Below are 57,671 nucleotides of genomic sequence, written 5' to 3' on the forward strand. Positions count from 1 at the left end.
CGCACGTTCGTCTCGTAGAACTCGCTGCGCGCGCCCCAGCCCTTCACCACCGCGGCGCAATGGAAGACGGTGTCACAGCCCTCCATGCCCGCCTTCAGCTTCTCCACGTCCGACAGGTCGCCCTCGAAGGGCTCCCCGCCGGCCTCCGTCACCAAGGCTTGCGCCGCGGCGGAGCGCACCAGGGCCCGAGCGGGCGTCCCGCGCACCTTCAGCGCGGTGAGAAGGTGCCTGCCCACGAAGCCTGAACCACCGGTGACGAATGCCCGCATTGCCTGCACGCTCCTGTGAAGGACTGATTGCGCTCCTAGCACTCCCGCGCCGGGCCCGATAGAGCGCCCGGCCCGGGTCAGAACATGTCGCGCAGGGAGGGCGGCGCCCCGGCGAAGAGACGGCTCGCCGCGCGCACCGAGGCATCATCGCCCTCCAGCGCGCCCATGGCCCGCAGCGACTCCGCGGACAGGTGGCCGGTGTAGAGCGGCGCCAGGTACCGCACGTGCAGCCGCAGGCCTCCATCGCCGCCACGGCGCACGCGCGCCTGACCGTCCGAGACCTCCAGCACGAACCGGCCCTGGTTCTCCGGGAAGAGGTCGTCCTCCACGTCCAGATGGAGGGTGCCGGAGAGTCCCTCCGGCCAGCCGCGCGCCTCCAGCGCGGAGGCCACGTCCAGCACCCGCACCATCCAGTGCATGTACAGCTTCACCGCGTACGTCTGCTCGCGAAGCAGCAGGAGTAGCGGGTCGTCCACGCCGCCGTACCAGAAGACATCCGTGGCCAGGGAACGGTGGTCCCCCAGGAAGCTCAGAATCCTCCGCGCCGCCGTGGGCGTATGGGCCACGACATCGGTGAGGAACAGCTCCTGCTTGAAGTCCTTGAGCGACCGGCGGATGACGTAGAGGTAGCCCTCCACACCGGCGCTGCCCTCCACCAGGTAGCCATGTGCCACCTCGCCGCGCATGTTGCGGACGCGGCCCCATGAGAAGTCCCCGCGGTCCAGCCAGCCAGGACGATGACGCGCGTGGCGCTGGTAGCTCAGGACGATGGCCTGCGTGTCCTTCTCCTCGATGGGCCGGAGCGACAACGTCCGCTCACTGAAGTCCAGCGATGGGACCTGGATGCGGATCTCCTGCCGCGTGCCCGCGTGCTCGTAACCCACGCGCCGGTAGAGCGGCTGCGTCGCGGGATAGAGCACCGACAGCGGGGCGCCCGTCGCACGGGCCTCGCGCAGCAGGTGCCGCATCAGTCGCGTGGCGGTGCCGCGTCCCCGATGGACGGGAGACACGCCCACGCCACCCACGCCGATGACGGGCACGCTGCGCCCGCCGTACCACTGCCCCATGCGGATGAACACGAGCGTGGCCGCCACCTCGCCGCCCTCGCGCAACAACCGCAGGTCCGGCCGCGACGCCCGCTGCATCCAGGCGGCGCTGTCGGCGGGGGACATGGCATACGACTGCATCATGATGTCCGCGACGGCGGCCATCTCACGTTCGTCTCGTGGCGGTCCGAAGTCGCCAGGCTGCGTCTCCACGCGCATCTCCATTCCCCGATGGCGCACGCAGGCGCCTCTCGGCCGCCCACATTCTCAGGACGGCCCGGCCTGCCTGTCGAGCAACAATCCACGGCCAGGCAGGCCCGTGCGCCCACGTCCGGACAGCAGGTGCGCCGTGAGAATGCGCCTCCCGCGCCCGGCGAACCGGCCCACCGCTTCAACACGGCGCACGTGGTGGCTTCGTCACCCGAAGGCGACACGGCTGGTATCCTCGCCGCCATGAAGCGCCCTACCGAGCCCGACGCCCCCGTGATGCCGTCGCTGCTCGTCTTCGCCGTCGCAGTGCTCCTCTTCGGCTCTCCCCTGCGCCGACTGTGGCTGGCGGAGGGCGCGCCGGGGTACCTGCCCTTCGCGGTGTGGCTGGGCGTCATCCTCCTGGGCGGCTGGGCGGCGCACCGGAGTCGTGGCCCATGACGCTCGAGCTCGGCTCGCTCGTCGCCGCGTCCGTCGCCTACCTGCTGGTGCTCTTCCTGGTGGCCTACGCGGCGGAGCGAGGCGCCATCCCCGCGCGCGTCACCCAGCATCCGCTCGTCTACGCGCTGGCCCTGGGCGTGTACGCCACGTCGTGGTCCTACTTCGGCAGCGTGGGCTACGCGGCCCGGCATGGCTTCCGCTACCTGGGCATCTACCTGGGCGTCACCCTGGCATGCCTGCTGATTCCCGTGCTGTGGCGCCCGTTGCTGCGCCTGTCCCGCGAGTTGCAGCTCACCTCGTTGGCGGACGTGCTGGCCTTCCGCTACCCGGGGCAATCCACCGGCACGGCGGTGACGCTGTTCCTGCTGGCGGGCAGCCTGCCCTATCTGGCGCTCCAGGTGCGGGCCGTCGTGGAGTCCGCGCGCGTGCTCAGTCCCTCCGCGTCTCCCACGCTGGTGGGCCTCGGCTTCTGCGCGGTCCTCACCGTCTTCTCCGTCCTCTTCGGCGCACGGCACCTCACTCCGCGCGAGCGGCACGAAGGTCTGATGCTGGCCATCGCCTTCGAGTCCGCGGTGAAGCTCGTCGCACTGGTGGCCGTGGGCGTCTGGGCGGTCTCCAACGTGTTCGGCGGCGTGGACGGGCTGCTGGCCTGGATAGACGCGCATCCAGAGGCCATCGACGCACTTCAGCGCCCGGCGCGAGATGCCTCCTGGTCACCGCTGCTGGTGCTCTCTTGCGCGGCCGCGTTCCTCACGCCTCGCAGCTACCACGTGGCCTTCACCGAGGCCCCGGAGCGTGAGGGACTGGCCACCGCCACCTGGGCCTTCCCGCTGCTGTTGCTGGTGATGAACCTGGTCGTCCCCGTGGTGCTCTGGAGCGGCGAGGCGCTGGGACTGCCCTGGCCCGCGGACTTCCACGTGCTGGCGGTGCCCGCGTCACGCGGCGCCACGTGGCTGGCGCTGGGTGCCTTCCTGGGCGGCGTCTCCGCGGCCAGCGCCATGGTCATCGTCACCACGCTGGCCCTGGCGCCCATGTGCCTCACGCACCTGGTGCTGCCGCTGGGCTACGCACGCGGGCAGCCGCATCTCTACGGCTGGCTGCTGTGGGCGCGCCGGCTGCTCATCGGCATCATCATCCTGGCCGGCTACGGCTTCCACTGGCTGCTGAACATTCGCGGCACGGGACTGGTGGACCTGGGGCTGGTGTCCTTTGTGGCGGTGGCGCAGTTCATCCCGGGCGTGCTGGGGCTGCTGTTCTGGAAGCGGGGCACGCGCGCCGGGCTGCTGACGGGCCTGGCGGTGGGCGCCAGCCTGTGGTTCCTGACGCTGGTGGTGCCCCTATGGGCCTCGCCGGACGTCGTCGCGTGGACGCACCGCATGGCGGCGCTGCTCGGCTTCCCCGTCAACGAGCCCTGGGGTTTCGCCACCTTCGCCTCGCTCACCCTCAACGGGCTGGCCTTCATCGGCGTGTCGCTGGCGACGCGTCAGTCCGCCGAGGAAGCAGAGGCCGCGCGGGCCTGCACACGCGAGGAGGCCGCGCCCGCCGCGGGCGGCGTGGTGGCGGGCTCGCCCGACGAGTTCCGTCGCAAGCTGGCCCCGCTGCTGGGTGAGGAGGCCGCGACGGCGGAGGTGGACCGGGCGCTGAAGTCCCTGTCGCTGCCGCAGGACGAGCGCCGGCCCTCCGAGCTGCGCCGCCTGCGCGACGGCGTGGAGCGAAACCTGTCGGGCCTGCTGGGCCCCGTGCTCGCACGGATGACGGTGGAGGAGGCGCTGCGGCTGGAGCCCGGCGCGCGCACGGCCCTGGCCGAACAACTCCGCTTCGTCGAGGAGCGCCTTCGCGACGCGAGGGGACTACAAGGCCCGGTGCCCGCGCTGGAGGCCGTGCGCCGCTATCTCCGCCGCATCCTGGAGGACCTCCCGGTGGGCGTCTGCGCCGTGGGACCGGATGGTGAGGTCGTCATTTGGAACGCGACGCTCGAGCAACTCTCCGGCGTGCCGGTGGACACCGTGCGTGGCCATCCCATGGAGGCCCTGCCCGCCCCCTGGGGCCCGCTGCTGTCCGGTTTCGCCAGCGGTGTGGACGGAGACACGGAAACGCGTGTCACCGTGGCGGGCGTCGAGCGCATCCTCCGGCTGCACCGCTCCCGGCTCTCTCCCGCGGAGCAGGGAACGGGCACGTCCGAGGGCATGGCCCTCCTGGTGGAGGACTTCACGGCACGAAAGGCCGTGGACGCGCGCATGGCGCATCAGGACCGGCTGGCCTCGCTGGGGCGCGTGGCCGCGGGCGTGGCCCATGAGATTGGCAACCCGCTGACGGCCATCGCCAGCCTGACGCAGAACCTCAAGTACGAGTTGGAGGACCCGGCGGCGGTGCAGGAGCGCGCGGGGCTCATCCTCCAGCAGTGCCGGCGCATCGACGCCATCGTCCGGACGCTGGTGGGCTTCAGCCACGAAGGCACGGTGGGCGGACAGGCGCGGCCCTTCACCCGCGTCGCCGTGGCGCCACTGCTGAGCGAAGCCGTGCAGTTGGCGCGGCTGGCGCGCAAGCAGCATGGGGTGAGCTTCGAGCATCGCTGTCCAGAGGGCCTGGAGGTGCAAGGCGACGCGCAGCGGCTGGAGCAGGTGCTCGTCAACCTGCTGACCAACGCGATGGACGCCTCACCCGAGCACGGCTTGGTGGAGCTGGAAGCGGACATCGACGGTGGCGCGGTGCGCCTGCGCGTCATGGACCGGGGGCACGGGATTCCCACCGAGCTGGCGCAGCGCGTGTTCGAGCCCTTCTTCACCACGAAGGGCCCCGGCGAGGGAACGGGCCTGGGCCTGGCACTCGCGGCGGGCATCGTCCGAGAGCACGGCGGAACGATGCAGGTGGACAAGCGGCAGGGGGGAGGGACTAGCGTCGTGGTGAGCCTTCCGGAGCCACGCCGGATGGAAGCCAGCGTGAACCCCGAGCGGGAGGCCCCGGAATGAGCCGCATCCTGGTCATCGAAGACGAGCCCATCATCCGCACGGAGCTGCGCCGGCTGCTCGTGCGCGCGGGGCATGACGTGTCCGAGGCGGGCTCGGTCCAGGAGGCGTCGAGCGACTACCCGCTGGACTCGTTCGACCTGGTGCTGTCGGACCTGCGCCTGCCAGGCGCCCCGGGGACGGACATCATCTCCATGTGTCCGGGTGTGCCGGTGCTCATCATGACCAGCTACGCCACCGTGAAGTCGGCGGTGGACGCGATGAAGCTGGGCGCGGTGGACTACATCGCCAAGCCCTTCGACCACGACGAGCTGCTGATGCAGGTGGAGCGGGTGCTGCGCGAAGGACTGCTGACGCGGCAGAACGCGGCGCTCAAGCGCGAGGTGGAGCAGGCCCACCCCGTCAGCGGCATGGTGGGCAACAGCGACGCGATGCGCGAGGTCTTCGAGCGCGTCCGCAAGGTGGCGCCCTCCCCCGCCACCGTGCTGGTGCTGGGCGAGTCCGGCACCGGCAAGGAGCTCGTGGCCAGGGCACTCCACGCCCAGAGCCCCCGGGCGGACGGGCCGCTGGTGGCGGTGAACTGCGCGGCCATTCCCGAAGGCTTGCTGGAGAGCGAGCTCTTCGGCCACGAGAAGGGCGCCTTCACCGGCGCGCAGGCCGCGCACCCGGGGCTCGTGGAGGCGGCGCACGGTGGCACGCTCTTCCTGGACGAGATTGGCGAGCTGCCCGCCCCCGCGCAGGCGCGCCTGTTGCGCATGCTCCAGGACGGCGAAGTGCGGCGAGTGGGCGCGACGCGGCCCCGCAAGGTGGACGTGCGCATCGTCGCGGCGACCCACCGAGACCTGCCCCGCCGGGTGCAGGAAGGGTCCTTCCGTCAGGACCTCTACTTCCGCCTGCGCGTGGTGGAGATCCGCCTGCCGCCGCTGCGGGAGCGCACGGAGGACGTGCCCGCGCTGGCCAGGCACCTGCTGGAGAAGGCGAGCCGCAAGCTCGGCCGCCCCACGGCGAGCCTGTCTCCCGAGGCCCTGGCAGCGCTCACCTCCCATCCCTGGCCGGGCAACGTGCGCGAGCTGGAGAACGCGCTGGAGCGCGCCGTCATCCTCGCGGATGGCCCGGTGGTGACAGCGGGACTCCTGGCGCTGGAGCTACCCGACACGGCGGACAGCTTCGGAGCGTCCACCGAGTCCGCCGACACAAGCCCTGCCGCCGCCGAGGAAGCCAGCGGCGCCTCACCGGACTCCATGGAGGAGTACTTCCGCCGCTTCGTCATGGAGCACCAGGAGCACATGGGCGAGACGGAGCTGGCGAAGCGCCTGGGCATCAGCCGCAAGGCTTTGTGGGAGAAGCGCCAGAAGCTGGGCATCCCTCGCACGCGCGCCTGAGGCACGTAGCCCACGCGCCTGTCCACTGCCCTCCAGTGCTGGAAGCCCGTCCGCCATGGGCGGCGCCCCGGCACGGCGGAACGCCTGCCGCGACCCATCGCTAGGATTCCCGCCAACACACCGCAGGGGGTGCTCATGGCAGACAGCGTGCCTGTGATTGGCAGTGGGGCTGGCAATCGCGCGGGGGAAGTCGTTGGCGTCATTCCTCGCGCGGAGTACGGGCGGATGGTGGTGCTCACCACGGTCATGCCCATGGCCGTCCTCACCACGACGTGGTTCCTGCCGCCGGGATGGAACCTGCTCGGAACGGCCGGCATGCTCACCGGCTTCCTGCTGGTGTTGGGCAAGGCCATCGCGGGCGTGCCATTGGCGCTGCTCATCAGTGAGCGAAACCTGATGAGCCTCTCCCGATTCCAGGCGCTCGTGTGGACCGTGGTGGTGATGGCGGGCTACCTGACGATGACGCTCTCCCGCGTGAAGTCGGGCGCGTCCAACGCCGTGGGGGTCGACATCCCCCAGGAGCTCTGGATTGCCATGGGCATCTCCACCACGTCCCTGCTGGGCACACCACTGGTGCTGGGAGGCAAGCGTGCGCGCAGCCCGGACGAGAAGCTGGTGCAGAACACCTCCGTCCAGCTCGCGGAGGCCCCCGCGGACATCGACGCTCACCGCCAGGGCGTGCTCTACGCTAACGCGAACATGACGGACGCGCGCATGGCGGACATGTTCCAGGGAGACGAGGTGGGCAACACCGCGCACATCGACCTGGCCAAGGTGCAGATGTTCTATTTCACGCTCATCGCCGCGGTGGGCTACTTCATGGACGTAGCCATGTCGGTGGCGCGCGGGACGACCCACGCGATGCCCGCCCTGTCACAAGGAATGCTCGCCCTGCTGGCCATCAGCCATGGTGGATACCTGCTAGGAAAGACAGGCGACCACTCGAACTCCAAGCAGACCTGACGCCGCGCGCGAAGCGTTACGACGCAGCGCATGAAGCGTTACCGCGGTAACGCGAACGTCACCTTCGGTAACGTCCTGACGCGCCGAGCCAACCTGCAACGTCTTGAATCTCCGAGCGCGGCGCGTTGGCAGACACGTTGCTCTGTGCTGGGACATGCGCACTGCCCCCGCACGCATGCTGTCGTTCATGGCCGCGCTCGCGGTCCTGCTGTCAGCCACTCCGTCGAGCGCATTCAAGATTCCCCTCAGCGAGGAGTCCTATCTCAACGTCGCCATCCTCCTGCAGCCGCAGCTCCAGATTGTCGACGAAGGCGCGCCGTCCGGCGGCCCCAGCTCCGACATGTTCCTGCGGCGCACGCGCCTGCTCGTCTTCGGCCACATCACCCAAAAACTGTCGTTCTTCGCCGAGACGGACCAGCCCAACTTCGGCAAGAACGGCGACTGGAACGTCGCCTTCTTCATCCAGGACGCGTTCATCTCCTACGAGGTGGCGGAGAAAGTCTGGATTGACGTGGGCATGCTGCTGCCGCCGCTGACGCGCCATGTCCTCCAGGGCGCCGTCGCGTTGCAGGCAGTGGACTACCACTCCAGCCTGGTCCGCTGGGCACCTGGCGTGGGCAAGGTGTGGCGGGACATCGGCGTGCAGGTCCGCGGCTTCGCCGGCCCCTTGGGATTCCGGGCCGCCATCTTCAATGGCGTCAACGGCAAGACGACCCCGGATGGCACCATGCTCAACCCGGACGATTTGCCTCGCGTCACGGCGATGGCGCGCTGGAACTTCTTCACGCGCGAGGAGGACCTCTTCTTCCAAGGCATCTACTTCGCCTCCGAGCCGCGCTTGTCGGTGGGAATCGGCGCCGACTACCAGCCCAAGGCGGTGGCCACGGAATCCGGTCTCCATGACGCGTTGGGCACGGCCGCGGACGTGTTCCTCGACGTGCCCCTGGCGAACGACCAGGAGTTCGTCTTCAACGCCACCCTCTTCCACTACCGCCAGGGCCTGGACAACCCGCAGAGCGGCACGGGGTTCTACGCGGAGACGGGCTGGCGCTTCGGCAAGTTCCAGCCGCTCATCTCCGGCGAGTACTTCAAGGCGCGCGTGGCCGGCCAGGACCTGCTCGCGCTCAAGCCTGGCTTCAACATCTGGTTCCAGAAGCACACGCTCAACCTCCGGACAGAGGTCGCCGTCGCGTGGACCGGCGACATCTCCCAGGCACGGGCCGCCGTGACGGGCACGAGCCAGCTGCAGCTCTTCTACTAACCCTCCTCCACTCCCAAGGATGCCAACGATGGCCCAGACGCAGGACGCGCTCATTCCCACGAAGGACGCCTTCAGCCGCAAAGCCCACGTGAAGAGCCTGGAGGACTACCAGCGCCTCTACCAGCGCAGCATCCAGCAGCCCGAGGCCTTCTGGAGTGAGATGGCCGAACAGCTCACCTGGTTCCACAAGCCAGACGCCATCATGGACCTGGACACCGAACAGGTGGACTTCTCCTGGTTCGGCGGCGGCAAGCTCAACGCGGCCTACAACTGCATCGACCGGCACGCCACGGAGCGCCCAGGCAAGGTCGCCATCATCTGGGCGAAGAACGAGCCGGGCGAGTACGAATCCATCACCTACCGCGACCTCCAGCACCACGTGGGCCGCGTGGCCAACGTGCTGAAGGCGCACGGCGTGCGCAAGGGCGACCGCGTCTGCATCTACCTGCCCATGGTGCCGGAATTGGCCTACACCATGCTCGCGTGCGCGCGCATCGGCGCCGTGCACTCCGTGGTGTTCGCCGGCTTCTCATCGGAGGCCCTGCGCGAGCGGATTCTCGACTCCGGCGCCAAGGTGCTCATCACCGCCAACGAAGGGCCGCGCGGTCCCAAGTTCGTGCCCACCAAGGCCATCGCGGACGAGGCCGTGGAGGGCCTGTCCCTGGTGGAGTCCATCCTCGTGGTGCGCCGCACGGGCAAGGACGTGCCCATGCTCGCCGGCCGCGACTACTGGCTGGACGCGGAGATGGCGAAGCACCGCGGCGTCTGTCCCGCGGAATGGATGGACTCCGAGGATCCGCTCTTCATCCTCTACACCTCCGGCTCCACGGGGAAGCCCAAGGGCGTGCTGCACACCACCGGCGGCTATCTCGTCTACGCGGCCACCACGTTCCGCTACGTCTTCGACATCCAGCCGGAGGACGTCTACTTCTGCGCGGCGGACCTGGGCTGGGTCACCGGACACAGCTACATCCTCTACGGGCCGCTGATGAACGGCACCACCACGGTGATGTTCGAGTCCACGCCCACCTTCCCGGACGCGGGGCGGCTGTGGCGCGTGGTGGACGACCTCAAGGCCACCATCCTCTACACCGCGCCCACCGCGCTGCGCTCGCTCATCAAGGAGGGTGACGCGTGGGTGAAGAAGTCCTCGCGCCAGTCGCTGCGCCTCCTGGGCAGCGTGGGCGAGCCCATCAACCCGGAGGTGTGGCGCTGGTACCACGACGTCGTGGGCGAAGGCCGCTGCCCGGTGGTGGACACGTGGTGGCAGACGGAGACGGGCGGCATCCTGATTGCCCCGCTGCCGGGGGCCACGCCCACCAAGCCGGGCTCCGCCACCCTGCCCTTCTTCGGCGTGGAGCCGGTGCTGGTGGACGACGAGGGCCGCGTCATCGAAGGCAACGGCGTCAGCGGCAACCTATGTCTGGCGCGCTCGTGGCCGAGACAGGCCCGCACGCTGTACGGCCACCACCAGCGCTTCAAGGAGACGTACTACGCGCGCTTCCCCAACCTGTACTTCACCGGTGACGGGTGCCGCCGCGACGAGGACGGGTACTACTGGATTACCGGCCGCGTGGATGACGTGCTCAACGTCTCCGGGCACCGCCTGGGCACCGCCGAGGTGGAGAGCGCGCTGGTGGCCCATGAGGCGGTCGCCGAGGCCGCCGTGGTGGGCTTCCCGCACGACCTCAAGGGCACGGGCGTGTGCGCGTTCGTCACGGTGAAGCCGGACTGGCAGGAGTCCGGCTCCGAGCAGATGGTGGGCGCGCTCAAGGAGCAGGTCCGGCATGTCATTGGCCCCATCGCCACGCCGGACCGGGTGGTGCTGGTCAACGGCCTGCCGAAGACGCGCTCCGGGAAGATTCTGCGCCGCATGCTCCGCAAGATTGCCTCGGGCGAGGTGGAGAACCTGGGTGACGCCAGCACCCTGGCGGACCCGTCGGTGCTCGACGAACTCCTCGCGAAGGCCACACCCCCACAGGCGAAGCGCTGACCGGAGGAGACATCCCATGTCCACGAATCCGAATGAGGAAGCGCTGGAAGCACTCGCGGCGGCGCGCTGGCGCGTGGCCGGCGTGCTCACCGTGACGACGCTGGTGGCGTACCTGGGCTTCATCCTGCTGGTGGCGTTCAACAAGCCGCTCATGGGGCAGCAACTCGTCCCCGGCCTGTCCATTGGCATCCTGCTGGGCGCGCTGGTCATCGTCACGGCCTGGGCGCTGACGGGCATCTACATGCTGTGGGCGAACGGGAAGTACGACCGCGCCCTGCACCAACTCCGCGGTGGGAAGTGAGGCAGGCATGAACCCCGCAGAAACGACGACGCAGCTCGGCCAGCCGAACGCGACGGCCATCCTGTTCTTCCTCATCTTCGTCGGCATCACCCTGGCGATTACGTACTGGGCGGCGCGCAAGACGAAGACGACCTCGGAGTTCTTCGCCGCGGGCGGCGGCGTGAGCGCGGCGCAGAATGGCTTCGCGCTCGCGGGCGACTACATGAGCGCCGCCAGCTTCCTGGGCATCGCGGGCCTGGTGGCCACGTCCGGCTTCGACGGGCTCATCTACTCCGTGGGCTGGCTGGTGGGTTGGCCGGTCGTGACGTTCCTCATCGCCGAGCCCCTGCGCAACCTGGGCAAGTACACCTTCGCGGACGTGGTGGCCTACCGGCTGAAGCAGACGCCGGTGCGACTGTCGGCCGCGGTGGGCACGCTCACCGTGGTCAGCTTCTACCTGATTGCGCAGATGGTGGGCGCCGGCAACCTCATCCACCTGCTGTTCGGCCTGTCCTACGAGATGGCGGTCATCATCGTGGGCGCGGTGATGATTCTCTACGTGCTCTTCGGCGGAATGATTGCCACCACGTGGGTGCAGATCGTCAAGGCGGTGCTACTGCTGGCGGGCGCCACGGGGCTCGCGGGCATGGTGCTGTCCAAGTTCGGCTTCAGCCCGCTGCGCCTCTTCAACGAGGCCGCCACCCAGTACGGCGCGGAGGTGCTGGCCCCCGGGAAGTTGGTGAACAACCCGCTGGAGGCCATCTCCCTGGGCGTGGCGCTGATGTTCGGCACCGCGGGCCTGCCGCACATCCTGATGCGCTTCTACACGGTGCCGGACGCGAAGGCGGCGCGCAGCAGCGTCTTCTACGCCACGGGGCTCATCGGCTACTTCTACCTGGTGACGTTCATCCTGGGCTTCGGCGCGTCCGTGCTGGTGGGCCGTCAGGCGATTACCAGCGTGGACAAGGGCGGCAACATGGCGGCGCCCATGCTCGCCGAAGTCGTGGGTGGCACGGGCTTCCTGGGATTCATCTCCGCCGTCGCCTTCGCCACGATTCTGGCGGTGGTGGCCGGCCTGACGCTGTCCGGCGCGGCGGCGCTGTCCCACGACCTATGGTCCAGCGTGGTGCGCAAGGGCCAGGCCCCCGAGGCGGAGCAGCTCAAGGTGGCCCGGCTGGCCAGCCTCTTCCTGGGCGTCCTGGCCATCATCCTGGGCGTGGCCTTCAAGGGGCAGAACGTGGCCTTCATGGTGGGTCTGGCCTTCGCCATCGCGGCGAGCGCCAACTTCCCGGCGCTGCTCTTGTCCATGGCCTGGAAGAAGTTCACCACGAATGGCGCGGTGGCCAGCATGCTGACGGGCGCCATCAGCTCGGTGCTCTTCATCCTCCTGTCCCCCACGGTGCAGGTGGACCTCCTGGGCAACACGTCCGCGCTGTTCCCCCTGCGCAACCCAGGCGTCATCACCATTCCCCTGGCCTTCATCGTGGGCGCGGCGGTGTCGCTGCTCTTCCCCGAGCACGATTCCGCCGCCCGCTTCGCCGAAGTGAAGCACCGGATGCACGTGGGGGCGCCCCAGCCAGCCCCCGCGGTGGCCGCCGTGGCAGCGAAGCCTGCGGATGGGCCGTCCCGCCCCGCCGCCACGGGCAGCGAGGCCAAGGCCTGAGGACGGGCATTCCCCTGGGGCACGGGTCGCCTACACTGGGCCCGTGTCCAACGCCTCAGAGCAGGGCCCCACCGAGGGCCTCCGCGGTCGGTTGCACGAAATCATCTTCGAAGCGGAGACGCCCGCGGGCAGGGCGTTCGACGTAGGCCTCCTGTGGGCCATCCTCTTCAGCATCATCGCGGTGATGCTGGAGAGCGTCGCCTCGGTGCGGGCCCAGTACGGGAGCGTGCTGCTCGGCGTCGAGTGGTTCTTCACGGGCCTGTTCACCCTGGAGTACCTGCTCCGGCTCTTCTCCGTCAGCAAGCCGCTGCGTTACGCCCGCAGCTTCTTCGGGCTGGTGGATTTGCTGGCGATCCTGCCCACCTTCCTGAGCGTTCTGATTCCCGGGGCGCAGTCCCTGCTGGCGATTCGAGTGCTGCGGCTGCTGCGCGTCTTCCGCGTGCTCAAGTTGACGCACCTGCTCGGCCAGGCGGAGGTGCTGCTCACCGCGCTGCGCGCCAGCCGCCCGAAAATCACCGTCTTCCTGGGCACCGTGCTGACCATCGTCGTCATCATGGGCGCGCTGATGTACGTGGTGGAGGGCCAAGCGAACGGCTTCGACAGCATCCCGCGCGCCATGTACTGGGCCATCGTCACCGTGACGACGGTCGGCTTTGGCGACATCACCCCCAAGACGGCACCTGGGCAGTTCATCGCCTCCATTCTGATGGTGATGGGCTACGGCATCATCGCGGTGCCCACGGGCATCGTCTCCGTGGAGCTGGCCGCCGCCACGCGGCACGCGGTGGACAATCGGGCATGCCCCGCCTGTGGCCAGCAGGGGCATGACTTGGATGCGCATTTCTGCAAGCACTGCGGTCACGGGCTCTAGGCCGCGGGCGCTCGCATGGCCCCCGTACCGGCGGCCGGGCACTTCCTGGACGGGACGGAGGCGGAACGGACGTCCGCTTCCAGCCAATGCCCCTCACAGGGTGAAGTTTATCGACGGAGCCCTGGCTCTCGATGCCCTGGAGGCAACCATGCTCTTCCGCCAGCTCTTCGACACGACGTCGTCGACGTACACCTATCTGATTGGGGACGAGGAACGAGGAACGGCACTCCTCATCGACCCCGTCGCGGAGAAGCTCGACCGGGACCTCACGCTGCTGCGGGAGCTTGGCCTCTCCCTCACCCATGTGCTCGACACGCATGTGCACGCGGACCATGTCACTGCGTCCGGCCTGCTCCGGGCTCGCACGAGCGCCAAGGTGGTGGGCGGCACCGCCGGGGCACCGTGCGCTGACATCCACGTGAAGCATGGCGACACGCTGCGCGCCGGGACCTTCACGCTCCAGGTGCTCGCGACGCCGGGCCACACGGATGACAGCGTGAGCTACCTGTTGGGAGACCGTGTCTTCACCGGGGATGCCCTGCTCATCCGTGGCAATGGCAGGACAGACTTCCAGAATGGGAACGCCGGCACCTTGTATGACTCCATCACCCGGGTGCTGTTCGCGCTTCCCGATGAGACGCTCGTGTACCCGGCCCATGACTACAAAGGGCTGACGGTGACGACCATCGGCGAGGAGAAGCGACACAACCCGCGCGTGGCCGGCCGGAGCCGCGACGACTTCATCCAGCTCATGAACAACCTGGGCCTGCCGAAGCCCAAGCTCATCGACGTGGCGGTTCCCGCCAACCGCGCTTGTGGACTGACGGCACCGGTCAGCGCGCAAGACGGCCTCACACATTGAGGTACAGGGGGGGGGGCGGCACCGGCTCAAGGCTTGCTGTTCGGAAATGTCGGGACATTCGTGGCGGGAAAACCCCCGACATTTCCGAACAGCAAGCTGCCCATCCGCCCCGGAGCCCACGCAAACACGCCACGACATCGACTCGCGAGCCTCCGGGAATCTTGGCGCACCCGCCACGTTCCTGGGCCAACCTGTAACAACACGGCAACGAGCCCCACCCAGACATCACATACTCCTGCGACTCCAGGGCAGGTCTGTTGATGCCAAGCGCACAACTCGATGAAACACCCGCCAGAAAGCAGGCCCCCGGCGTTCACTCCGCACCACGCTGGGTAGGATGCGGTTCCATGCCTCGCACCGCGCATAGGTCGCTGGAAGTGGATGAGGAGAAGCTCGTCCTTCAATTCCCCAGCCTGGACCGTAAGGCCGTGGGTGCTTTCTTCACGCCGGCACCGCTGGCGGAACGCACCCTCGCGCTCGCGCTCCAGCACGTGGGCGGAGGCCCCCTCACGGTCGTCGACCCCTCGTGCGGCGCGGGCGCCTTCCTCACCGCCGCTTCGCGGCTGCGGCCCGGCGTCCGGCTCTGTGGCCTCGAGTTGGACCCCGAGGTCGCCCGCCTCTGCCAGGCCCGCGTGCCCGAGGCCACCGTGCGCGCGGGAGACGCGCTGCGAGACGGACTGGAGCCCCTGCTCGCCACCACTCCGCCGGACCACCAGGAGCTGTGGGTGGGCAACCCGCCCTACAACGGCACCTCCTCCGTGCTGAAGGACCCGGGCACCTATGCGCGGCTGCGCGCCCTGCTCCCACTGGCACTGATGCCTGGCACCAGCCTGCGAGACGACTTCGCCTTCTTCCTCCTGGTGGCCGCGCACCGGCTGGCCACCCGTCCCGGCGCGCTCGCCTTCATCATCCCCGCGAGCTTCCTCGACGCCTTCATGTACGCGCCGCTGCGCCAGTCGCTGCTGGAGACACTCTCCCTGCGCGAGGTGGTGGACCTGGGCCCCGGCGCCTTCGCGGGCACCCAGGTGCGGACCTGCATCACCGTGTGGAGCTCCCTCCCTGGCCCTCACCCCGCCCCGCGCTTCGAGCGGCGCGGCATCGGACAACACTTCACCCCCGAGCCTCCCGAGTGGCGGCTCGCACCCACCGCGCCCGAGGCCTCCGCCCTGGATGCCCGCTGGCGACAGAGCGGGGAGCCCCTGACGCGGCTGGTCCCCGTCAGCCTCCCCGGCGTGAAGACACGCTTCGACGAGCTGCTGGTGGACGCGGACCCGGAGCGGCTCCTCACCCGCGTGAAGGACTTCGCGGCCACGCCCGAAGAAGCCCTGCCCGAGTTCGCGAAGGTCCACGGCCTGCCCGAAGAGTTGCTGCCCAAGCTGCGCGCATTGAAGGCCGGGCCACCGCTGGAGGTGGACGCCAGCTACGTGCGGCCCTTCTATCGCTACGGCGGCGCGCGCCACCGCGGCAGCGTGCCGCCCGAGGCCCGCGCCTACTGCTACCTGGACCGGCGGCTCGTCCCCCGCGGTGACCACCGGCTGCGCGGCCCCTATGACCCGCACCTGGGCGCGGTGAAGCTGCTCTTCAACGTGCGCGAACTCCCCCTGTCGGCCGCGCTGCTGGAGGACGAAGGCTGCGTGCATGACCACCGCCACGCGCGCTTCGCCCCGCTCTATGTGCCGCAGCGCCTGCGCGACGAGGGCCTGGGCCTCACCCGGTCCGTGAAGACACGGGACGAACTGGGTCCGCTGGTGCCCAACCTCTCTCCCCAGGGCCTGGCGTGGGCCGAACGCCTGGGCGGCCCCCTGCCCGCCTTCCAGGCCCTGGTCCGCTTCCTCAACGGGCCGGAAGTCCAAGGCATCTGGGCGCCCGCCTTCGGCGCCTCTCGCGTGGTGCCCGTGCCCCTCACGGAGGAATGAGCGCTACAGGGCAGATGGACCGGGTGCCCGCTTGCTTTCCCCAGCGGCGGGCATGAGCAACCGCTAGTGTCCTCCTTCGCTCCGTAACGCACGAGCCCAGGAGGAAGACACACTCATGAAGATTCGAGCCCTGCTCACCGCCGCCGCACTGACCGCCGCCCTCCCCGCCCTGGCGCAGGAGGCCGCGGTCACGCCGCCGCCGGCGGCCAAGAAGACGCTGCCCAAGGGCCAGATGGCCAAGGCCCAGGTGAAGGACTCCGAGGGCAAGGACGTGGGCGAAATCACCCTCGAGCAGACCAAGCAAGGCGTCCTCATCAAGGGCAAGCTGAGCAACCTGCCGCCGGGCGAGCACGCCTTCCACATCCACGAGGTGGGCAAGTGCGAGGGGCCCGCCTTCACCACGGCTGGCGGCCACTTCAACCCCAGCAAGAAGGCCCACGGCCTGCTGGCGCCCAATGGCAAGCACCAAGGCGACCTGCCCAACCTCTACGTGGCGCAGGACGGCACGGTGCAGTTCGACATCTTTTCGCAGAACGGTCTCACCCTGAAGTCGCTGTTCGACAAGGACGGCTCCGCGGTGGTGGTGCACGCCAAGGAGGACGACTACCACACCGACCCGGCGGGCGACGCGGGCGGCCGCATCGCCTGCGGCGTGGTGGAGAAGACGTAGTCCGCCCCACGCGGGAAGCAACCGGGCCTCTCCCTCGCACCGGGAGAGGCCGCTGTCACACGTAGCCGAAGCGCCGGCGGGCGAACCACTCCGCGCCCAGCAGCGCGATGAGCGCCACCAGGTAGTACCAACGGTCCCACAGCGGCTGGTCCCTGGCGCGGCCCACCTCCACCACCGGCGGGTCCAGCAGCGGCACATCCGGGAGCCCGTCCTGCGGCAGCTTGTACGACTTGCCGCCCGTCTCCTTCGCAATCTGCGCCATCAACTCCGGCCGCACGGACGCGTCCGACAGCTCGGGCCCCACGGCGCGCACGGCCACCGCGTCCTCGCCCTTGCCCAGGTCTGTCTCGCCCTTCTTCGCGGAGGCCAGCAGCTTGTAGGGCCCGGGCGCGGGGGGCTCGAACTCCAGCCTCACCACGCCGTCCGTCCCCGTGGTGCCCGTCTGCACCGCCACCGGCTTCTGCGTGGCGACGGAGAAAAGCTCCACCCGCACCTGCGCGTCCTGCGCAGGCTGGTAGTCCGCCATCCGCGCCTGCACCACCACGCCCACGGGCCGGCCCGGCTCCACCGACGGCGGGTCCGCCGTCACCTTCAGCGTCGTCAGGTCCGGATCCCTCACCAGCCACCGCAGCGCATTGCCCCAGAAGCGGTCATACGCGCGGCTGGGCGAGCCGTGCTTGTGCGCCGCGAAGGCCCAGTACCAGGAGGCGTCCGTGGCCATCACCAGCGAGCGGCCCCGGCCGTAGTCCCACACGGCCACCAGCGGCGCGTTCTTGCCGCCCACCGTCAGGTGCGGGTGGTCCAGCAGCACCGTGGCCCCCGGCCGCGCCTGCGTCAGGTTGGCGCCAGGGATGGGCGGCAGCTCCGCCCACGCGGCCTCCGTGCTGGCGGCGCCCATGCCAATGCCCGTCACCGGGTGGCGCAGTCCCTCGGGCGTCAGGCGCGGCTTGAAGGCGTCCAGGTTGGCGGGGCCCGCGGCGGCCACGGGCAGCGCCTCCATCAGCGTGGGCATGGTGGCGCGGCCTTCGCCCAGCACACTGTCGCCGCCAATCATCACGAAGGCGCCGCCGTTGTGGACGTAGCGCTCCAGGTTGCGCTCGTACTCGGCGATGGAGAGCGACGGGTCCGAGTGCCCGAAGTTCTGGAAGATGACGACGTCGAAGGTGTCCAGCTTCGTGTCGAAAATCTCCTCCATGGGGAACGGGATGAGGGACAGCTCGCGCTGGTCGTTCACCACGCCCGGGTCGTCCGACAGCGTGCGCAGGATGTAGAAGGACACCAGGTCCACGTTGGCGTCCTGGCGCAAGAGGCCACGCAGGTAGCGCTCGTCCCAGGAGGGCCGTCCCACCACCAGCAGCACGCGCACGCGGTCCCGAATCACCTTCAGCGTGAAGGAGCGCGTGTTGTTGTCCGCCACGGCCTCGCCCGGGAAGGTGGGCACCGTCACCGTGTAGACGAAGCGCCCCGTCTGGTCCGGGGTGAAGGTAAAGGCCACGGGCTTCACGTCGTCCGCGGACTCCATCCGCACCACCTTGCTGGCGACCGTCTTGCCTTCCTGACTCAGCACCACGGGGATGTCCTGCCCCGCGAAGCCGCGGCCGTGAATCTCCACCTCCACGGTGAGCGAGTTGCGCACGAAGGCGAAGTCATCCACCTTCAGCCCCTCCACGGCGACGTCCTTCAGCGTCTCCTGCCCCACGGTGAAGGTGGAGACGGGAACGTTCAGGTCCGCCAGCGCCGCGCGCGCTCGGCCCACCACGCCCGCCTTGAGCTCAGTGTTGTCCGCGCCGTCGCTGAACAGCAGCACCCCGGACAGCTTGCGCGAGCCCTGCCCCGCCCCCGCCGCGGCGCGCACCGCCGAGAGCAGGTCCGTGGTGCCCGCGCGCGCGGGCGTCATCAGCGTCTCCGGCGTCGCCGGCGCCAGCTCCGGGTCGAAGCCATACAGCTCCACCGTGAAGCGGTCCTGCAGCTCCGCCAGGCGCGGCGCGGCCCGTTCCAGGAACGCGGCCACTTCCTCGGAGCGCGAGCGTCCGCCCACCTCCGCGGGGAAGCTCATGGAGGCGGAGCGGTCCACCAGCACCGCGACGCGGTTCTTCATGCGCGCCACCTGCAGGTGACGGATGCCGGGCTCCAGCAGGAAGAAGAGCGCGGCCACGCCGGCGCCGACACGCAGGGCCCAGAGCAGGACCCGGCGCCCGCGCGAGGGCTCCCGGCGCACGCCCCAGGCGGCCAGCGCCACGCCCAGCACCAACCCCAGGGCGAGCAGGACCAGCGCCCACGGTGGCAATGGCGAGAGGGTGACGAGCTTCCAGGCGTTGAACGTGGGGGAATTCATCCAGGCTTTCGGCGGAGGGCCGGTGCTTCAGCGCCGCTTGTTGAGGATGAGCGGCAGGTGGACGGCATCGTCCTTGTAGTCCAGGCAGAGGGCATACATGCAGACGTTGATGCCCAGCCGCACCGCCAGCTCGCGCTGGGGCTCGCCACCCGGCGAGACGTCGAACTCGTAGTCACCCGACTCGTTGCGGCTCCATGCCCCGGCCAGGTCGTTCTGCGAGTACAGCACCGCGGCGCGCTTCCCCAGGTTGCAGCCCATCAACTGGGGCTTGTTGAGCACCCGCCCGGGCGCCGCGTCCAGCAGGAAGAAGGACTTGAACACCACGTGCTTCGACGGCACCTCGGCCAGCGGGTTCTGCGGCAGCACCCGCGCCATCTCCCGGCGGAAGGACGCATCGAAGCCGGCGCCGTCGCTGGCGTCGTTGGCGTCCGCGAGCATGAAGCCGCCGTACGTCAGGTAGCGGCGCAGGTTGGCCACCTCCGCATCCTCCAGCGGGGGGAACTCCCCCTCGCCGCCGAAGTAGAGGAACGGGTATTCGAAGAGGTCCGGTGAACTGAGCGGAAACGGGCGCGCGTCCGGCACGACTTCCACGGAGGTGCGGCGCTGGAGTTCCCAGGCGATGCGGCGCAGCCCGGACAACCGTGTATCCCAGCGGCCCTTGTGACGGGCCACGGCGGGGATGAAGCGGTTCTTCTCACCGAAGGCATGCGCCCGCCGGGCCATCAGTGGGGCGAGCGCGGCGGTGCCGAGCAGGAGGTTTCGACGGGTCAGACGCCGCGCGGACATAGGGCGTATCTATATACCGTCGACGGGTATGCGCATTCCCCGGTATAGAACGGAGTCATGGCGAAAGGCGGACAGACGCCCCCGGCGCCCGGCTCGGCGGAGGCACATGCCGCCTGGGCCCGGAAGGACGCGGGCGACGTGGCGGGTGCACGGCGCGACGCCGAGCGAATCCTCGTGGGCAGTCCGTCCGCCGAGGACCGCGCGGAGGCGGAGGAGTTGCTGCGGCGCACCGCCACCCCGCGCGCCCTGTACGGCTTCGCCCTGCTCGCCGCCACCGTCTTCGTGCTCCTGCTCGTACTCGCAATCGTCCGATACGCGTAAGCTTCGGCGGACCGCATCAAGGAGAATCTGCCATGGAAGGCCTCCTCCAGGCCCTCGGGGCTTACCAGACGTTCAATCCGACCGGCTGGGTGGCCGTCTACCGGATGCTGCCCATGTGGGCCGGCATCGTGTGCTGTGTCGCTGGCGTGACGTTGCTCGTCGCCGGCGGGGGCAAGCTGTTCCGCGTGCTCGCGGGCCCCATCGGCGCGGTGCTGGGCCTGCTGTGGACGCCCGTGCTCGTCATGAAGCTGGGCCTGCCGGACGTGGCGAAGATGTCCACCATCGCCGCCGCAGTGCTGATGGCGCTGGGCTTCCTGCTCCCCACGGCCATCACCTTCCTGGGCGTGGGCGTGCCGCTGGGCCTGGTGGCCGGGCAGATCGCCGGGCAGCAGGACTTCCTGCTGGGCTTCGCGCCGGGCTTCATCATCGGCGGGCTGGCGGGCGCGATGCTGCAACGCCCGGTGGCCGTGATGGTGGCCTCCGCGGTGGGTGCGTGGATGTTCGTCATCGGCGCGCTCGCGGCGCTCCACCAGGTGGGCGGCGTGGTGCAGGCGGTGGCCAGCAAGCCCTGGGGCGTCATCATCGCCGCGGGCCTCTTCGCCGTGGCCGGCGCGGTGTACCAGCTCGCCGTCCGGCCCTCTCCCGAGGAGGCGGACAAGCTTCGCGCGGAGCGTGAGCGGCTCAAGGTGCGGCAGGCGGAGCAACATGCGCTCGAAAAACGGTGGGGGGTCAAGTAGCCCCCAGAGACTGGTGGCCGTGCTTTACGTCCCCCTGCCCGGGGCGTACATTCCGCCGCCTTTCCCCCCCGGAAGGATTGATGGGTCAGGCCAGGCGTCAGGAGAAGCAGCACGAGTCCCCCACGGAGTCCGCTCCCCGGCAGGAGCCTCCCGCGAGCACCGCGTGGGTGAAGCCGACGGGACTGACTCGCAAGGGGTGGGCCGTGCTCGTCGGCCTCATCCTCGTCATCCAGTTCCCGCTCATCCACTACGCACTGCTGCGCGGACAGGCGGAGGTGACGGCGAAGCTGCCCTACACGCAGGACTTCTCCGACCCGGGCGTGGTGGAGCGCGACTTCTTCTCCACGGGTGGCTACTGGCGCGTGCTGCAGGGCGAGCTGCTCGCCCCCGGCGTGAAGAACAACCCGCTGTGGCTGCAGGCCCCGCTGCCGGATGACGTCGCCGTGGAATTCGACGTTCGCTCGGAGCTGCCCGCCGGTGACATCCGGGTGGAGCTCTTCGGCAACGGCGTGGACCCGGCCTCCGGGTACGTGCTGGTGCAGGGCGGCTGGAACAACTCCATGTCCGTCATCGGCCGGCGCGACATGAACGCGCCCTCCCTGGACGCCCTCCGGCGCCGCGCCGCTCGCGGCGGCAAGGAGAACGTGGACCTGAAGGCCAGCGGCTTCTTCAAGGAAAACACCAAGGTCCGGGTGGAGCTGCGAGGCCAACCGGTGCAGGCGGGCCGCACGTATCACTGGCGCATCGAGCGCCGGGGCTCGCTGCTGCGCTGGTTCGTCGACGGCGAGCTGATGCTGGAGCTGGACGACCCCTTCCCGCTCAAGGGCCCCGGGCAGGACCGGCTGGGCCTGTCCGGCTTCGAGTCCCAGATTTTCTACGACAACCTGCGGGTGGACACGCCAGACCAGCTGCCCTTCACGGCGGCGCCGCGCGCGCCCACGCCGCCCCCCGGCCCCTACGCGGACGACTTCAACCGCGACACGCTGGGTGACGCGTGGAACGCCACCCACCCTGGCGCGGTGAAGCTGGTGGACGGGGCGCTGGTGGTGGAGCTGATGCACAACCGGCCGGTGTGGCTGAAGCAGCCCATCCCCACCAACGCCACCATTGAATTCGACGCCTGGACGGACAACCCGGAGGGCGACATCAAGGTGGAGGTGTGGGGTGACGGGCGCTCGTTCTACGCGGGCGACCTGCGGCTGCAGTACACCGCCACCGGGTACGTCATCATCTTCGGTGGCTGGCGCAACACCCAGTCCGCCATCGCCCGGCAGAACGAGCACACGAATGATCGGGCGGTACGCGACGGCGCCGCGGTGGTGCCCGGCAAGCGCCACCACATCAAGATTACCCGCAACGGCGGCACCCTGGCGTGGGAGCTGGATGGCCAGCCCTACCTGACGCTCAAGGACCCCGTCCCGCTGGAGGGCCCACGCAATCAGTACTTCGGCTTCTCCGGTTGGAAGAACCGGGTTCACTTCGACAACTTGAAGATTCAGCCGCTCGCCCCCTAGCGGCGAAGGACAATCACACGTGCGCAGAGTAGGCATCTTCGGCTGGGGCGTCGTCGCCCCCCGGTCCAGGAACATCGAGGCGTTCGAGCGCAACCTCTCGTCGTCCGAAAGCTGGCTGTCCCCCTTCAACGGCTTCGGCCCCGACAATTTCCTCGTCGGCATGCCGGAGTTCGACCTGGCCGACTACAAGCCGTGGATTGACGCGCGCTTCCCGGGCAGCCGCTTCTCGCAGCTCGAGCGGAAGATGGGTCAGCCGACCCAGTTCGCCATTGGCGCCTTCATCCAGTCCCTGGCGCAGAACCCGGGCCTGGAGCAGGAGCTGCAGGCACTGGGGCCCCGCGCGCACGTCTACGTGGGCACCGGCCTGGGCGACCTGCCCACCATCCGCTCCATCTCCCTGGACCTGTACCGCGCGCAGCGCCGGTGGGACCGCTTCTGGTCCGCGCCGGAGCGCAACGGCGCCCTGCGGAAGTGGCGTGAGATGCAGGAGCCACTGCCCGGCCTTCCGCCGGAGCCGTCCACGGTGGACGAGGCCACGCGCGACGAGGCCGAGGACGCGTGGTGGCACTTCTGGGCGGGCCGCTCGCCGGAGCTGCGCGAGTACCTGGACGAGCTGCGCGAAATCGAGGCCATTGGCGTGCCCGAGGACGGCGACGTGGAGTCCGCCAAGCTGGCCGTCATCAAGGAGAAGCGCACGCGCAACGCCCGGCTCCAGAAGAAGTGGATGTCGCCGGAGCCGCCGTGGAACGCCGTGTCCTCCAACGTGCTGTGGAACATCCACAACACGCCGGCCTCGCAGATTTCGATGATGGGCCGCATCACCGGCATGACGTTCGCCCCGGTGGCCGCGTGCTCGTCGTTCGGCTACGGCCTGCGGCTGGCCATCAACGCGATTCAATTGGGGCAGGCGAAGGCCGTCGTCATGGGCATGACGGACCCGCCGCCGATGCCGCTCACGGTGGGCGGCTTCTACAACGCCCGCGTCATCTCCGCGGACGCCGCCATCTCCAAGCCCCTCACCGCGCTGCGCGGTACGCACATCGCGGGCGGCTCGGTGGTGTGGGTGCTGGGTGACTTGGAGCACTTCACAGCCAAGGGCTTCAAGCCGCTGGGCATGGAGCCCATCGCGGTGGGCGTCACCGCGGACGCCGACCACATCATCACCCCGTCCAAGGAAGGCCCCACGCTGGCCATCCGCGAGGCCCTGGCCGCGGCCGGCTGCGCCCCGGAGGACGTGGGCAGCTGGGACTTGCACGCCACCGCCACCCCGGGTGACTACCTGGAGGTCCAGAACCTGCGCGACGTGCTGCCCGAGCAGGTGCTGATTACGGCGCGCAAGGGCACCTTCGGCCACGGCATGTCCGCCGGCGGCGGCTGGGAGCTGACGGCGCAGTACCTGGGCTACGGCCAGGGCAAGGTGTTCCCCACGCCGCTGAAGGAAGCGGAGCTCAACAAGCAGATTTCCCGCGTCCACGGCCGCTTCGTCTTCGACGAAGCCGTCGAAGCGCCCGCGGGCTGCGCGGGCAAGCTGTCCATGGGCGTGGGCGGAATCAACGCCTGCGTCATCTCCCGCCCCTGGTCGAAGTAGGGGCGGGGTCCACCGCGGGACTCAGGGGTGTGCGGCCAGCGCGTCCGCGTCGAAGCGCGCGGCCGCCTCCGGGTCACTGCGGCGGAGAATCTCCAGCTCGATTTCCAGGTCCCGGAAGTAGTTCTGCCGGGTGGGCAGGACGCCGCTGGCCTGACTGTTGTTGACGGCCTGGGCGTAGTCCTCGTCCGTCTTGATTTCCTTGTCCACGTAACCGACGCCAATGGACTGGGTGATGCGGTCTCCGCGCATCACCCGCAGGGCCGTGCCGCCGCTGGTGAGCACGATGCCTTGCACCAGGAAGCGGGACGCCGTGCCCGGGCCCAGGCTGCCGCCGCCGGAGTCCAGCCACTCCGTCTCCAGGACGTAGCGGCCCGGCATCTCCTTCCACGAGTAGCCGTGGCCCCGCAGCACCTCCTGGACGTGGGGCCACAGCTGCGCCAACTCCTGGCGGTAGACGTGGTTGGCCGCCTTGTCGCGCACGTAGTTCTTGCGCAGGGAGCTGGAACACCCCATGAGCGCCAGCAACGCGGCGACGACGAGACACACTCCCGCGAGGCGGGTGGAGCGGTGCATGAGGGGGTCCCCTGAAGGTGCGAGGAGAACGGCCGGGCGCCCCCAGCATATCGCCAGTGCCCGGCCGGATGCCTCGCCCCTCCCCCGCCGTCAGGCCTTGGGACTGGCCACCAGGTCGAAGTCCGGGATGTGCTCACGCATGAACTCACGCATCCGGTTGATGAGGGCCGCCTCGATTTGCCGGGCCCGCTCCCGGCTGACGCCGTACTTGTCGCCGATGTCCTGGAGCGTCAGGGGCTCGTCGGAGACGAGGCGGCTTTCGAAGATGAAGCGCTCCTTGCCCTCCAGCGTCCGGGCGAACTGGGACAGCTTCTCCCGGAAGAGGGCCTTGAGCTGCTCGGCGCCCAGGCGCTCGTCCGCAGGCATTGAGTTGGACGGCAGGTAGCGGTCCGCCCGGGTGGTCCGCGAGTCGTCATCGTTCCCCAGGGGCGCGTCGATGGACATCTCGTCGTGCCCCAGCCGCTGATCCATCTCCACCACGTCCTGCTCGGTGACGTTCAATCGCTCGGCGAGCAGCTTGGGGCTGGCCTCGAAGCCCTGGGCGATGAGCTTCTCCTGCTCCTGGCGCAGCTTGAAGAAGAGCTTCCGCTGGGCCTCGGTGGTCCCCAGCTTCACCATCTTCCAGTTGTCCATGATGTAGCGGAGGATGTACGCGCGGATCCACCAGGCGGCGTAGCTGCTCAGCTTCACGCCGCGCTCGGGGTCGTACTTCTTCACCGCCTGCATCAGCCCGATGTTGCCCTCCTGGACCAGGTCCAGCAGGGACAACGGGTTGCGGTGGTACTCATGGGCCAGCTTGACGACCAGGCGCAGGTTGGACGCCACCAGCCGGTAGGCGGCGTTCACATCCCCGGATTCCTTGTAGTGCCGGGCCAGTTGGAGCTCTTCCTCCCGCGTCAGGAGCGGATGGCGCTGCACCTCGGCCATGTAGGCCTGGAGGGGGTCCCTGGGCGTGAGTCCCGTCTCCGCCGAGCGGACGAGCGCCCGAGGGGGCACAACGGGGGTGTCCAGCTCGGCCTCCGGTTCGACCTCCGCCAGCTCCGCCGCATCCGGCTCCAGGGAATCCGGGTCCGATTGAGCCTCGACTTCCGCCCCCTCCACCTCGGCGTCCACGACGTCGCCAGCCCCAGGCGAGGCCGGCCGTTTCACGCGGGGTCGGGGGGACGTACCTTTGGTTCTTTTCCTCCCATTCGCCATGGGGGCTCCATACAGCAAAGTGCCGCGATTGTTGCCACAGGGTAATGCAGGGGCTATGCCCATGCCTGATGAGCGACATCCAAGAGCCAAACGTGCCGGGGAGTCCGGCGCCTGACGAAGCCCCGACGCGTCCCGCCGAGTACATCGCGGACATCGGCTTCGACGACATGAACCTGTCAGAACCCATCCGCCTCGCCCTGGCGGAGCGCGGTTATACCAACCCCACCCCTGTCCAGGCCCGCGCCTTCCGGCCCGCCATGGAGGGAAAAGACCTCATCGTTCGCAGCAAGACGGGCACCGGTAAGACGGCCGCGTTCGGCCTGCCCCTGCTCGAGAAGATTCCCGCCGATGAACGCCGCGTCCGAGCGCTCATCCTCTGCCCCACTCGCGAGCTGGCCCTCCAGGTGGCGGACGAGCTGAAGATGCTCGCCAAGCACAAGGGCCTGAAAATCGCGGCCATCTACGGCGGCGCCTCCATGAAGCAGCAGGAGGACGCGCTGGAGGAAGGCACCCCCATCATCGTCGGCACGCCGGGACGCGTGTTCGACCACATCAACCGCGGCAACCTGAAGCTCGACGCGTGCGACCACGCCGTCCTGGATGAAGCGGATGAGATGCTGAACCAGGGCTTCTACGAGGAAGTCACGCGCATCCTCGACCGCCTTCCCAAGACGCGCCAGGTGCTGCTCTTCAGCGCCACCGTCCCCACGGACATCCAGAACCTCATCGCGCGCTACACGACGAACGCGGAGACGCTGCTGCTGTCGGGCGACGTCTTCACGGTGGAGCACATCCACCACATCCGCTACGACGTGTCGGACGCCTTCCCCAAGCCGCGCAACCTCATCTACGTGCTGGAGAAGGAAGAGCCGCAGAACGCCATCATCTTCTGCAACACGCGGGATGACACGGCGCTGGTGACGGCGGTGCTCAACCGCAACGGCTTCGACGCGGAGCTGCTCAATGGCGACCTGCCGCAGAAGGAGCGCGAGCGGGTCATGGGCAAGGTGAAGCGCGGCGAAGTGGCCTTCATGGTCGCCACGGACATCGCGGCGCGCGGCATCGACATCTCCGGCCTGGAGTACGTCATCAACTACTCGCTGCCGGAGGACCCGGCGGTGTACCTGCACCGCGTGGGCCGCACCGGCCGCATCGGCAACAAAGGCACCGCCATCAACCTCTTCTCCGGGCGCGAGCTGGCCACGTACACCGCGCTGGAGAAGAAGTACGGCATCAAGTTCGACAAGCGCGAGATGCCGGCCCCGGAAGAGGCCATGCGCCTGTGGACGGAGCGCCACGTGCGCGAAATCCAGGAGGCCGCGGGCGGCTCCGTCTTCGAGGGCTTCCTGCCGCTGGCCGCGCAGCTCAAGCCCCGCGCGGACGCCGACGACCTCATCGCCTTCCTGCTGAAGTACTTCTTCAGCCACCTGCGCATGGAGAAGGCCGCCGCGGCGATGGCGGCGGAAGGGCGTGAGCCTCCGCAAGAGCGCAAGTTCGAGAGCCGCGAGGGCGGCCGGCGCGAGCGCGGCGAGCGGAAGGAGCGGGGCAGTGAGCGCCGCGACCGTGAGCGCGACGACCGGCGCGAGAAGCGTGGCGAGTCCTCCGAGCGCGAGCGTGAGCGCCGGCCCCGCCGTGACGACACGCGGCGCGAGCGCGGCGGTGAGAGTGGCCGCGGCGCGGCGGCGCTGGAGGCCGGTCCGGGCGAGGCCAAGCTGTGGGTGAACCTGGGGACCGCGGATGGCCTGGGGCCGGGTAGCATCGCCACGGCGCTGGAAGACGCGGGCGCCCCGGTGGGCAAGGTCGTGCGCGCCGAGCTGCGCCCCACCTTCGCCTATGTCTTCGTGGCGGAGGAGGACGCCGCCGCCTTCGAGACCATCAACGGCAAGCAGCACGGCACCAAGACGCTGCGCGTGGAGAAGAGCAAGCCGCGCACGGAGCGTGACGCCACGCCCCGCCCGCCCCCGTCCCCGGACGCGGGCCCCGGCGAGGCGAAGCTGTGGATCAACCTGGGCATGGACGACGGCATGGACGAGGCGAAGCTGCCCGCCGCGCTGGAGGCCGCGGGTGCTCCGGCCGGCAAGGTGCTGCGCACCCTGCTGCGCCCCACCTACGGCTACGCCTACGTGGCCGAGGAGGACGCGCCCGGCTTCGAGGCCGTCAACGGCAAGCCCCACGGCGAGAAGGCGCTGAAGGTGGAGCGGCACCGTCCGCGTGGCGCACGCACGGAGCGCCGTCCCCGCACGGAGGCCCTGCCGGAGGTTCCTGGGCAGACGCGCCTGTGGGTGGGCCTGGGCAAGCAGGACGGGCTGGACGAGGCGGGCGTCGCCGCCGCGCTGGAGGCCGCGGGCGCTCCGGCCGGCAAGGTGCTGCGCACGGACCTGCGCCCCACCTACGCGTATGTCTTCGTCGCCGACGAGGACGTGGCGGCCTTCGAAGCCACGCACGGCAAGCCCCACGGCGAGCGCACGCTCAAGGTGGAGCAGGCCAAGCGGAAGTAATCCCTCAGGTGCCGCCAGTCCCTGGGCTGGCGGCCTTCCTGCGCCGCTCGCGGTGGTAATGGGCGGCGCACAGGCCCCGGGCGAGCACCGGCTTCTCACAGCCGGGCTCGCCGCAGCGGGCGGGCTCCGGCCGGACGGCCTGGATGTCCTCCGTTGCCCGCGTGGGCTCGTTGAACATCACCTCCGCCACCGACAGCAACCGGTCCACGTCCACGCGAGCCAGGCCGCGCCCCCGGACGAAGGCCTCCAGCCGGTGGACACCCGCGTCCTGCGTGTCCTCCAGCCGCAAGAGTTCCCACAGTGGGAGCTGGAGCGCGGCGGCCACCTGGAGCAGCGTCTCGTAGCTGGGGCTGCGCTCGCCCCGCTCCAGCAGGGACGCGAAGGACACGGAGATGCCGCAGCGGGCGGCGAAGTCCTCCTGGGTGAGCCCCCGCCGCTCCCGCAGCGCCCGGATGCGCCGGGCCAGTCCCTGGAGGTGCCCACTCACGGTGGAGGCGTCCGGCGGTTCGGGCGGCATGGCAGTTTCCTATGGTAGCGCACCCCTTCTGTTAAGGTCTCGCGCGCCGCCATCCAGGAGCTTGCCGACACATGAGCGCCGTCGAGGGTACCAACTACTACTTCCGCAAAGCCGCGCGGATCATGGACGTAGGCACCCCCATCGAAACGCTGCTCGCCACGCCCCTGCGCGAGGTGAAGGTCCAGGTCTCCATCGAGATGGACTCCGGGGAGATTCGCACCTTCCTTGGGTACCGGATTCAACACGACAACAGCCGCGGCCCCATGAAGGGCGGCCTGCGCTACCACCCGTTGCTGGACCAGGACGAGTGCGCGTCGCTCGCCTCGTTGATGACGTGGAAGACGGCCGTGGTGAATGTCCCCTACGGCGGCGCCAAGGGCGGCATCGCCTGCGACCCGTCCCAGCTGAGCATCAAGGAGCTGGAGCGCCTCACCCGGAAGTTCGTGGACCAGGTACAGGACGTCATCGGCCCCACGCGCGACATCCCCGCCCCCGACGTCAACACCAACCCCCAGGTGATGGCGTGGATCATGGACCAGTATTCGCGCTACCACGGCCACTCTCCCGCGGTGGTGACGGGCAAGCCGCTGGAGCTCTACGGCTCCAAGGGCCGCGAGGCCGCCACCGGCCGCGGGCTGCTCTACGTGGCGCGTGAAATCCTGCGTGATTTGGGCCTGCCCGTGAAGGGCACGCGCTTCGCGCTCCAGGGCTTCGGCAACGTGGGCGGCCACACCGCGCAGCTCCTCTGGGAGGACGGCGGCGTGGTGGTGGCGGTGGCGGACGCGCTGGGCGGCGTGCGCAACCCGCAGGGCCTGGACATCCCGTCCCTCTTCGAGCACGTGAAGCGCACCGGCACGGTGGCGGGCTTCAGCGGTGGTGCTTCGTGCAGCAACGATGACGTGCTGGGCGCGGACTGTGAGGTCCTCATCCCCGCGGCGCTGGGCCACGTGCTCACCCGGGAGAATGCCCACGCGGTGCGCGCCAAGCTCATCATCGAAGGCGCCAACGGCCCCACCCAGCCGGAGGCCGACGAAATCTTCGAGAAGCGCGGCATCTTCGTGGTGCCGGACGTGCTCGCCAGCGCCGGCGGCGTGACGGTGAGCTACTTCGAGTGGGTGCAGAACCTCCAGCACCTGTCGTGGGAGGAGGACCGCGTCAACGCGGAGCTGGAGAAGTCCATGAAGGAGGCCTACGAGCGCGTGGCGCAGGTGGCGCGCTCCCGGAAGGTCTCCATGCGGACGGCCGCGTACATCCTGGCGATTGGCCGGGTGGGCAAGGCCACCGTGCTGCGCGGCATCTGACGCGGCCCGCCGTGTCGCGCGCTGGACGTAGCGCGGCGCGGCAGACAGCCGGCGGAGCACGCTCCTTCTTCGTGTCGCTTCCGCCCGGGGCTCGCATCCGATAGAGGCGCGCCCATGGTCACCCTCGAGGACATCCAGGCCGCGCGCGAGCGCCTTCGCTCGGCCATCCGCCCCACGCCGTGCCCGCAGTCGGACTACTTCACGGAGCGGACGGAGTGCGCCGCGGTGTTCTTCAAGCTGGAGAACCTCCAGCGCACCGGGGCCTTCAAGGAGCGCGGCGCCCTCAACAAGCTGCTGACGCTGTCCGAGGACGAGCGGCGCCGGGGCGTCATCGCCGCGTCGGCCGGCAACCATGCGCAGGGCGTCGCGTACCACGCGCGTCGGCTGGGCGTGAGCGCCACCATCGTCATGCCGGAGCGCACCCCGCTCATCAAGGTGTCGCGCACGCGGGATGACTACGGCGCGCGCGTGGTGCTCAAGGGCACCAACTACGACGAGGCCTACGCGGAGGCGCTGCGCATCCAGAAGGCGGAGGACCGCGTCTTCATCCACCCCTTCAATGACGCGCACGTCATCGCCGGCCAGGGCACCATCGGACTGGAGCTGCTGGAGCAGTGCCCCGACCTGGAGGTGGTGCTCGTCCCCATTGGCGGCGGCGGGCTCATCTCCGGCATCGCGTGCGCGCTGAAGGAGACGCGGCCCGACATCCGCGTGGTGGGCGTGCAGGCGGAGACCATCGCCAGCATGAAGGCGTCGGTGGAGGCGGGCGAGCGCGTGCTGCTGGCCGCCGCGGGCACCACCATCGCGGACGGCATCGCCGTCAAGCGCGTGGGCGACCTCACCTTCCCCATGGTGCAGAAGTACGTGGACGAGGTGGTGGCCGTGGACGAGGAGGAGATCGCCGCCGCCATCCTCACCCTCCTGGAGCAGGAGAAGAGCGTGGTGGAGGGCGCCGGCGCGGTGGGCCTGGCGGCGCTGCTCAGCGGTGACGTTGCCGCCGCGAGGGGCCGGCGCACCGCCATCATCTTGAGCGGAGGCAACATCGACATGAACGTCATCAGCCGCATCATCGAGCGCGGTCTGGTGAAGGCCGGTCGTCTGGTGCAGTTGGAGGTCCGGCTGCCGGACCGGCCCGGAATGCTGGCGAAGCTCACCACGCAGGTGGCGGACCTGCGCGCCAATGTCGTGGAGATCCACCACGAGCGCGCCTTCTCCAAGGCGGGCCTGGGGGAGGCAATGGTGGAGGTGACGCTGGAAACCACCGGGCCCGCGCACATCGAGGAGCTGGAGCGCGCGCTCCACCGGCTGGGCTGGCAGGTGGCCCGCAAGTAACACCCCGTCCGGGGGCAGGGCCTTGCGCCCGTGCGCCCGTGTCCGGCGATACTCAGGGCATGAGCCCCGCCGCCCTGCTCTCCGCCCTGCTACTGACCGCCGCCCCTTCTTCTCCCGGACAGAAGGCGAAGTCGCTCGCCGCCAGCCGCGCCTGGGAGGAGCTCTACCTGGCCTTCTCGGCCGGAGAGGCGTCGGACGTGCCCGCCCCGCAGCGGGGCACCGTCGCCACGGCGCTCCAGAAGGGCTGCGAGGCGCTGACGGACGAGGACCCGGTGATGGCGTACTCACTGGGCGAGCGAGCCACCGTCTACGAGGAGTCCGCGGGCGCGCTGCGGTGCCTGGCCCGGGCCGCGCGGAAGACGGACCAGCGGGCCACCGCGGAAGCCGCCCTGCGCAAGGGGCTGGCCCAGTACCCCAAAGACGGCGCCTTCGGCCTGGAGCTGGGGCGGCTGCTGATGGAGGAACAGGACGCGGCGGGCGCCGTGGCGGCGCTGGAGAAGGTGCCGGCGAAGTCGAAGGAGGCCGCGGAAGCGAAGCGGCTGCTCGTGCAGGCCCGCGCCAAGACGACGGAGGAGACCGCCGCGCGGCGGGAGGCGGAGCGCCTGGAGCTGCGGATGAATGGCGCCACGAGCGGGCGGCCCACCGTCATGGTCGAAACCCAGCCCGCGGTGGCCGGCCAGGGGCGGGGCTCCACGCGCTCGGCCAGCCTCAACTACGAGTCGGGCACCGGCGCGGACGGCATGCGGACGCGCTCCAACAGCCGCTTCGTCATCAAGTACTTCAACAACCAGCGCGACTTCGGCCAGCGCGCGGAGTACGAGGGACGAATTGTCGCCGCGCTGGACGAGGCCTACGACTTCACCCGCAGCATGCTGGGCGAGGTGCGACAGGCGCCGGTGGACATCATCCTGTACACACTCGCGGAGTTCCAGACGCACTTCGGCGCGGCGAAGGCGCGAGCGGTCGCCGGGCTCTATTCCGACAACGCCATCCGCATCAACGACGCCGCGGAGCTCACCCAGCAGACCAAGGCCACCCTGGTCCACGAGTACGTCCACGCCGCGCTGGATGACTTCTGCGACGGCTACGGCAACAACCTCCCCGTCTGGCTCAACGAGGGTCTGGCCGAGTACGTCGAGTGGCGCTACCTGGGAGGCGAGGACCCCGAGCGGTCGGTCCGGAACTACATGGCCCAGGCCGCCAAGGCGAACTCCCTGCCCAAGCTGGCGCAGATGGAGGGCGCGTCCCTCATCATGCAGAGGAACCCGACGGTCGCCTATGCCACCTCCGCCGTGGCGGTCCGCGAGCTGGTGAAGCGGGGCGGCACGGGCCGGTTCCTCACGATGGTCCGCGAGGTGGGACAGGGAAGACCCATCGACGAGGCCCTGTCGGAGCACTACGGCAAGACGCGGGCGAGCCTCGACGAGGATGTCCGGGCCGCTCTCCAGTAGGGGAGGCTGCCAGCCGGGCACGGGCCAATTGGTTTACCCGTCCCCGGGAGTCCCCTAGACTCGCAGCCCCCTCTATTTACGCTGCGACAGAAGCTCGGCTGTACGCTGTCCGCAGCAAGGTGACGGATGTCGGACACGCGCGCAGCGATGAGAGAATTCCGCTTTCTCGACGAGAAGCGGAAGCTGGGAAGCCTGTCTCCGGTGGAGGAGGCTCGCTGGAACGAGCTGCGCGCACAGCTGGGCGTGGATGACGCGCCAGCCGCGGACGCCGCCGCCTGGCAGCAGCAGGCCGCGCCCCAGGGCTACTACGCCGCTGACGGCCAGTGGTACCCCTACCCCGCTGGCTACGAGCAGCAGCCCCAGGGCTACTACGCCGCCGACGGCCAGTGGTACCCCTACCCCGCCGGCTACGAGCAGCAACCCCAGGGCTACTACGCCGCCGATGGCCAGTGGTACCCCTACCCCGCCGGCTACGACCCGAACCAGGGGTATGATCCGAACGCGCAGGCCTACGCGCAGCAGGGCTACGATCCGAACGCTCAGGCGTATGACCCGAACGCTCAGGCCTACGCACAGCAAGGCTACGATCCGAACGCTCAGGCCTACGCACAGCAGGGCTACGACCCGAACGCTCAGGCCTACGCACAGCAGGGCTACGACCCGAACGCGCAGGCTTACGCGCAGCAGGGTTACGACCCGAACGCTCAGGCCTACGCACAGCAAGGCTACGATCCGAACGCTCAGGCCTATGCGCAGCAAGGCTACGACCCGAACGCGCAGGCGTATGACCCGAATGCGCAGGCTTACGCGCAGCAGGCGCATGACCCGAATGCGGGCTACGCCCAGGGCACGGCCGAAGCGTGGCAGGCGGATCCGCAGGCATATGCCGCGGAGTCCGTGCATCAGCAGTCCTACCCCACCGCTCCCGCACACCAGCCGGCGGTCGAGCCGGACAACCTCAGCCTTTCGGACGACATCGACATTCCCGCGCTGAGCGAGCCCGCGCCGTGGATGACGCCGGGCGCCGGTGGACAGGCTCAGAATGCACTGAGCGCTGAGCAGGAATCCGACATCGATGCGATGTCCGCCGGCGAGGAACCGGCCGCGGCGGATGACCCGTCTGCGTCGTTCGCGGACGTCACCGCGGACCTCCAGCAGGATGCGCAGCCTGTGTCCGAGGAGGCGCAGCCGGAAGCCCTGAGCGTTGCGGAGGATGACTTCTCCGAAGTGGGGTCGGACACCCCGGCGGTGGCCGCCAGCGCCGAACCCGAGACCTCCCTGGAGGCGTCGTTCGCCGACCTGTCGATGGAGGTCGAGTCGGCACCGGATGCGCCGATGGCGCCCACGGACGATGCCCTGGCCTCGATGGAAGTGGAGGTCCCCTCCTCCGAGGTCGAGTTGCTGGACGGCACCGCCGACAGCGAGCCTGTCCTGGCCCACGAGCAGTCTCCCGCCCCCATCGATGATGCGTGGGCCTCCGCGCCGCTCGCCGTCGAGACTGCGCACGTGGACGTCGCCGATGCGGGCGACATCATCGACGTTGCCGCCATGGCGGAGCCGGAGGCGGCCTCGCAGGCTGCGAATTCCGAAATCGCGCTCGATGCCTCCGACATGGTCGAAGCGTCGGCTGCGGACTCCGCGGATACGACGGATGCGTGGGACGCGGGTGCGACGACCGACGTGACGGCTGATGCCATTGCGACGGCCGACCACAGCGCGACGGATTTCATCGCGGACAGCGCGGGCGATACGTACGAGGCACAGCCCGCCGAGATTGCACTCGACACCGCGGATGAGGCTTCGGCCGAAGCCGAGCCCACCGAGATTGCGCTCGATGCAGCCGACGTGAGCGATGCGGCGGTTGAGCACGCCTCGGAGATGGCGTTCGACGCGTCTGCCGGGACCGAGACGGGCGCCGACACCTCGCCCGCCGAAATCGCGCTCGACCCTTCCGATGTCGCCGTGGCGGAGACCTATCCCGAGACGACCCTCCTGGCGTCTGACGCCAGCGATGCCGCGACGGCGGAAGCCTACCCCGCGGCAGACTTCGCGACGGCGGAGGCCTATCCCACGACGGAGTTCGCGACGGAGGAGGCTTACCCCGCGACGGAGTTCGCGACGGCGGAGGCTTATCCCGAGGCGGCGCTGACTGCCTCCGAGGCAAGTGATACGACCGCAGCCGCTCCCGAGTTGGCGCTCTCGGCTTCGGATGTCATCGAAACGTCTGCTCCCGAGCCGGAGCTGGCGGCTGCGGATGCCAGCAGCGAAGTCGTCGCCGAGGCCTCCCCCTACGACAGCGCAGCAGCCTCGTTCGAGCCCTTCGCCGAGACTGCCTTCAGCGAAGGCGATGCAACCGCCGCTGGCGAGCCGTACACCGAAGCGGTGCTCGACGCCGCAGAGGTCAGCGACACGGCTGTGAGCGAGCACGCTTTCGCGACGTCCGAGGCGAGCGAGTCGGCCACTGCCGAGGCGTATCCGGAAGTGGCGCTCGACACCGCCGATGTCAGTGATGCGGCCACGATGGAGTTGGACTCGGTGACGACCGCTGCCGAAGCCACCTTCGACACGGCGCTCGCATCCAGCGAATGGGGCAGCACGGACGCGGCCGAGGAGCTTGCCACAACGGCGCATGCGGCCTCCGACGTCAGCGAATTGGATGCCATCGAGACTGCTCCCGAGATGAGCGAGCCCGAAATCGCTCTCGATGCGTCCGACGTCGCCGAGTCCGCCCCGAATGATCCGGCCGCGGAGATTTCCCTGGAGGCCTCCGACGTCGCCGAGCCGCAGTCGGCTGAAATCGCCCTCGATGGCTCGGAGGTGAGCGAAGAGTCTCCCGCGCAGCAGGGAAGCGTCCCGACGCTGGAGCTCAACGCGGCCGAGGTGTCGTCCGACGAGCCCTCGCTCGATGTCATCGATGTCGAGTCCGCGCCCGGACACGCCGGGGACGAGGCATCGTTCCAGGCCGCTGACGCCGGGAGCGAGCAGCCCACGCTCGAGGTTATCGAAGTCGGTACGGAGGCCACCGCTTCGGAAGTGGACATCCCGCCGGAAGCTGCGCCCTTCGCGTCGTCGGATGTCCCATCGCTCGAGCTCCGGCCGGTCCAGGTGGGTCCGGACCTCCACGCGGAAACGATCGAGGTGGTGGGAGTTCCGCCGCATTCGTCCGCGCGCACGCCTTCCGCCGAGGAGATGTTCGACCTGAGCGGGAACCCCGAAGAGGCCGTGCCTCTCGCGGCGGCGAACGAGTTCCTGGCCCACGGACACTTCGCGCCGACCGATGAGCGCAGTGTGGCGATGGCGGAGGGTGACGCGGGCGCCATCGAGCTGCAGCCTGAATGGGCTTCCACTTCCGAGCAGCCCGCTGCGGAAGCGGCTCAGACGGAATGGGCCACTTCCGGTGAGCAGGCCGCTTCCAGCGATGCGTATGCAGGCTGGGAGGATCCTGTTTCGGAAACCGTCGAACTCCAGGCGGAGTGGGCGGAGCCTGTCACCGCTTCCGAGTGGACGACCTCCGAGCAATCGGCGCCTGCCACGAGCCACGCGGCGTGGGCGGCTTCCGATGCAGGCACCACCTCCGAGGCTGGCCAGGCCGAGTGGACGCAATCCCCCACCGGAGCAGCGCCGGAGCCTCAGGCCGAGTGGGCCGACTCCACCACCGAGCTCCAGCCCGAATGGGTTGCGGCCGAAGACGCGGCAGCCCCTGAAGCACAACCCGAGTGGGCCACCACCGCGGAGCAGGCGCCCACCGAGGCGCAGGCGCAGTGGACCGAGACCGCCGCGCAAGCCGCCCTCGGCAGCGAGCAGACGGAATGGGCTGCGAACACGCCCGAGGCGACCCAAGCCGACTGGGCTTCGTCCTCCACCGAGGCCGCGCCCGTCGAAATCCAAGCGGAGTGGGCTGAGCCGATCGCCGAGGACGGCCAGGCCCAGTGGGCCACGACTGAAGCGTCCCCGAGCGAGGGCTGGAACACGGCGCCGACTGAAGCAGCGCCCGTGGAAGTCCAGGCCGAGTGGGCCGAGTCTTCCGAGGCCGCGCCCACTGAGGCTCAGGCCGATGGGTCGGCCCCTACGCCCGACGCAGCGCCGGTGGAAGTGCAAGCCGAGTGGGCCGACCCCGCCCAGCAAGATGGAGCCGCTCTGACGGCTGAACCTGCGGCGACGGAGGCCCAGGCCGAATGGGCTGCGCCAGAAACCGCTGACGCCACTACGGATGCCCAGGCAGGTTGGACGACGCCGGGCGCCGACACGGCTCAGTCGGAATGGACTGCCTCTTCGGAAAACGGGTGGGCGACCGCCGAGGAAGTTCAGACCGAATGGACTGCGCCTGCGACCGAAACCGCCGCGCAGCACGAGTGGGCCACGACGCCTGCGGCTGAAGCAGCGCCAACCGACTGGGCCGCTCCCGCTACCGAAAACGCCGGGCAGCCCGAGTGGGCCACGCCTGCGACCGAAGCCGTGCCCGGCGAAGGTGCTCAGCCCGAGTGGGCTTCGCCTGCGACCGAGGAAGTCCAGGCCGAGTGGGCTACGCCTGCGGCCGAAGCCGCCGCATCGCCGGAGTGGGCTTCGCCTGCGACCGAGGAAGTCCAGGCCGAGTGGGCTACGCCTGCGGCCGAGGCCGCCGCATCGCCGGAGTGGGCTTCGCCTGCGACCGAGGGAGCCCAGTCCGAGTGGGCTACGCCCGCGACCGAGGCCGCCGCATCGTCGGAGTGGGCTTCGCCTGCGACCGAGGGAGCCCAGTCCGAGTGGGCTACGTCCGCGACCGAGGCCGCCGCATCGTCGGAGTGGGCTTCGCCTGCGGCTGAAGAGGTTCAGGGCGAGTGGGCCACTCCCGCTGCCGATGCCGCCGCCCCGTCGGAGTGGGCTTCGCCTGCGGCTGAAGAGGTTCAGGGCGAGTGGGCCACTCCCGCTGCCGATGCCGCCGCCCCGTCGGAATGGGCTTCGCCTGCGACGGAAGAGGCGCAAGGCGAGTGGGCGAATCCCGCTGCCGATGAAGTTCAAGCCGAGTGGGTAACGCCCGCGGAAGGCGCTGCGCCGTCGTCGGAGTGGGCTTCGCCTGCGACCGAGGAAGTCCAGGCCGAGTGGGCGACGCCCGAGGAAGGCGCTGCACCAGCATCGGAGTGGGCTTCGCCCGCAACGGAGGAAGTCCAGGCTGAGTGGGCCACGCCTGCCACCGAAACCGCCGCACCGGCGTCGGAATGGGCTTCGCCCGCCACCGAGGAAGCCCAGTCCGAGTGGGCCACGCCTGCCACCGAAACCGCTGCCCAGCCTGAGTGGGCCTCGCCTGCGACCGAAGCCGCCCAGCCCGCCTGGGCTGCCCCCACCGAAGGCGCGCAGGCAGAGTGGGCCGCCCCCGAGGCAGAAGAAGTCCAGGCAGAGTGGGCCGCCGCTCCGGCGGAGGGCACTCAGCAGGAGTGGGCAACGCCCACGGAAGCCCCCCACGCGGAGTGGTCCACGCCCGCCACCGAGGAAGTCCAGGCCGAGTGGGCCGACCCCATCGAGGAAGCCGCTCCGGCCACCGAATGGACCTCAACGAGCGCGCCTGCCGCCTCGCAGTGGGACACGCCCGCGGACAACGCCCCCGCGGCCTCGGGATGGTCCGCGACCAGCCACGACACCAGCGCGACCTGGGACGCCTCCGCCACCACCGAGTGGTCCTCGGAGCAGACGGCGAACTGGAACGAAGCGCCCGCTGAAGAGGTCTCCCTCGCGGACACGGCCACGCCTGCCTCCGCGGAGTGGAATGACGCCTCCGTGGACGTGGAGCCCGTCATGGAGGAGGCCGAGCCCATCGAAGCGGCGTCCGCGTGGGAGGCGGAGCCCATCCTGGACAGCGCCCCTGTGACGTCGCAGTGGGCCGCCGCCAGCACGGACAGCCCCTTCGGCGCTCAGGCGCAGGACTTCACCGAGGCCACGCCCATCGAGGAAGAGGAAGTCTCGATGGATCTCGAGCAGGAGGTCTCCGAAATCGACGTCGAGGAAGAAGCCGTGGTGCCGCCGCCCGCCCCCATGGCCGCCATCCCCGTCGTCGCGTCGGCGCCCGCGCACTTCGCCCAGGCGGCCTCACTGGCCACCGCCGCGCAGGCGCAGCGCACCGCCGTCGTCATGCCGGCCGCGCCCGCCAACCACGTCGCCGTGGAGCGTGAGCCGCTCTTCGATGACACCGCCATCGTCGGAGGCACGGCCCTCACCTCCTTCGTGGAAGGCGAGCACCGCGTCATCATCCACACCGTCGAAGGCCAGGTGAAGCGCGGCACCATCCGCGACGCGGACCTGCTCGACGAGGTCATCTCCCTCGAGCAGCAGAGCGGCTTCGCCGCCGAGCAGATTCCGGGCAAGCGCGTGAAGGCCATCTTCTTCATGCTCGCCGCCGGTGCGCGTCAGCCGCAGGTGGAGGGACAGAAGATCCGGGTCACCTTCAACGACGGACGTCAGGTCGCGGGCTTCTCCCAGGACTTCCAGGGCAGCACGCCGGGCTTCTTCGTCATCCCCGCCGACCAGCGCACCAACACCGCGCGCATCTTCATCTACCGCTCCAGCGTGCAGGCGGTGGCCGAGGGCTGAGCGGGCGCGTCCCCGAAGAACGGGCGGGGCCGCCGTGCCCCGCAAATGAAAGAGGGGCCCCCACCACCGTGGGAGGCCCCTCCGTCATTTCAGAAGAAGCGAAGGCTTACTTCTTGTCTGTCGCGGCGGCGTCGGCCTGCTTCACCAGCGACAGCTCCAGGTTCACGGTGACTTCCTCACCCACCGCGACGCCGCCCGCTTCCAGCGCCTGGTTGTAGGCCAGGCCGAAGTCCTTGCGGTTCAGCTTGGTGGTCGCCGTCACGCCCGTGCGGGTGTTGCCCCAGGGGTCCTTGGACTCCTTCGACGGGCCCGTGACGTCCAGGACGACCGGCTTGGTGACGCCGTGCATGGTCAGGTCACCGGTGACCTTCAGCTTGCCCTGGCCCGCCTTCTGGACCTTGGTGGACTTGAAGGTGATCTCCGGGAACTTGGCCGTGTCGAAGAAGTCAGGGGCCCGCAGGTGCTCGTCGCGCTTGGCGTTGCCGGTGTTGACGGTGGACGCGTCCAGCACGGCCTCGACCTTGGACTTGGTGACGTCCTTGTCATCCAGGTTCACCGTGCCGCTCTTCACGTTGAACGAGCCGGTGACGTTCGACACCATCATGTGACGGACGGAAAAGCCGGCGCTGGAGTGCGAGTCATCCACCTTCCAGGTGGAGGCCAGCGCGATGGACGGGAGGGCGAAAAACAGGGCAACGGCGCTCTTCATGGACGTCTTCATAAGAAGTGTGCTCCTTGGGGATACAGCGAAGTCAGGCGCGCAGCGCGAAGCTGCGCATGGACAAGGTTCCGTGATGGAAGCCCTCGAATACGGGGGTGAGACGGTCCTCGGGGAGGGCAGCTCCGAGGACGAAATAGAGCGGCATCAAATGTTCGGCCCTTGGATGCGCGAGCCGCGCGTTCGGTGCATCCAACCATGATTGAAGACCGGTGAAGTCTCGCGCCTCCAGCTTCTGCGCAATCCACGCATCGAAGGCCGCGGCCCACGGCTCGACGGACGCCGCCTTCTCATGGAAATTCAGCCGGCGCAGGTTGTGGACGATGCCGCCGCTGCCCATCAACAGCACGCCCTGCGCGCGCAGCGGCCGGAGGAGTTCGCCCATCCGCGCGATGTCCGCGGCGCTCGCGCCCAGCGGCATGGAGACCTGGACGACGGGGAGCTTCGCCTCCGGGAAGGCATGCAGCAGCGGCACCCACGCGCCGTGGTCCCAGCCGCGCTCCGCGTCAGCCACGGTGGGCAACCCGCCCGCCTTCAGCCGGGCGACCACGTCCTCGGCCAGGGACGGCGCACCCGGCGCGCCATAGCGCAGGCGGTAGAGCGGCTCGGGAAAGCCATAGAAGTCATGGATGAGGGACGGCTGCGCGCTGGCGGTGACGCGAATCTCACCGGGCGTCTCCCAATGGGCGGACACCACCACCAGGGCCCGCGCCTGGGCCTCGCCGCCGAAGCGCCGCAGTGCCTGCGGGTAGGCATCCGCGTCCAGGGCCACCATCGGTGAGCCGTGAGAGATGAACGCCGCGGGGGCCACGGCCTGGCCGCCGCCAGGGCCACCCGCCCCCAGCACGCCCGCCACCCCGGCCGCCGCCACGCCTTGAAGCACCACGCGTCTGTCGAGTTCGTCGCCCATGACGGCCGCCTTCTAATGCAACCGGAAGACCACGACACCCAAAACTCCAACCTATTGGATTTGCTCCGCTCCCTAAACCTTCCGTGCAACAGGACTCTCAAAACGATAGAGACTCAACTCATTCTGGAAGGAGTCGTACAGCGTGGGTGGCCGTTTCGAGCTGGACTTGAGTGAGCTGCTGTCCTTCGAGCCAGGGGGTGGGCTCATCCACTTCGGGGGCCAGCGCGTGCTGCTGATGGACCCGGTGGCGCTGGGGCTGCTTCGCAAGGAGCTCGTCAAGCTAATGGGGATGACGGCGGCGCGCGGCACCTTCACGCGCCTGGGCTACGCGCACGGCTGGCGCACGGCCGAAGCGATGAAGGGCGCGGTTCCCTGGAAGGACGAATCCCTGTGGCGCCGTGCCGGCGGGCGGCTGCACACCCTCCAGGGGCAGGTCCGGGTGGAGCCCGTCCAGCGCCGCGCGGACGAAGGCCCGGAGCCCTTCGCCGAAGCGCAGTGGCACGATTCCTATGAAGCCGAGCAGCACTTGCTGCACCTGGGCCAGTCCGACCAGCCGGTGTGCTGGAGCCTCACCGGCTTCGCGTCCGGCTACATGAGCTACGTCAACGGCAAGCCCATCTACGGCACGGAGCTGCGCTGCGTGGGCAAGGGCGACGCGGCATGCCACTACGTGGGCCGTCCCGCCGAGGAGTGGAGCACTGAGTGCACGGAGGTGCTGCGCCTCTATGAAACCCAGTGCATGGAAGGAATGCTGGCGCAGGTGACGGAGGCGCTGCGACAGGCGGAGCGCAAGCTGCGCGCGAAGCGGCAGTCGCTGGCGCGCGCGGGCGTGACGGAGGACCCGGCGGGCATGGTGGCGCGCTCGGAGGCGATGCAGCGAATCATCAACCTGGCGCGCAGGGTGGCGAAGGTGGACTCCACGGTGCTCGTCACGGGCGAGAGCGGCGTGGGCAAGGAGCGCATCGCCCGCCTCATCCATGACGAGTCAGGCCGCGCGCACAAGGCCTTCGTCGCCGTCAACTGCGCCGCCGTCACGGAAAGCCTGCTGGAGAGCGAGCTGTTCGGCCACGCGCGCGGCGCCTTCACCGGCGCCACCCACGACAGGGCCGGCCTCTTCGAAGCGGCCCATGGCGGCACCCTCTTCCTGGATGAAGTGGGCGAGGTGCCACCGTCCATGCAGGCCAAGCTGCTGCGCGTGCTGCAGGAGCGCGAGGTGCGCCGCGTGGGCGAGAACGCCAGCCGCAAGGTGGACGTGCGGCTGGTGGCCGCCACCAACCGCGACCTCGCGGAGGAGGTCCGCCAGGGGCGCTTCCGTCAGGACCTCTACTACCGGCTGCGCGTCATCGAGCTGAAGATTCCGCCGCTGCGTGAGCGCCGCGACGACGTGCTCCCCCTGGCGCGGCTGCTGCTCGCCGAGGCCGCGGAGCGCTTGGGCCGCAGGGTGTCGGGCCTGTCCCCGGACGCGGCGGACCAGTTGCTGCGCTATGCGTGGCCCGGCAACGTGCGTGAGCTGAGCAACGCCGTGGAGCGCGCGGTGGCGCTGTGCGAGGGCACTCGGGTGGAGCGGGAGGACCTGCCGGAGGAGGTCCGCGCCGCGCCCCCCAGCCTGGTGCCCACCGGCAATCCGCAGCGGCTGGAGGACATGGAGAAGCATTACATCCTGGCGGTGCTGGCGCAGAACGGCGGCAACCGCGCGCGCACCGCCGAGCAGCTCGACATCGGCGTGGCGACGCTCTACCGCAAGCTCAAGCAGTACGGCCACCCGGAGGCGGCCCACTGAGTCGCGAAGGGCCCGGCGTCAGTTGAGGTACTGGTCCCGGTCCGGCCGGTCCTGCCGCACCACCTGCAGGTGCTTGGAGCGGCCCTTCAACTGGCGCTGCAGCCGCCAGTGCTGCAGGTGCAGCCACAGCTTGCGCGGGCTGGCCCCGCGCACGTAGGCGAACGCCATGCAGAGGCCCAGCAGGTCCGGCACCTGCGTCTGCCAGCCACTGGTGACGGCCGACAGGACGACGAAGCCCGCACCGATGCCCGCCAGCGCGTTGCCCGACAGCGGCAGGCCCCAGAAGTTCGTCTGCCCCCGGCCAATGGAGAGTCCGTAGGACACCCACAGCACCGACGTCATGACGTTGCCGCCCGCGTACGCCTGCACCGTCGCGCCGGGCACCAGCATGGCCAGCAGCGAGGTGATGAGGCCCGCACTCACCGCGATGCCCAGCGCCACCATCAACAGGCGCCTGCTGCCCCAGATGGACTCCAGGTAGCCGCCAATGGACCAGGTGATGATGGCGCCGAAGATGATGCCGATGGGGCTGGACTCGATGAAGGCATACGTCAGCGGCTGCCACAGGAAGAGCTTGCCGAACACCAGGTCCGGGAACAGCAGCAGCAAGCCACCCGACTGCGACTTCGTGAGGTGGAACATCACGGAGCCAGCCACCAGCGCCACCGCCAACTTGGACGCCGTGGTCTCCAGGCCGGGCAGTCCCATGCCGCCGCCCCCGCCTCCGAAGCTCCTCATCGGTCGCATTCAGTACACCATCCTCTCGTTGCTCAGAGCCGTCCAAAGGTGGTGGAACACCGCTCGCTTCGCAACCCCAAATGACGAAGGGCGCCCATCCCCGACACCGGGGAAAGCGCCCTCGAACACTCACGCTTCGTCAACGGCCTCGCGGCCAATCAAGCCTTCGGCTTGTAGAAGAGCGTGATGGTCAAGCAGTGGAACTCCTTGTCGGAGGACTGCGTCACCACCCTGTCGACCACCTCGAGGTTGGAGTTCTCCTTGAGCCACTTGGTGATGTTCTCACCCATGTTCTCGCGGTCACGCGCGAGCGTGGTGGAGAACACCTTGACGCCCGTGAAGCTGATAACGCCCATTCCGACCCTCGTCATAAACCAGAGATTCTGGACGTTTACCCCGAGACGATTCCGCCATCAAGAATCGGGCCCGACAATCCGGCCCTTGCGCGTCCTGGGCATCCCACCTGGGAGGTGGGCTCCCGAGCCTCGCACGGAGCGCGCGGGCCCGGGGGCTGGAACTTCACCGGCCGCTGGCGGCCTTGCGCGACAGGCAGGTGACCTCATCCTTGCAGGCCGGGCCAATGCCCTCGGGGTGTGCCGTCAGGGGCGTCTTGTCGCTCTCCTCCACGCTACACACCACGCACTTGCGCTTGCGGTTGCGACGCTCGGCGCGGCGCTGCTCCGCGATGGCCTTGGCCCGCTCACGCGCCGTCTTCGCGTCCACCTCGTTGCTCATCTCGCGTCCTGGTTGGAAGTCCTGTGTCATCAGAGCGCCTCGACGAGCACCGCGATGCCCTGGCCGCCACCGATGCAGGCGGACCCGATACCATAGCGGGCGCCGCGACGCTTCAGCTCGTACACCAGCGTAGTGGTGATGCGCGCGCCGGAAGCTCCCAGCGGGTGCCCCACGGCGATGGCGCCGCCGTTGACGTTGGTGCGCTCACGGGGCAGCCCCAGCTCCTTCTCCACCGCCAGGTACTGCGGCGCGAAGGCCTCGTTGACCTCGAAGAGGTCGATGTCCGACAGCTGACACTGGGCGCGCTCCAGCAACTGGCGGATGGCCGGCGCGGGGCCAATGCCCATGATTTTCGGATCACAGCCGGAGACGCCCCAGTTGACGAGCCGGGCAATGGGCTGCAGGCCGTGCTTCTTCACGAAGCTGCCGGTGGCCATCACCATGGAGCCGGCGCCGTCGCAGATGCCACTGGCCGCGCCCGCGTGCACCACGCCGTCCTTCTTGAAGACCTTGGGCAGCTTGCGCAGGCTCTCCACCGACGTCTCCGGGCGGTTGTGCTCGTCCCGGGACACCACCGTCTCCCCCTTCTTCGTCTTCAGCGTGACGGGGGCGATTTCATCCTGGAAGCGGCCCGCCTCCTGCGCGGCGGCGAAGCGCTTCTGGGTCAGGACGGCGTACTCGTCCACCTGCTCCTGCGTGAGCGAGTAGTCCACCGCGAGCTGCTCGGCGGTGAGCGCCATGGCCTGGCCGGTGTAGCTGTCGGTGAGGGCCGTCCACAGCATGTCCTCCAGGCTGCCCTTGCCCAGCGGCAGGCCCCAGCGGGCGCCGCGGATGACGTGGGGGGCCTGGCTCATGGACTCGGTGCCACCGGCCAGCACGACGGAGGCCTGCTCGGTGAGCATCAGCTCCGCCGCCGTGATGAAGGCCTGGAAGCCGGAGCCGCACAGCCGGTTGACGCCCAGTGCGGGCACGGGGACGGGCACGCCGGTGCGCAGGCCCACGTGGCGCGGCAGGTAGATGGCGTCCGCGCTGGTCTGCACCACGTTGCCGTAGACGACGTGCTGGACGTCTTCCGGAGACACCTTCGCCTGGGCCAGCGCGGCCTTCGCCGACTCCACGGCGAGGTCGGTGGCACTGAGGTCCTTCAGGCTTCCCCCGTAGGTACCGAACGGGGTGCGCTTGCCGGACAGGAAGTAGATTTCCTCGTTCTTGGACACGCTCTTCATGGTGGTCGTCTACCTACTCTCATGGGGCGCGCGGTGCACGCGCGCCGTGACGTCGTGACGTGTGGGACGGACGGCCCTAGGGCGCGCGCGGCCCGAAAAAGGCGCTGGCGACGATGGCAAGCGCGATGACGGTCCACAACAAACCTTGAAGGTTCTGTTTCCGGATTTCCTTGCGGCCGAGCCCCTGGTACCAGGAACGCCCGGCGGCCACCCTGCCTTCCCAGGTGAAATCCCCGGTGGGCTGCAACCCGTCCAGGCGGCGCAGGTGCGCGCGCAACAGGCGGTCGGGCGGAGCGTCCTCCAGTGAACCCGCCAGGTAGACGCCGGGCACCTCCAGCGCCGGGCGCCGGTAGTCCGCGGTGATGACGAAGCCCCCGGAGGCCAGGGGGGTGAGGAGGTACAGCCGGGGCACGCCGCCCTGCCCCTCGTGGAGCGTGGCGAAAACGCGCTCACCTGGGTGGGCCCAATCGTAGGAGCGCGTGGCGCGCTGGAGGCGCGGCTTCTCCTCATGGCTGCCCAGCGGCACGAACCCCAGCGCCTGAAGCTGGTTGGCGCGCCCCGACAGCTCCAGGGGCAAATCCATCTGGTCCGCGGGCGCCTCGGGCTCCACCCGCACGCTGGACGGGAAGAGGAAGAGGATGCTGCGCCACAGATTCATGGACAGCAGCACGAGCGCCAGCACCAGGCCGGCGACGACGATGCCCAGCTCGGCGAGGACATTCATGAAGGGAGGACCTCCAGGTGCATCGCCCCCCGCGCCACGGGCGCGAGGAGCCGAACGAGGGAGGTCAACAAGGCGGGCCGACCGGAGACCATGACTCCGGGACCCTAGCGGAAAGCGGCGCCCGCGTGCGCTGGCTTCAGCGCCGGGACGCGCTGGCTGGCAGCGTGCTCCAGCGCTCGACGTCCGCCGGGGTGAGTGGGTCCTCGCCGCGCAGGAACTGCTCCAGGTGCCCCAGCGAGTCCACGCCGAAGAACAGCTCGTCGTCCACCAGATAGGTGGGCACGCCAAAGGCTCCGGCGGCAACCGCCGCCTCGGTGTTCCGCCGGACCCGGTCCTTCACCTCCTGCGTCTGGGCCGCCGCGAGCAGCGCCTGGGCGTCCAGCCCCGCGGCCTGAATCGCCGCGCCCACGGCCTCGGGCGACTCCGCCCCCTTCCCGCCGCCCCAGGCGGAGGCATACAGGGCGCTCACCAGCCGGCTCCGGGCCTCCACGTCATCCACGGCGGCCGTCACACGCAGCGCGAGCAGCGGGTTGAAGGGATGCGTCGGCGGCGGCGCGAAGGGCACGCCAAGGTCATGGGCGATGCGAAAGGTCTGCTTGAAGATGTAGGCCCGCTTGGGCACGACCTCCGCGGGACCGATGTTTCCCGTCGCGTTGAGCACCCCCGCGAGCAGCACGGGCACCGGCTCCACGGTGCGGCCATGGCGCGCGGCGAGCGCCGGCAGGCGCGTCCAGGCCAGGTAGGCATACGGCGAGATGAAATCCAGCAGGAACCGCAGTGGGGTCGGGGCCATGGCCCGAGTCTAACGCCCCACTTCCGGGCTGTGAGGACACAGTCCCGTCGACTTTCCAGCGTCACATCAGGCGCTCTGACGCAGCTCCCCGGCCCGGCGCTGGAGCGCACCCCGCAGGGAGCTGGCCAGGGCCAGCAGGCTGGAGGCCCGGGCATCCATGAAGGCCGCCTCGGCCGCCTCCAGCGCCACCACCGAGGACTCCGCGTCCCGCGCGCGCTCCGCGAGCGCCAGGCGCACCAGCCCCACCTGGAGCACGTTGCCCGTCAGCTCCGCCAGCGCGAGCGCCCGGCGCAGGTGCGCCAGGCCCTCCTCACCCGGCAGCAGCGCCGCCAGCGCCCGGCGGGAGAGGATTTCATCCCACGGATTGGCCAGCACCGGGTCCATGGCCCGCGCCAGCGCCGCCTCCGCCGCGTCCTGCGCCGCCACCAGGTTGCCCTGCTCCCGTTCGAAGCGGGACTGATAGACGCGCAGCAGCGTCTCCATGCGGACGCCGCCCTCGCGCGCGGCGGCAAGGGCCGCGGGGAGTGACCGGCGCGCCGCACCCGCATCCTCGAAGAGCACGTCGCGGCAGGCCTGATACACCCGCAGGTGACACTGGAGCCACCGGTCCTCCGGCAGCACCCGCGCCAGCGCCTCGGCGCGGGCCACCACCGCGGCCACGTGCTCGTGCTCGCCGCGCTCCAGGTAGTACGGCGGTGTGAAGAGGGCCAGGTTGCGCTCCATCAACCGGGGGTTGCCCAGCCGCCGCACCAGCTCCGTCTTCTCCGTGAAGGCCGGGACGAACGCCGCGCCGTCGCCCGTGAAGGCCGCGCGCGTCACCACCGAGAACAGATGGAAGCCGCGCACGTCCGTGAGCCCATGGGCCTCCGCCACGGCGTACCCGTCGCGCAGCGCCTGAGCGTCCAGCGGCTCGCCGCGCAGCGCCAGGTTCATGTTCATCGTGAAGCCGCCCATGCCCAGCGCCCACGCCAGGCGCTTGGGTAGCCGGCCCATCACCTCGCACAGCCCGCGAAGCCGCTTCAGTTGCTCGTACTGCGTCTCCAGCACGCCGGCGAAGCGGCCCGTGTAGGCACACACCTGAGCGGGAGCCAGCTGCGCCGCGGCGCGATAGGGCGACACCTCCGGCTGCTCGGCCCGCACACGCTCGAGCAGCGCCGTCAGCTCCTCCGTGCGCCCCACGCTGGCCAGGGCCATGGCCTGGAGAATGCGCAGCTCGGCCTGCTTCCAGAAGACGTCCGCGGTGCTGGCGAACGCATCCGCCTCGCGCTCACGGAACAGCGCCTTCAGGCGCGCGGGACGCTCCACTTCGGGCGCGGCGCACGCGGCCTCCAGCGCGGCCACCGCCTGCGCCCGCCCGTCCACCAGGTCCACCGTGGAGGCCCAGTGGTCACTCAGCTTCCGCGCGAAGACGAGCGAGGTGGGCGGGTCGCTCGAATAGCCCACCTCCACCATCGTCACCCAGATGCGCAAGAGCAGCCTGTCACGGCCCGGGAAGTCCGGCGCGGCCTCCAGCAGCATCGCCGCTTCCTTCAGCAGCAGCGTCGCCTCCAGCAGCGCCTGCGCCTCGATGGCGGCCCGGCCCGCGTCCAGCAGCGGGCCAATGGCCAGCTCCGGCTCCGACGAGCGCAGGTAGTGCCACCCCACCGTGCGCGACAGCTCCGGCCGCGACGAGTGCAGCGTCTGGAGCGCCAGCGCCACGCGGCCGTGCGCCACGCGCCGCGCATCCTCGGGCGTGCTGTCGTAGACGGCCTGGTGCACAGTGTCGTGCGTGAAGACGTAGCGGCCCTCCACCTCCTGGAGGAACTGCCGCTCCACGATGCCGTCCAGCACCGCGAACAGCTCGGACTCGGGCAGCTCCGCCAGCGCGCGGAGCATGGGCAGCTCCAGGCTGCGGCCCGCGGGCGCCAACTGGCGCAGCAGCGACACCTGCTCCGCCGGAGCACTGCCCAGGCGCGCGAGCACCGCGTCGTGGATGCTGGCGGGCAGCGGCCGTGTATCCAGCCCCTCGACGGCGCTCCACCGGCCGCCCACCCGCGTCAGCGCGCCTTCCTCCACCAGCGCGCGCAGGCACTCGGTGGCGAAGAAGGCATTGCCGCCCGTGGTCTCATGCAACCGCGTGACGAAGGCCGCGGGCACGGCCAGCCCCGGCAGCGCCAGCTCCACCAGCGTCCGCACGTGCTCGGCGGCCAGCGGCTCCAGGTCCATGCGGGTGGTGATTTTCTCGTCCACCGTCTGGAAGGCCAGGCTCAGGCGGCTCAACTCGCCGTTCCGGAACGTGCCCACCACCATGCCGCGCGTGCCGTACAGGGCGCGGATGAGGACGTTGAGCACCTCCAGCGTGGCGCTGTCGGCCCACTGGAGGTCCTCGAAGCACAGCACCAGCGTCATCCGCCGGCCCAGCGCCTGCACCCACTCCGCCAGCGCGCCGAAGAAGGCCAGCTTCTCCTCGCCCACCACCGGATGCACTTCGCCCGCGTCCGGCGTCAGGCCCGGGAGCAACTGCCGCAGCTTCGGCCCGAGGCGCTCCATCATCTCCGAGGGCGTGAGCGGTACCAGACACCGCACCGCCTGGACGATGGGCGTCAGCGGCGCCTGCCCCTCCGCGCGGCACTGGCCTCGGCCGAAGGGCAGCTCCGCCAGCTTCGCCTGGAGCTCGAACTCCTGGAGCAGCCGCGTCTTGCCCACGCCCGCGGGCGCGCCGATGAGCACCGCGCGGGACTGGCCCCAGTCCGCCTCGGCCAGGCCGTTCATCAGCGCTTCCAGCTCCGCGGCGCGGCCCACCACTTCCGGCACGTGCAGGTAGCTGGCGCGCGCCGACAGCGGCTCCTCCGGCATCGGCTCGCCGCTGGCGTGGCAGAGCGCCTCCATCAGCTCGCTGGCGTCCTGGAAGCGCTCGCGCGGATCCTTCGCCAACAGCAGGAGGATGATTTCCTCCAGCTGCGGATCCACCGGGCAAATCGTGGACGGCTTCGGCGGCGGCCGCGTCAGGTGGTCCGCCAGGAGCGCCGCCGGGGTGTTGCGCTTGAAGGGCAGCCGGCGCGTGACCAGGTAGTAGGCCATGACGCCCAGCGAATAGAGGTCCGCGCGCCCGTCGATGCTCGCGCCGCGCTGCCACTCCGGCGCCAGGTACTCCAGCGTGCCCTTGAGACGGCCGGGGCTGGGGGTGCCCAGCTGGTGCATGACGCCGAAGTCCATCAGCTTCACCGCGCCCGCGCTGGTGATGCGGATGTTGCTGGCCTTGATGTCGCAGTGCACGTACAGCCGCGAGTGCAGGAAGGCCAGGACCTGGGACATCTGGATGAGCACGCGGTACAGCGTGCGCGTGTCCAGTGGCGACTCACGCCCCAGCGAGCTCAGGTCCTGCCCGTCCACCACCTCCATGGTGATGAAGCGGTTGCCGGCCTCCGTCATGCCCCAGTCGAAGACCTTGAGGGTGCCGGGGTGCTGGAGCTTCTTCATGGCGAAGAACTCGTGCCGGAACATCAGCACCAGCTCCTCCGTCTTGCCCGCCGTCAGGCCCGCGGGGACCTGCATCTCCTTGAGCGCCACCCGGCGGTGCTCATGCAGGTCCGTGGCCAGCCAGATGCGGCCCATGCCGCCTTCGCCCAGCAGCCCTTCCACCCGGTAGCGCCCCGTCACCACCATGCCCACGGCCAACGAGCGGCGCTCCCCGGCGCGCGCTCCCGGCAGGGTGATGGGCGTGCGGATGCGGTCCCCCCATGAACTTGGAGGACGGCTGCGCTCGTCCAGGACTGCTGTCTTCTCCTCGTCGCTCACGAAGGGGAACCGGCGGGGTCAGCGAAATGCAGAAGTTAATGGGATATCACGTTTCCTTGCGACAGGCACACATCATCAGTGCCGTGTCGGCGTTGAGTGTCGCACCGCGCATGCGCCCCAGGCGACAAGCACCTGACAACACGGGCCTCGGCTGGACGGCGGCCTGGCAGCCCTGCCCGAAGCCCCGGACGCGTGGGTGCACATCCTCCCTCGGAAGAAGGCGCCGGCCGGATGAGCGGGCCACGAGGTGACGGATGAGGCACGCGGGCTGGAGGACGTGGCTGGGGGCGGGCGTGGGGGCGTTGCTGCTGGCGGCATGCCACACGTCGGAGGAGGAGGCACCGCCGGACCTCGACGACGTGGCGGCGGCGACGGTGACGCTGGAGCCGGGCCACTGTGCGGGCGTGGTGGTGGAAGACGGCCGGCACATTCTCACCGCCGCGCACTGCCTCCGGAATGAGGACTCGCGGGTGCCCTTGTCCTTCCTGGGCGGACGCCGGATGGACGGCAGCGCCGTGCACGTGGACCGGGGCCGGGACATCGCCATCCTCCGCCTGGACGCGCCAGCGCCGGTGCGCCCACTGGACGTCGCCCAGGCCCTGCCCACTCCGGGAGAGCCGCTGGTGTTCGCGGGCCGCAATGACCGTCCCGACAAGCCTCAGCAGGCCGTGCTGGAGCGGCTGGGCCGCTGCCCTTCGCTTCCCGAGGTGCCCGCCGCGCTCTTCACCACCATCCGGGGCCGGCCGGGGGACTCTGGCGCGCCGTTGGTGGACGCGCGCATGCAGGTGGTGGGGCTGGTCCACGGCGGGGCCGCCTGCCGCATCGCCGCGCCCACCGCGGGGCTCGCGGAGGTGGTGGCGCAGCTGCCGCGAAGGGGACCGGCCCTGGCGCGGCGGGCGCCGCCTCCGCCTCGCCAGGCCGCCCTCCCATCAGTGGGCCCTGGCGTCGTTGCCCCTGGGGCCGCCCGCTCTGAACTTGGAGCGAACGGGGCGGAACCTCACGCCCTCCCTACCCACGGAGACGGCACCATGGCTGGCAAGAAGGACAAGGGCCCCCAGGACGCGCGGCCCAGGGACATTGGCGATGACCAGCAGGCGGGCTTCCACGCCGGGGAGAATTTCCAACCGCGCAACCGCGGGCAGGTGGCGGACGCGCAGGACCGTGGCGCGGCGGACGCCTCCCGGCACCTCGCCCACGAGCACGGCGACGCGGCGCCCCACGCCGACACACCGTGGGAGGCGCGCGTGGAGCGCGGCGAGGAGTGGACGTCCCAAGATGTCCCGGAGAGGGAAGCCCGAGGCGACGAGGAGCCCGACTCCGCCGTCTCGCGTCAGGGCCTCGTGAGCCCCCCTCCCGAGGAGTAGGCGCCGCGCCTCGTCCCCCACGGACCCAAGGGGTGCTGAGCACCCCCTCTTGCTCCCCGCTGGCGCGTGGGGTGATGCTGGGCCTTTCGCCGGGGGAGAGCGTGTGCACCGGGCACCGCCGGGCGGCTGCCTCCCTGAGAGTCGGGGTGTCGTGAAGCCGAAGGTCCTCATCGTCGAGAATTCGTGGACGATGCGGGAGACGCTCCGTCTCCTGCTCTCAGGCGAGTTTGACTGCACCACGGCGGCCGACGGCGAGTCGGGGCTTCAGCAGGCCCTGGCGCACCCGCCCGATGTGCTCATCTCCGATGTGAACATGGACGGAATGGACGGCTACGCGCTCTGTGGCCACTTCCGCTCCGAGCCCACGCTCAAGCACGTCCCCGTCATCTTCGTCAGCGGCTATGCGCCTCGCACGGAAGGGCCCGCGGACCAGCCCGTCCCGGACGCCTACCTGGTCAAGCCGGTGAAGCCGCCCGTGCTCATCGCCCAGATTCACGCGCTGCTGGCTCGCGCGGACGCCGTCACCCCGGCCGCGCCCACCACCCAGCCCGCGTGGAAGAGCTGAGGCCGCCCACCCCGAAGCACCCGGCACGGCGCGTCGCGAGTGAGAAGACGGGCGCCGGCCTCGCTGGAGCGCGGGACGGCCGCATGGCGCCCGGGCGTTGCCACCAACGAACGGGTGACACACGGGGTGGTCCGGTGACGATTCGACTCAAGCGGGCGTACGAAGCAGCAAGCCGCACGGATGGGCGGCGCTTCCTGGTGGAACGGCTGTGGCCGCGAGGCGTACGGAAGACAGCGCTTCCCATCGAAGCCTGGCTGAAGGATGCAGCCCCCAGCACCGAGCTGCGGAAGTGGTTTGCACACGACCCTGACCGCTGGTCCGAGTTCTGCCGGAGATACACCGCCGAGCTCGCGGCGAATCCCGCGGCATGGCAGCCCCTGCTCGAAGCCGCGCGCCACGGCACGGTGACGCTCGTCTACAGCGCCCATGACACCGAGCACAACAACGCGGCGGCCCTCCAACAGTTCCTCGAAGAGGCGTCCGGCGGCGCCGCTCCGAAGAAGCCTCCATGTGCCTCGCGGCGAGGCCGGGGCCGCTCGACGCGACACACCTGACGTGCCGCCAAGGGAAAGCGCGCCGTGGCTCAACTCCCCCGGTACGTGGAGTAGCCGAAGGGGCTCAGCAGCAGCGGGACGTGGTAGTGCTCGTCCGGCGCCGTGAGTTCGAACACCACCGTCACCGACGGGTAGAAACCGCGCACGCCGAGCGCCCGGAAGTACGCCCCGGTGTCGAAGGCCATCCGGTAGACGCCCGGCTCCACGCGCGCCCCCTGGGGCAGGAAGTCGCGCACGCGGCCGTCGCCGTTGGTGACGCCGCGCGCCAGCTGCGTCCATTCGCCCGAGTCGCCTTGCAGCTCCAGGGTGATGGGAACACCGGACGCCGGCCGGCCCCGGTGCGTGTCGAGAACGTGAGTGGACAGAGTGCTCATGACGCCAGCAGCTTCTCCAGTCGGATGCGGGTGATTTTCGCCTGCTCCCCGGCCGCGATGCGCAGCTCCTCGTCCGGTGCGTTGTCCAGCCGCTCGCGCAAGAGCTCCAGCATCTCCGCCGCGCTCTTGCCCGTGGCGCACACCAGGAAGATGAAACCGAAGCGCTGCTCGTAGGCGGCGTTGCCCTCCGCCAGCCCTTGCAACACCGCCTCGTCCGCGCCCTGCACCCCACCCTGCTCCTGCGAGGACCACGAGGCGGTGGATGCGAACTTCGCGCGCAGCTGGGACACGTCACCGATGCGCGGGTGGTGCGTCATGGCCTCACGCCAGTCGTCCGGTCCCGTCTGCTTCCAGAGCCACGCCGACTCCGAGAACAGGTGCTGCGCGTCGCGGAAGGGCCGCGAACGCACCATGCCGTCCGCCCAGCGGGATGCGCCGCAGCAGCGCATCAACTCCGCGCGCGCCTCCGACGGCAACAGGGAATTGAGTCGAGTCAGTCCGCTGCTCATGCGGGCCGCCCGTGGACCCGCAGCCGGCTGACGCCGCCGTCGGGATAGATTTTCAGACGCACGTGGGTGAAGGGCCCCTTCGCCGCCAGCTCGGACTCGTAGAAGTGGCGGTGGTGCGCTTGGAGCTTCGTGCGCGGCAGCAACTCCGTCCACGCGATGTCATGCGCGTTGGCGAAGTCCACCACCGGCTCGCGCAGGTAGCAGCCTTCGATGGAGCACGTGTCCGGGTAGTTGCCCTTGAAGAAGGCCGTGTCCACCTCCACGCGCTGCACGGTGCCCGGGACGGCGAGCTTCACCACAATCCAGTCGAAGCCCGGCAGCACGCGCTTGCGCCGCGTCTCCCAGCCCTCGCCCATGTTGGCGGCGCGCCCCGGGAGGATGAGGTTGTCCTTGGGGCCGAAGAAGGAGTCATTGCACGCCACCACCGTGCCGCCATTCTCCGCCGCCGCCAGGTCCACCGTACCGCCGGCGTGGGACAGGCGCTCGAAGTCCGGCCGCACCTCGCCATGGACGCGGAAGCGGGCCACGCCGCCATCCGGGAAGATGTTGAGCCGCAGGTGCGTCCAGCGCTTGTCGCTGGCGATGGGGAACAGGTTGCGCGTGCCGCCCTGCAGCTTGAGCTGCGGGAGGATGGGCGTCCAGGTGGCCTCGGCCAGGGCCTCGGGCGTGGGCGAGCCCTCCACCTCCAACGCATCCACCGAGGCGTACTCGGGGAAGTTGCCGAGGAAGTGGTTGGTGTCGATGTCCACGCCGCGCACGACGCCCGGCAGGCCGAGCTTGAGGATGCACCAGTCATGGCCCGGGACGCGCTTGCGGCGCGACTCCCAGCCGTCCATCCACTTGCCGTTCTCAGTGAACTTGCCGGGGATGAAGATGCCCCGGCCGGGCTTCAGCAGGTTCTCCTTCCCCGCGAAGAACTCATCGCTGGCCAGCAGCGCCTGACCGCCCACGTTCTCCGCGGCCAGGTCGATGAATTCAGTGAAGGCAATCCGCAGCCTTCCCTCTTCGGGTGAGTGCATGGTGTGTGTCTCCCAAGTGCTTCAAGCAGCGGCGCGCGTCCCCACGGGGCGGCGCACCCAGAGTCCCGACGGGCGCGGCATCGGCTGGCCGCGCTCGAAAACCCTCGTCCCTCGCAGGAACGTCATCTCCACCACGCCCGTCAACGTCCGGCCCGCGTACGGCGTTATCGGATGACGGTGTAGCAGGCGCTGTGGCTCCACGGCGAATGAAGCATCCGGGTCGAACACCACCAGGTCCGCGTCCGCACCGGGCGCCAGCGTCCCCTTGACACCCGCGAGGCCCACCAGCCGCGCGGGGGCTTCGCACATCCAGCGCACCAGCGACTCCAGCCCCAATCCGCGCCGCTTCGCCTCCGTCCACACCGCCGGCAGGCTGAGCTGCAACGACGCGATGCCGCCCCAGGCCGCGCCGAAGTCGCCGCGCTCCAGGTGCTTCAGCGCGGGCGTGCACGGTGAGTGGTCCGACACCACCAGCTCGATGTCCCCCTGCGCCAGCCCGGCCCACAGCCGCTCGCGGTTCTCCGCCTCGCGGATGGGTGGCGCGCACTTGAAGTGGGTCGCGCCGTCCTCAATCTCCTCCGCCGTGAAGCTCAGGTAGTGCGGGCACGTCTCCACCGACACGTCCAGGCCCTCGCGCCGGGCCTCGCTCAGCACGGGCAGCGCCTCCGCGGAGGACAGGTGGACGATGTGCACGCGGCAGCGGTGCGCGCGCGCCAACGCCACCATCATCCGGATGGCCTCGTTCTCCCAGCGCTTCGGGCGCGACTCCAGGTAGCCGCGGTACGTGCGCGCGTCCCCACCGGCGACCAGCCCTTCCACCGGGGACTCCAGCTCCGCGTGGACGATGAGCGGGACGCCCCGGCGCGCGAGGATGGGCATGGCCACGTCGAGCACCTCGCGCGTCGCATGCGGAAACTCGTCCACGCCGGAGGGGCACAGGAAGCACTTGAAGCCGGAGATGCCCGCGTCGATGAGCGCCTCCAGTTCGCCCGCGTTGCCCGGGATGACGCCGCCCCAGAAGGCATGGTCCACCTGGCAGCGCCCCTGGGCCGCCTCGGCCTTCAGCTTCAGCGCCGCCAGCGTGGTGGTGGGCGGCAGCGAGTTGAGCGGCATGTCCACCACCGTGGTGATGCCTCCCGCGGCCGCCGCGCGCGTGGCCGTCTCGAAGCCCTCCCACTCGGTGCGGCCGGGCTCGTTGATGTGCGCGTGGCTGTCCACCACACCGGGCATCAGCACCTTGTCGCCCACGTCCACCACTGGCAGTCCGGAGGGAATCTCCGCGTGAGACACCACCGCGGCCACCTTGCCGCCACGCACCACGACCGCCGCCTCGCGCACGCCTTCGCCCGTGACCACGCGTCGGCCGCGCACCACGAACTGCTCTCCACTCATGGCTCGAATTCCTTCTCGTCGTAACCCGCAAGGGACTCGAAGAACGCGTCCCGGTCATCCACGTAGAGCTGCAGCGTCACCCCGGACACGAGCCGGGGCAGGCCGTACTTCATGCCGGAGATGCTCGCGCCCCCGAAGCCCAGCGAGAGCAGGCAGCCAAAGGTGAAGTTGAAGATGCCCTGGAGCCATGGCGCCTTCCCCGGTTGCTTCTCCTGAAGCTCGAAGTGCGCGCCCAGGTACGGGTGCCGCAGCAGGTCCGCGTGCGACTGTCCCTCGGGCGGCGTGTACCGGTCCTTCCACAAGGCGATGTCGCCGTGGAGGCCCGCCAGCTCCGGACGCAGCGACAGGTCCGTCACCGTGCCGCTACCGATGATGAGCTTGTCGAACACGAACTGCCCATGAGGCGTGGTGACGCGCGCCTGTCCGTCCACCTCTTCCGCGCCGAGCCAGGGACTGCCGCCGTGCAGGTGGAACTGGGGAAAGGCCCGCGCCCGGCTGAAAGTGTCCGACGGTGGCAACTGCCCCATCTCGATGATGCGGTGGATGAAACGCCAGCGGTCCGCGTCCGGCAGGTCCGCGTGGTGCTTGAGAAAGCCCACGAACTCCGCCCAGCGGTAGGGATTCACGTTGGGCAGCGTCTTGCGGCGGTAGAAGAGGTGGACCTCGGCCGCGCCGTGCTCCAGCGCCACGGCGGCGTTGTCGAATGCGGAGGCCCCTGCGCCGAGCACCCCCACGCACTTGCCACGCAGGGCCTCGAAGTCGATGGCGTCACGCGTGTGGGCGTACAGCTCGCGCCGCAGCCCGGCCACCACGGACGGCACTTCCCAGCGGCCAGAGCCGTCAATGCCCGTGGCCAGCACCACCTTGCGCGCATGCACCACGTCCGTGGTGCCCTTGCGTGTGTCGATGAGTGGAACGGAGAAGCAGTCCTCCTCCGCGCCCCAGGCGATGGCCCCCGCGCGCGTGCCACACCGCACGGGGATGGCGAGCGT

Annotated in this window: 46 protein-coding genes (2 of these 46 cut by a window edge); 25 read left to right on the forward strand and 21 right to left on the reverse strand. The window is 69.8% G+C overall.

Annotated features, from left to right (window positions below):
- Together F8M74_RS06915 and eis are read right to left on the reverse strand one after the other, a co-directional pair.
- Positions 1-269, reverse strand: partial view of an NAD-dependent epimerase/dehydratase family protein gene (locus F8M74_RS06915; protein ID WP_141254071.1) — the start only. Its footprint begins 727 nt before the window's first position; only the first 269 of its 996 coding nucleotides appear in the window; it begins with the start codon at positions 267-269; its stop codon lies beyond the left edge, outside the window.
- 77 nt (positions 270-346) lie between these two features.
- Complete coding sequence (eis, locus tag F8M74_RS06920; protein ID WP_141254072.1) at positions 347-1,555, reverse strand: enhanced intracellular survival protein Eis; 1,209 nt, start codon at positions 1,553-1,555, stop codon at positions 347-349.
- A 102-nt stretch (positions 1,556-1,657) separates the two neighbouring features.
- Here eis and F8M74_RS37725 point away from each other — a divergent pair, with 102 nt between their 5' ends.
- The 12 genes from F8M74_RS37725 to F8M74_RS06980 all read left to right on the forward strand — a co-directional run bounded on the left by F8M74_RS37725 (position 1,658) and on the right by F8M74_RS06980 (position 16,790).
- Positions 1,658-1,963 (forward strand): hypothetical protein, encoded by a 306-nt coding sequence (locus F8M74_RS37725; RefSeq protein ID WP_228560103.1) that lies wholly within the window; start codon positions 1,658-1,660, stop codon positions 1,961-1,963.
- Positions 1,960-4,932, forward strand: a complete 2,973-nt coding sequence (locus F8M74_RS06930; protein ID WP_141254073.1) for an ATP-binding protein — start codon at positions 1,960-1,962, stop codon at positions 4,930-4,932. Before F8M74_RS37725 ends, F8M74_RS06930 begins: the two co-directional genes overlap by 4 nt.
- Positions 4,929-6,311 (forward strand): sigma-54 dependent transcriptional regulator, encoded by a 1,383-nt coding sequence (locus tag F8M74_RS06935; RefSeq protein ID WP_141254074.1) that lies wholly within the window; start codon positions 4,929-4,931, stop codon positions 6,309-6,311. The genes F8M74_RS06930 and F8M74_RS06935 overlap by 4 nt, the downstream gene beginning before the upstream one ends.
- A gap of 135 nt (positions 6,312-6,446) precedes the next feature.
- Positions 6,447-7,274, forward strand: a complete 828-nt coding sequence (locus tag F8M74_RS06940) for a hypothetical protein (RefSeq protein ID WP_141254075.1) — start codon at positions 6,447-6,449, stop codon at positions 7,272-7,274.
- 154 nt (positions 7,275-7,428) lie between these two features.
- Positions 7,429-8,535, forward strand: coding sequence for a hypothetical protein (locus F8M74_RS06945; protein ID WP_228560101.1), 1,107 nt, complete (start codon positions 7,429-7,431; stop codon positions 8,533-8,535).
- Positions 8,536-8,563: 28 nt separating this feature from the next.
- Positions 8,564-10,528, forward strand: coding sequence for an acetate--CoA ligase (gene acs, locus F8M74_RS06950; protein WP_163884346.1), 1,965 nt, complete (start codon positions 8,564-8,566; stop codon positions 10,526-10,528).
- A gap of 16 nt (positions 10,529-10,544) precedes the next feature.
- Positions 10,545-10,829, forward strand: coding sequence for a DUF485 domain-containing protein (locus F8M74_RS06955; RefSeq protein ID WP_141254077.1), 285 nt, complete (start codon positions 10,545-10,547; stop codon positions 10,827-10,829).
- 7 nt (positions 10,830-10,836) lie between these two features.
- Positions 10,837-12,471 (forward strand): sodium/solute symporter, encoded by a 1,635-nt coding sequence (locus F8M74_RS06960; protein WP_141254078.1) that lies wholly within the window; start codon positions 10,837-10,839, stop codon positions 12,469-12,471.
- A 43-nt stretch (positions 12,472-12,514) separates the two neighbouring features.
- Positions 12,515-13,342: an ion transporter gene (locus F8M74_RS06965; protein ID WP_141254079.1), complete on the forward strand. Its 828-nt coding sequence runs from the start codon at positions 12,515-12,517 to the stop codon at positions 13,340-13,342.
- A gap of 148 nt (positions 13,343-13,490) precedes the next feature.
- Positions 13,491-14,204: an MBL fold metallo-hydrolase gene (locus tag F8M74_RS06970; protein ID WP_141254080.1), complete on the forward strand. Its 714-nt coding sequence runs from the start codon at positions 13,491-13,493 to the stop codon at positions 14,202-14,204.
- A gap of 347 nt (positions 14,205-14,551) precedes the next feature.
- Positions 14,552-16,120, forward strand: coding sequence for a class I SAM-dependent DNA methyltransferase (locus F8M74_RS06975; protein ID WP_171410216.1), 1,569 nt, complete (start codon positions 14,552-14,554; stop codon positions 16,118-16,120).
- Positions 16,121-16,235: 115 nt separating this feature from the next.
- Entirely contained in the window at positions 16,236-16,790 is a 555-nt protein-coding gene (locus F8M74_RS06980) for a superoxide dismutase family protein (RefSeq protein WP_141254082.1), read from the forward strand.
- Positions 16,791-16,845: 55 nt separating this feature from the next.
- Here the strand turns inward: F8M74_RS06980 and F8M74_RS06985 are convergent, their stop codons facing one another.
- Positions 16,846-19,125 carry a glutamine amidotransferase gene (locus F8M74_RS06985; protein WP_141254083.1) on the reverse strand — a complete coding sequence of 760 codons (2,280 nt, stop codon included), beginning with the start codon at positions 19,123-19,125 and terminating at the stop codon, positions 16,846-16,848.
- A 27-nt stretch (positions 19,126-19,152) separates the two neighbouring features.
- Entirely contained in the window at positions 19,153-19,911 is a 759-nt protein-coding gene (locus tag F8M74_RS06990; RefSeq protein WP_141254084.1) for a DUF4159 domain-containing protein, read from the reverse strand.
- A 57-nt stretch (positions 19,912-19,968) separates the two neighbouring features.
- Here F8M74_RS06990 and F8M74_RS06995 point away from each other — a divergent pair, with 57 nt between their 5' ends.
- From F8M74_RS06995 to F8M74_RS07010, 4 genes are all read left to right on the forward strand, one after another.
- On the forward strand, positions 19,969-20,232 hold the full coding sequence (locus tag F8M74_RS06995) for a molecular chaperone DnaJ (protein WP_141254085.1): 264 nt from the start codon (positions 19,969-19,971) through the stop codon (positions 20,230-20,232).
- Positions 20,233-20,264: 32 nt separating this feature from the next.
- A complete protein-coding gene (locus tag F8M74_RS07000; RefSeq protein WP_011555817.1) occupies positions 20,265-20,969 on the forward strand; it encodes a hypothetical protein in 705 nt (234 codons plus the stop codon).
- Between the two features lie 80 nt (positions 20,970-21,049).
- Entirely contained in the window at positions 21,050-22,483 is a 1,434-nt protein-coding gene (locus F8M74_RS07005) for a hypothetical protein (protein ID WP_141254086.1), read from the forward strand.
- A gap of 19 nt (positions 22,484-22,502) precedes the next feature.
- A complete protein-coding gene (locus F8M74_RS07010; RefSeq protein ID WP_141254087.1) occupies positions 22,503-24,071 on the forward strand; it encodes a beta-ketoacyl synthase N-terminal-like domain-containing protein in 1,569 nt (522 codons plus the stop codon).
- A 21-nt stretch (positions 24,072-24,092) separates the two neighbouring features.
- Here the strand turns inward: F8M74_RS07010 and F8M74_RS07015 are convergent, their stop codons facing one another.
- Positions 24,093-24,644, reverse strand: coding sequence for a hypothetical protein (locus F8M74_RS07015; protein WP_141254088.1), 552 nt, complete (start codon positions 24,642-24,644; stop codon positions 24,093-24,095).
- Positions 24,645-24,734: 90 nt separating this feature from the next.
- A complete protein-coding gene (locus F8M74_RS07020; protein WP_141254089.1) occupies positions 24,735-25,841 on the reverse strand; it encodes an RNA polymerase sigma factor RpoD/SigA in 1,107 nt (368 codons plus the stop codon).
- Positions 25,842-25,909: 68 nt separating this feature from the next.
- On the opposite strand from F8M74_RS07020, the gene F8M74_RS07025 reads away from it, so the two are divergent.
- Positions 25,910-28,339 (forward strand): DEAD/DEAH box helicase, encoded by a 2,430-nt coding sequence (locus tag F8M74_RS07025; protein WP_141254090.1) that lies wholly within the window; start codon positions 25,910-25,912, stop codon positions 28,337-28,339.
- Positions 28,340-28,343: 4 nt separating this feature from the next.
- Here the strand turns inward: F8M74_RS07025 and F8M74_RS07030 are convergent, their stop codons facing one another.
- Positions 28,344-28,856 (reverse strand): helix-turn-helix domain-containing protein, encoded by a 513-nt coding sequence (locus F8M74_RS07030; RefSeq protein ID WP_141254091.1) that lies wholly within the window; start codon positions 28,854-28,856, stop codon positions 28,344-28,346.
- A 71-nt stretch (positions 28,857-28,927) separates the two neighbouring features.
- Between F8M74_RS07030 and F8M74_RS07035 the strand changes: the two genes are divergently transcribed.
- The 4 genes from F8M74_RS07035 to F8M74_RS07050 all read left to right on the forward strand — a co-directional run bounded on the left by F8M74_RS07035 (position 28,928) and on the right by F8M74_RS07050 (position 39,501).
- A complete protein-coding gene (locus tag F8M74_RS07035) occupies positions 28,928-30,157 on the forward strand; it encodes a Glu/Leu/Phe/Val dehydrogenase (protein WP_140856778.1) in 1,230 nt (409 codons plus the stop codon).
- Between the two features lie 114 nt (positions 30,158-30,271).
- The gene (ilvA, locus tag F8M74_RS07040; protein ID WP_141254092.1) at positions 30,272-31,489 is read left to right on the forward strand and encodes a threonine ammonia-lyase; all 1,218 of its coding nucleotides are present in this window, start codon (positions 30,272-30,274) and stop codon (positions 31,487-31,489) included.
- A gap of 59 nt (positions 31,490-31,548) precedes the next feature.
- On the forward strand, positions 31,549-32,940 hold the full coding sequence (locus F8M74_RS07045; protein ID WP_163884347.1) for a peptidase MA family metallohydrolase: 1,392 nt from the start codon (positions 31,549-31,551) through the stop codon (positions 32,938-32,940).
- Between the two features lie 147 nt (positions 32,941-33,087).
- Positions 33,088-39,501: a hypothetical protein gene (locus F8M74_RS07050; RefSeq protein WP_228560847.1), complete on the forward strand. Its 6,414-nt coding sequence runs from the start codon at positions 33,088-33,090 to the stop codon at positions 39,499-39,501.
- Positions 39,502-39,607: 106 nt separating this feature from the next.
- Here the strand turns inward: F8M74_RS07050 and F8M74_RS07055 are convergent, their stop codons facing one another.
- Entirely contained in the window at positions 39,608-40,222 is a 615-nt protein-coding gene (locus F8M74_RS07055; protein ID WP_141254095.1) for a YceI family protein, read from the reverse strand.
- Positions 40,223-40,253: 31 nt separating this feature from the next.
- Positions 40,254-41,129 carry a dioxygenase gene (locus F8M74_RS07060; protein WP_163884348.1) on the reverse strand — a complete coding sequence of 292 codons (876 nt, stop codon included), beginning with the start codon at positions 41,127-41,129 and terminating at the stop codon, positions 40,254-40,256.
- 142 nt (positions 41,130-41,271) lie between these two features.
- Between F8M74_RS07060 and F8M74_RS07065 the strand changes: the two genes are divergently transcribed.
- Positions 41,272-42,909, forward strand: coding sequence for a sigma-54-dependent Fis family transcriptional regulator (locus tag F8M74_RS07065; RefSeq protein ID WP_141256140.1), 1,638 nt, complete (start codon positions 41,272-41,274; stop codon positions 42,907-42,909).
- A gap of 18 nt (positions 42,910-42,927) precedes the next feature.
- Here F8M74_RS07065 and F8M74_RS07070 read toward each other — a convergent pair whose 3' ends face one another.
- The 7 genes from F8M74_RS07070 to F8M74_RS07100 all read right to left on the reverse strand — a co-directional run bounded on the left by F8M74_RS07070 (position 42,928) and on the right by F8M74_RS07100 (position 50,776).
- On the reverse strand, positions 42,928-43,656 hold the full coding sequence (locus F8M74_RS07070; RefSeq protein WP_140866253.1) for a DUF1751 domain-containing protein: 729 nt from the start codon (positions 43,654-43,656) through the stop codon (positions 42,928-42,930).
- Positions 43,657-43,805: 149 nt separating this feature from the next.
- A complete protein-coding gene (locus F8M74_RS07075) occupies positions 43,806-44,003 on the reverse strand; it encodes a hypothetical protein (RefSeq protein WP_013938428.1) in 198 nt (65 codons plus the stop codon).
- A 163-nt stretch (positions 44,004-44,166) separates the two neighbouring features.
- Complete coding sequence (locus F8M74_RS07080; RefSeq protein WP_026113800.1) at positions 44,167-44,382, reverse strand: hypothetical protein; 216 nt, start codon at positions 44,380-44,382, stop codon at positions 44,167-44,169.
- 29 nt (positions 44,383-44,411) lie between these two features.
- Positions 44,412-45,608, reverse strand: a complete 1,197-nt coding sequence (locus F8M74_RS07085) for an acetyl-CoA C-acetyltransferase (protein ID WP_141256139.1) — start codon at positions 45,606-45,608, stop codon at positions 44,412-44,414.
- Positions 45,609-45,684: 76 nt separating this feature from the next.
- Positions 45,685-46,332 carry a hypothetical protein gene (locus F8M74_RS07090; RefSeq protein ID WP_141256138.1) on the reverse strand — a complete coding sequence of 216 codons (648 nt, stop codon included), beginning with the start codon at positions 46,330-46,332 and terminating at the stop codon, positions 45,685-45,687.
- A gap of 136 nt (positions 46,333-46,468) precedes the next feature.
- A complete protein-coding gene (locus tag F8M74_RS07095) occupies positions 46,469-47,125 on the reverse strand; it encodes a 2-hydroxychromene-2-carboxylate isomerase (RefSeq protein WP_141256137.1) in 657 nt (218 codons plus the stop codon).
- 66 nt (positions 47,126-47,191) lie between these two features.
- Positions 47,192-50,776 (reverse strand): protein kinase, encoded by a 3,585-nt coding sequence (locus F8M74_RS07100; protein WP_141256143.1) that lies wholly within the window; start codon positions 50,774-50,776, stop codon positions 47,192-47,194.
- Between the two features lie 380 nt (positions 50,777-51,156).
- Between F8M74_RS07100 and F8M74_RS37730 the strand changes: the two genes are divergently transcribed.
- The 3 genes from F8M74_RS37730 to F8M74_RS07120 all read left to right on the forward strand — a co-directional run bounded on the left by F8M74_RS37730 (position 51,157) and on the right by F8M74_RS07120 (position 53,385).
- A complete protein-coding gene (locus tag F8M74_RS37730; protein WP_228560493.1) occupies positions 51,157-52,266 on the forward strand; it encodes a serine protease in 1,110 nt (369 codons plus the stop codon).
- A 151-nt stretch (positions 52,267-52,417) separates the two neighbouring features.
- Entirely contained in the window at positions 52,418-52,831 is a 414-nt protein-coding gene (locus F8M74_RS07115; RefSeq protein WP_163884349.1) for a response regulator transcription factor, read from the forward strand.
- A gap of 134 nt (positions 52,832-52,965) precedes the next feature.
- The gene (locus tag F8M74_RS07120; protein WP_140799747.1) at positions 52,966-53,385 is read left to right on the forward strand and encodes a DUF488 domain-containing protein; all 420 of its coding nucleotides are present in this window, start codon (positions 52,966-52,968) and stop codon (positions 53,383-53,385) included.
- 29 nt (positions 53,386-53,414) lie between these two features.
- Here the strand turns inward: F8M74_RS07120 and uraH are convergent, their stop codons facing one another.
- The 5 genes in view from uraH to F8M74_RS07145 are tightly spaced (at most 21 nt apart) and all read right to left on the reverse strand, a layout consistent with a single transcriptional unit that may run on beyond the window.
- A complete protein-coding gene (gene uraH / locus F8M74_RS07125) occupies positions 53,415-53,759 on the reverse strand; it encodes a hydroxyisourate hydrolase (protein WP_141256135.1) in 345 nt (114 codons plus the stop codon).
- On the reverse strand, positions 53,756-54,268 hold the full coding sequence (uraD, locus tag F8M74_RS07130) for a 2-oxo-4-hydroxy-4-carboxy-5-ureidoimidazoline decarboxylase (protein WP_141256134.1): 513 nt from the start codon (positions 54,266-54,268) through the stop codon (positions 53,756-53,758). Before uraD ends, uraH begins: the two co-directional genes overlap by 4 nt.
- Positions 54,265-55,287, reverse strand: coding sequence for an allantoicase (gene alc / locus F8M74_RS07135; RefSeq protein ID WP_141256133.1), 1,023 nt, complete (start codon positions 55,285-55,287; stop codon positions 54,265-54,267). The genes uraD and alc overlap by 4 nt, the downstream gene beginning before the upstream one ends.
- Before the next feature lie 21 nt (positions 55,288-55,308).
- Entirely contained in the window at positions 55,309-56,679 is a 1,371-nt protein-coding gene (gene allB, locus F8M74_RS07140) for an allantoinase AllB (RefSeq protein WP_141256132.1), read from the reverse strand.
- A protein-coding gene (locus tag F8M74_RS07145) for an FAD/NAD(P)-binding protein (protein ID WP_141256131.1) crosses the window boundary here: on the reverse strand, positions 56,676-57,671 show its 3' portion. Its footprint extends 450 nt past the window's final position; 996 of the gene's 1,446 nt are visible here — the last part of the coding sequence; its start codon lies beyond the right edge, outside the window; the stop codon is at positions 56,676-56,678. The genes allB and F8M74_RS07145 overlap by 4 nt, the downstream gene beginning before the upstream one ends.

This window comes from Myxococcus sp. CA023, assembly GCF_010998615.1.
Classification (GTDB): Bacteria; Myxococcota; Myxococcia; order Myxococcales; family Myxococcaceae; genus Myxococcus.

Bases quoted from the DNA above. Each gene is read 5' to 3' on its own strand.
- F8M74_RS06930 (WP_141254073.1), top strand. From the start codon at position 1,960: ATGACGCTCGAGCTCGGCTCGCTCGTCGCCGCGTCCGTCGCCTACCTG.
- F8M74_RS06935 (WP_141254074.1), top strand. From the start codon at position 4,929: ATGAGCCGCATCCTGGTCATCGAAGACGAGCCCATCATCCGCACGGAG.
- F8M74_RS06940 (WP_141254075.1), top strand. From the start codon at position 6,447: ATGGCAGACAGCGTGCCTGTGATTGGCAGTGGGGCTGGCAATCGCGCG.
- F8M74_RS06945 (WP_228560101.1), top strand. From the start codon at position 7,429: ATGCGCACTGCCCCCGCACGCATGCTGTCGTTCATGGCCGCGCTCGCG.
- acs (WP_163884346.1), top strand. From the start codon at position 8,564: ATGGCCCAGACGCAGGACGCGCTCATTCCCACGAAGGACGCCTTCAGC.
- F8M74_RS06955 (WP_141254077.1), top strand. From the start codon at position 10,545: ATGTCCACGAATCCGAATGAGGAAGCGCTGGAAGCACTCGCGGCGGCG.
- F8M74_RS06960 (WP_141254078.1), top strand. From the start codon at position 10,837: ATGAACCCCGCAGAAACGACGACGCAGCTCGGCCAGCCGAACGCGACG.
- F8M74_RS06970 (WP_141254080.1), top strand. From the start codon at position 13,491: ATGCTCTTCCGCCAGCTCTTCGACACGACGTCGTCGACGTACACCTAT.
- F8M74_RS06975 (WP_171410216.1), top strand. From the start codon at position 14,552: ATGCCTCGCACCGCGCATAGGTCGCTGGAAGTGGATGAGGAGAAGCTC.
- F8M74_RS06980 (WP_141254082.1), top strand. From the start codon at position 16,236: ATGAAGATTCGAGCCCTGCTCACCGCCGCCGCACTGACCGCCGCCCTC.
- F8M74_RS06985 (WP_141254083.1), bottom strand. From the start codon at position 19,125: ATGAATTCCCCCACGTTCAACGCCTGGAAGCTCGTCACCCTCTCGCCA.
- F8M74_RS06990 (WP_141254084.1), bottom strand. From the start codon at position 19,911: ATGTCCGCGCGGCGTCTGACCCGTCGAAACCTCCTGCTCGGCACCGCC.
- F8M74_RS06995 (WP_141254085.1), top strand. From the start codon at position 19,969: ATGGCGAAAGGCGGACAGACGCCCCCGGCGCCCGGCTCGGCGGAGGCA.
- F8M74_RS07000 (WP_011555817.1), top strand. From the start codon at position 20,265: ATGGAAGGCCTCCTCCAGGCCCTCGGGGCTTACCAGACGTTCAATCCG.
- F8M74_RS07005 (WP_141254086.1), top strand. From the start codon at position 21,050: ATGGGTCAGGCCAGGCGTCAGGAGAAGCAGCACGAGTCCCCCACGGAG.
- F8M74_RS07015 (WP_141254088.1), bottom strand. From the start codon at position 24,644: ATGCACCGCTCCACCCGCCTCGCGGGAGTGTGTCTCGTCGTCGCCGCG.
- F8M74_RS07020 (WP_141254089.1), bottom strand. From the start codon at position 25,841: ATGGCGAATGGGAGGAAAAGAACCAAAGGTACGTCCCCCCGACCCCGC.
- F8M74_RS07025 (WP_141254090.1), top strand. From the start codon at position 25,910: ATGAGCGACATCCAAGAGCCAAACGTGCCGGGGAGTCCGGCGCCTGAC.
- F8M74_RS07030 (WP_141254091.1), bottom strand. From the start codon at position 28,856: ATGCCGCCCGAACCGCCGGACGCCTCCACCGTGAGTGGGCACCTCCAG.
- F8M74_RS07035 (WP_140856778.1), top strand. From the start codon at position 28,928: ATGAGCGCCGTCGAGGGTACCAACTACTACTTCCGCAAAGCCGCGCGG.
- ilvA (WP_141254092.1), top strand. From the start codon at position 30,272: ATGGTCACCCTCGAGGACATCCAGGCCGCGCGCGAGCGCCTTCGCTCG.
- F8M74_RS07045 (WP_163884347.1), top strand. From the start codon at position 31,549: ATGAGCCCCGCCGCCCTGCTCTCCGCCCTGCTACTGACCGCCGCCCCT.
- F8M74_RS07050 (WP_228560847.1), top strand. From the start codon at position 33,088: ATGAGAGAATTCCGCTTTCTCGACGAGAAGCGGAAGCTGGGAAGCCTG.
- F8M74_RS07055 (WP_141254095.1), bottom strand. From the start codon at position 40,222: ATGAAGACGTCCATGAAGAGCGCCGTTGCCCTGTTTTTCGCCCTCCCG.
- F8M74_RS07060 (WP_163884348.1), bottom strand. From the start codon at position 41,129: ATGGGCGACGAACTCGACAGACGCGTGGTGCTTCAAGGCGTGGCGGCG.
- F8M74_RS07070 (WP_140866253.1), bottom strand. From the start codon at position 43,656: ATGCGACCGATGAGGAGCTTCGGAGGCGGGGGCGGCGGCATGGGACTG.
- F8M74_RS07075 (WP_013938428.1), bottom strand. From the start codon at position 44,003: ATGGGCGTTATCAGCTTCACGGGCGTCAAGGTGTTCTCCACCACGCTC.
- F8M74_RS07080 (WP_026113800.1), bottom strand. From the start codon at position 44,382: ATGAGCAACGAGGTGGACGCGAAGACGGCGCGTGAGCGGGCCAAGGCC.
- F8M74_RS07085 (WP_141256139.1), bottom strand. From the start codon at position 45,608: ATGAAGAGCGTGTCCAAGAACGAGGAAATCTACTTCCTGTCCGGCAAG.
- F8M74_RS07090 (WP_141256138.1), bottom strand. From the start codon at position 46,332: ATGAATGTCCTCGCCGAGCTGGGCATCGTCGTCGCCGGCCTGGTGCTG.
- F8M74_RS07095 (WP_141256137.1), bottom strand. From the start codon at position 47,125: ATGGCCCCGACCCCACTGCGGTTCCTGCTGGATTTCATCTCGCCGTAT.
- F8M74_RS37730 (WP_228560493.1), top strand. From the start codon at position 51,157: ATGAGGCACGCGGGCTGGAGGACGTGGCTGGGGGCGGGCGTGGGGGCG.
- uraH (WP_141256135.1), bottom strand. From the start codon at position 53,759: ATGAGCACTCTGTCCACTCACGTTCTCGACACGCACCGGGGCCGGCCG.
- uraD (WP_141256134.1), bottom strand. From the start codon at position 54,268: ATGAGCAGCGGACTGACTCGACTCAATTCCCTGTTGCCGTCGGAGGCG.
- alc (WP_141256133.1), bottom strand. From the start codon at position 55,287: ATGCACTCACCCGAAGAGGGAAGGCTGCGGATTGCCTTCACTGAATTC.
- allB (WP_141256132.1), bottom strand. From the start codon at position 56,679: ATGAGTGGAGAGCAGTTCGTGGTGCGCGGCCGACGCGTGGTCACGGGC.